Genomic DNA, 55262 nt, shown 5'->3' with positions numbered 1-55262 from the left:
AGCATCCGTCGCTGTTGCGCCTGCGCTTTCGTCCCGAGGAACCCTTCGAGTTCGTGCCGGGCCAGTACGCGCGCATCAGCTACGAAGCGGAGGAGCCGCGCGTCTACTCGATCGCGAGTTCGCCCAACCGCGACGAACTCGAACTCTGCATCCGGCGCGTGCCCGACGGCGAGCTCACGCCCGACCTCTGCGACAGAACCGCCGAAGGCGACGAACTGTTCCTTCGCGGACCCTACGGCGACGAATTCATGCTCCAGGACCCCTCCGAACGCGATCTCGTCTTCATCGCCACCGGCACGGGCGCGGCCCCGTTCAAGAGCATGATCGAGTACACCTTCGAGGAAGACCGCGACGAGTTCGAGGGTCACGAACGCGACGTCTGGCTGTTCCTGGGGGCGTCCTGGAAGGACGATCTCCCCTATCGCGAGGAGTTCCTCACTCTCGCCGACGAGAACCCGAACTTCCATCCCGTTTTCACCTGCAGCCGCGAGGAGTATCTCGGCGACTGGGACGGCGAGACCGAATACGTCCAGCACAGCCTGCTCAAATATCTCGCTCCCGACCGCGTCGGTACCGACGACCTCCCGCCCGACGTCGCCGAGTTCGTCGGCAGCGAGACGAAAACCGACGTGGAGGCGCGAATCGACCCGAAAAACGCCGAGGTGTACGTCTGCGGTATCGGCGCGATGTGCGAGAGCGTCCGCGAGGTCGTCGAACCGCTCGGCGTGCCCGACCTCTACTACGAGGAGGAAAGCTACGGGTAAGCGGGCGGATCGGCCGAAGTAGGCAGTCAGTTCGCCGCTTCGGTTTCGGCACCGAAGCCGAGATCGATGTCGAGACCGTCCAGCACTTCCTTCGCTTCCTCGCGTTTTTCCTGATGGTCTTCGAGGAACTCGCGCATCAGCTCCGCAGCCTGCTCCTTACAGCCCCCACAGAGGCGCTCGCCGTTCGTGCACTCCTCGTAGACGCGGATCGCGAACTCGTCGTCGTCCGCCGCGAGCAGGTAGTTGTAGAGTTCGTAGACCGGACACTCGTCGGCTCGACCGCCGAGTTCGCGCTGTTTTTCGGCCGTCTCGCGCCCACCCGTGGTCGCTGATTTCACTTTCTCGTAGCCTTCCTCAGGGTCGTCGAGCAGGCTGATGTGGCTCGCCGGCACCGAGGAGCTCATCTTCCCACCAGTGAGGCCAGTCATGAACCGGTGATAGATCGAGGAGGGGGCGACGAACCCGTAGCCACCGTGATCGAGTTCGACCTCGCGCGCGAGCGATTCGGCGTCCTCCCGCGAGAGTTCGAAACTGTCGATGTGACCCTCGTAGACGCGCTTTTCACCCTCGATTGCCTCGATGAGTGCCTCGAAGGCGTCGTCGGTCGCGGTGCGATCGAGGAACCTGGTTCGCGGGCGGAGCGGTTCCTTGCCGGCGGCGCGGAGTTTCTCGACCGCGCTCTCGATGACCTCGTCCTCTGCCTGTTCAAGGATGTTTTCGCCAGTACTGGTACCGTAGTCCGAGAGGAGAGTCATATCCGGAGAAAGCCAATCAGCAGCCTCATCGCACCGAACCGGATCATCAGTACTCTCGGAGAGCGCGTCGTACGCCTCGCCGATGAGCGCGCGCTCCTCGCTGTCGGTCTCGAAGCTCGCGTACGCTTCGCTGACCTTGAAATAGCGCATGCTGGCCGCGAGGTCGCGTGAGAGCCTGACGTGGGGGTCCTGATCCGGCCCCACCGGGATCACCGTGGGTTTCGGTTCGTCGATCTGTGGGTAGAGGATGTCCGCCATCTGGGTGACGACGCTCTGCATGTGCGAGACGTTGGTCCCGCCGTCGAAGCCGTAGAGCGCCTGCATTTCAGAGAAGTTGACGTGCGCGCCGAGCTCGAAGGCGAGATCCTGGAGCGGGCGGTTGTCCGATTGGCGATAGATCTCGCCTTCCTCGGGATCGAACCCGAGCGCGATGAGACTCAGCAGGTACTCCCGGGAGTGGCGGGCGATCTCGTCCCAGGACAGCCCGCGGGCGCTGTGGGCCTCCATGTCGGCGATCAGCGCGTAGGCGTCGCCACCCTGCTGTTGATGCCAGACGATCTCGTCGATGACGAGCTTGTGGCCGATGTGTGGATCGCCGGTCGGCATCCAGCCCGAGAGCACGGCGAACTCCTCGTCGTTCGCCATCGCGCGCGCGACGCGATCGTACCCTCGATGGCCGAAGATGACGCCGCGGCGCATCAGGTAGTGGGGGCTCGGCACGTCGGGGAGCACGTCGTCGAACTCCTCGATGCCGAACTCCTCGAAGAGCTTGCGGTAGTCGGCAACAGTTGACGATCCCCACGGGTCGAGCGTCGTCTCGTCGGCTCCAGTCGCTGTGCCACCATCCGTTCGGGGTAGCTGGTCCGGCGCTCGTCGGTCGTCCGTGGGCTGTGGATCGGTCATGGTGTGATTCGCTCGACGGCGAGCCAGTCGATGTCACCGTTCGTGTCGGTCAGCGCAAAAGCCATTCGCTTGTGGACCCCGCCGGCGAGCCGCACGTCGAGTGAGAGCTCGCGTGGACCGAAGGCGTATTCGGCGGGAAGCACGCGCACCAGGAACTCCGAATGACCGAGGTTCTCGACCGACTCGACGTCCGCGTACGTCCGGAAGTCCGCGCCGAACTTGAACCCGGTTTTGGGGACGAGTCCCTCGGAGCGGAGCGTCGCGTAGACCGCCAGCCGACGGTCGAACCGCTCGCCCTCGACCGCTCGCCCGCGCTCGACGACCGTTTCGGCTCCACCGTCGAGGTCCAGCACTCCCTCTCGGGCGAGGAAGGCCGTCTCGACCAGCGAGAGCTGGAGCGGACCACCCTCGGCCCCACGCCCGGCGAGTCGCTGGCCGTAGAACGCCCGCTCGTAGAGATCCTTCGGAGGATTCCAGAGCACGGTTCGATCCTCCAGCAGGTCGGCGGCGATGCCGGTCGGGTGGTCGTAGTCGGTGTGTCCCACCATTTCGGGGCGTGAGGTATCGAGATAGGTGATCTCGCTCTCCTCGTCGACGACGGCGAGCACCACGCTCCCGAGATCGCTCGCCGACACTGCGGCGCGCTCGCCGACGACGCGCACGCGGTAGGCGATTTCGTCGTCCCACGGCCCGTTGCCCTGCGGGTAGACCACGAGGTCCGCACCCGCTCGTGTATCGTCGGCGTCCACCCAGCCCTCGCGCGCGGGCGAGAGGTAGAAGCCACGCTCGCGGAAGTCCTTGTAGACCAGAAAGCGGACCACGCAGTCGGTCGCGGCGAGAAATTTCCCGAGATCCATCCCGTCGACCGCGTCGAGATCGTCGCGAAAGAGCAGGTGGGCGGCCTCGACCGGCGCGAGCACGACGCCCGCCCCGTCGGGCCGACCGTAGCCACTGGAGTCGTAGAACCGCTGGCGCGCGTCGCCGCCGACCCGGACGACGCCGCCGTCGAGCGTGCCTTCCATAGCGACAGCGGGTCGCGCGACGACAAGTCGCCTGCGGTCGGCCGTGGTGCCTCCAGTGGAAATCGAAGCGGGTCAGCCAGCGCGCTCACAGGTCGCGTCGAGACAGCGTCGTCCACTACTCGTATCGAACGCCGGCAGCCCACACTCACAATCGCCGTCGACGGTTCCGGACGGGATCGAAAACGCGGTCTCACAGTCGGGATAGTTCTCGCAGCCGGCGAGGAGTTGACCGTTGCGGATGACGCGGAGATCGCCGTCGCAGTCCGGACAGCCCCACTCGTGATCGAACGCTTCGTTCACTCGGTCGTCGAGTGACTCGCACTCGCGGTCGATGCAGAGCGTGAACGCGCGCCCGCGCTCGGCGACCATCGTCGGCAGCCCGCAGTCGCGACAGGCCCGATCGAGCACGTCCGCGCCCGCCGGCAGCCCGTAGCGCACCTCACAGTCGAGACACGTCACCGCACCCTTCGTGCGGACGAGCGCGCCCTCGCAGTCGGGGCAGTCGCCCACGGGAGCGCCGGCGGCGGAGGCAGGATAGCGCGCGATTCCGTGCTCCTCGTTGGTGACGACGTGGAGAGATGACTCGCCATCGGTGGCGGTCAGCGAGAACGTCCCGCCGCTCGTCCCCTCGTAGCTGAGCGTCTCGGGACGGGTGAGCCACGCCGCTGGCTGGTAGCCGTCACGATCGTGGACCAGCACGGTGTCGTCGGGTTTGATCACCACAACGACGTCGCCGCGCTGTTCGCGCTCGTCGTCCTCGGTGATGGTGCAGTCGCCGGCGAAGACCCGGATGGCATCCATGGGGCGGCTGGCCGCGGCTTCGTAGTTGAACCTATGGCCCGCCGCTGAAAGAGGAGTCTCAGTCGACCCAGACGGTTCTCGTCTCGGTAATCGGTGCCAGCGGCAGATCCGGGAAGACGATTTCGACGGTAAACTTGAGCGTGTCCGGCTCACCGCCGAAGACCGGGGCCGGCACGGTCTCCGATCCCAAAAACGAACTCGTCGCCGTCATCTCGGTGTCGTTGACCGAGACGCGGATCCCGGCGCGCGCGCCGTCACCGTCGTTCTCGATCGTCACCTCGCACAGTTCGTTCTCGCCGCGCGCGATCCGTTCGGGGAACGAACCCCAATCGATCGATAGTACGGGAAGGTCGTGTGCACTCTCGACGACCCGCTCGGCGACGCCCTCCGTGAGACCGACGGCGACGAGCTCCTCGACACCCGATTCGACGACGGCGGCGGGCGTTTCGATCCCCTCGCCGGCGAGTTTGCTCGCTCTGCCCGGGCCGACGCCGTCGATGGCGGTGAGCGCGACCGACTCCTCGCCCACCCCGTTCTCGACACGCGCGGCCGCGCGACGCGCGCGATTGGCCTCCCACTCCGAGCCGAAGCGATCGAGGAAGGCCCGCAGCGCGGCGAGCAGGCGCACGGCGTTCTGGCGGATGACCCACGCGTCGCTCTGGAGCTCGCTCGGCGTCGCCGCGCGCGTGCTCGACGCGAGAATGGCCAGCACCTTTCGTCTGCCTGGATCGAGATCGCCGTGGCCATCGAGCACGCTCTCGATGGCGTCGCGCTCGGCGCGGCGGGCGTTCACGCTGTCGAACTCCGCGCTTCGAGCGACCGCATCGAGGAGGGCGCTCGTCGTCGGGTCGGTGCCGGCGAGGTCGTGAAAGCGGTGGGCGGTCGGCAGTCTGAGGTAGTACGCCGACGCGAGCGTGCCGAGCGGGGTGGCCGAGACGGTGTCGCCCTCGATGGCGACGAACCCCCGATCGTCGAGCGTCGAGAGCGCTTCACGGACGCGTTCCCTGAGCGCCGCGACCGCACCCTCGTCGGCACTGCGGGCACGGACGAACGCGAACGTCGTTTCGAGCCACTCCATCACGTCGGGCACGTCGTCGATGGTGCCCATCGCGATCTCGGCGTTGAGATGTGTGTCGAGATCGGCCGTGAGATGGGAGTTGATCTCCGTCCCGTCGCGGAGCAGTTTTCGGTATTTCTCGGCGTCGCTGCCGTCACAGACCACGTAGGCGTAACCCGCGTCGTCGTAGCCCGGCCGGCCCGCGCGCCCGAGCATCTGGAGCACGTCGAGCGGGCTCATGTCGACCTCGCCCTCCAGGGGGTCGTGGTATTTAGTGTCACGGATCACGACACACCGTGCGGGCAGGTTGACACCCCACGCGAGCGTCGAAGTCGAAAAGAGGAGCTGTATCTTCCCCTCACGGAACCACTGCTCGACGTGGTCCTTGTCGGATTTCGACAGTCCGGCGTGATGGAAGGCGACGCCGTCGAGCGCCGATTTCCGGAGCGTCTGGTTTTCGAGCACCTGCGTTTCGGTATGAAAATCGTAATCGCCGCGCGCACCCATCGGGACGTCCCGCGAGGCGAGTTCGTCGCGGGCCTTCTCGGCAGCCCGAACGGTGTCCTGCCGGGAGGCGACGAAGACCAACGCCTGGCCGTCCTCACGGATATGCTCCTCGGCCAGATCGAGCGCGCGATACAGTCGGCGGTATTTGTCGGCGAAGGCGTTCTCGCCGTGTGTGTAGGTCCGGACGCCGGATTCGAGATCGACGGGTCGATACTCCTGGCCGAAATCGAAGGTCGTTTCGGGAACGGCGTCGAGCCAGTCGGCGACTTCATTCACATTGGGCATCGTCGCCGAGAGTGCGACGACGCGCGGGGCCGCGAGCCGTCGGAGCCGGGAGATGGTGACTTCGAGCACGCTCCCCCGGTTTTCCGAATCGAGCAGGTGGACCTCGTCGATGACACAGCAGCCCACGTCGGTGATGAACTCGTACCGGGGCGAGTCGTGTTTTCGCGTGGCCGAGTCCACCTTCTCGGGCGTCATCACCAGAATGTCGGCGCGCTCGGCACGGCGTGGGTTCAGGTCACGCTCGCCAGTGACGACGTAGACCGAGTAGCCCAGATCCTCGAATCGCTCCCACTCGCTTTCCTTCTCGTTGGTGAGCGCGCGCAGCGGCGCGATGAACAGCGACGTGCCGTCCGCGGCGAGACACTTGCAGATGGCGAGTTCGGCGAGGGCGGTCTTCCCGCTCGCGGTGGGGGCGCTGGCGACGACGTTCTCGTCGCGATTCATAATCGCCGGCAGCGCCTCGCGCTGCATTCGGTTGAACTCCTCGAAGGCGAACGCGTCGGCGAACTCGGGGACCGCCTCGGCGACGTTCATGAGGGCTGGTCCCGGTAACGATCCCCACGAGCACGTCGCGAGCGGAGCGAGACGACGGCGTTCACGAGCGTCGCCCCCATCGGGTCGGACGGGAGCGTCGCGGGCGAAATGAGGCGACGGGAGTCACGTGCGTTGGTCTGTGGCTGGAGCGGCCAAAGGCGTTTCCTTACGCCCGCATGGCGCGCAGCGGCGGCTCGCTAGCCGTCTGAGTCCGAGTCGGTATCGACTCCGTCCGCATCGGCGTCAGCGTCGACCCCGTCCGCATCCATATCGCCGTCGTATCCGTCGGTATCGGTGTCGTGTCCATCCGAATCGCTGTCGGTGTCGATGCCGTCGGAATCGCTGTCCCTGTCGATACTGTCGGCATCGCTATCGATATCGCTGGTTCCGGTCGCGGCCGGTCGGCCCGAGCGATCGTCCGGGGACTGACCGTGCTCGGAGAGATCGTCACCGGTGAGATAGAGATAGATCGGCGGGAGGAGATAGGCGACGATGGCGACCGCGACGAACCACCGCTCGAAGTACGCGAGCAGCCCGAGTCCGGTGAGCGCCGCCGTCGCCGCCGCGTGGATCCCCGTCCGCTGCTGCGTGTACCGCCGGTAATACTCCCAACCCCGACGGAGTCGACCCGTACTCACCGTGCTCATGGGACCACTACCGTCGCTGGCGTAATCAGGATGTTCCCGGCATAGTGGGCGGCAACGCGCTCGCCGACAGGAGTGTGCTGCCAGTGATCTCGTGATGGGAGGATAGCCAAAAGAGCGCGGGAGTGCCGACGTGCAAGAACACGCCGGCTCCGGCGTCACGACGAAGTCTCACTCGTATTCGCCCTTGTCCACGTCGGGCTCGGGTTGGACGGACATGCCGACGCGCTGTTGGGGGAGGAAATGTGCGAGATCGGTGGTCGTGACGATGCCGACGGGTTCGCCGTCTTCGGTCACGGGCAGTTTCTTGACCGTGTTCTGCCCCATGCGCTCGCCCGCATCGCCCACGCTGTCGGTCGGACGGATGGTGACGACCGGATCGGACATCAGTTCGGCGACCGCCGTTGCGGTCGGGTCGAGCCCCTCGGCGACGCTGCCGACGACGTCCGTCTCGGTGACGATCCCTTCGATGCGTTCTTCGCCGACGATCAGCGAGCCGATCCCCTGGTCGGTGAGCGCGCGAGCAGCCACCGCGATCGTCGTCTCGCCGGTGACCGTCCGGACCGGCGTCGTCATGACGTCGTTCACGGGTGTGTCTTTCATTGTCGTGTGTAGCGGTATCGTTCCCACAACTTAATCGTACTGGTCGTGTCGACTCCGCACCCGACGAACCGCACGCTTTTGCCGGGCGACCCCCGACGGGCGGTATGAGTCGGGCGCGCAAACCGGCGTGGCTGAAGAGCCGCCCGCCGTCGGGCGAGCAGTTCACCGAGATCAAGGCGACACTCCGCGAGCGCGACCTCCACACCGTCTGCGAGGAGGCCAACTGCCCGAACATGGGCGAGTGCTGGTCCGGGCGGGACGGGCCGGGCACCGCGACGTTCATGCTGATGGGCGAGCGTTGCTCACGCGGCTGTAACTTCTGTGACGTCGAGACCGGCGGGATGAGCGCGCTCGATCCCGACGAACCCGCGAACGTCGCCGACGCGGTCGCCGAGATCGGTCTGGAGTACGTCGTCCTGACGAGCGTGGACCGCGACGATCTCGACGACTACGGGGCCGCCCACTTCGCCCGCACGATCAGGGCGATCAAGGAGCGCGACCCCTCGATCCTCGTCGAAGTGCTGATCCCCGACTTCCAGGGCGAACCCGAGCTCGTCCGGGAGATCATCGACGCCGGTCCCGACGTGATCGCTCACAACATCGAGACCGTCGAACGGCTCCAGTGGCCCATCCGCGATCGGCGGGCAAACTACGCACAGTCGCTCTCGGTGCTCGAACAGGTCGAACGCGAGTCCGAGATCCACACCAAGACCTCGATCATGCTCGGCGTCGGCGAGTACGACCACGAGGTCTATCGCACGCTCTCCGATCTCAGGGAGGCCGACGTCGACATCGTGACGCTCGGCCAGTATCTCCAGCCCTCGCGTTCGCATCTCGACGTCTCCTCCTACGTGCATCCCGACAAGTTCGAGACGTGGCGGACGGTCGCCGAGGAGGAGTTGGGCTTTCTCTACTGTGCCAGCGGGCCGATGGTCCGCTCGTCGTACAAGGCCGGCGAGCTGTTCGTCGAGGCCGTGTTGCGGGAGGGACAGTCGGTCGAGGGGGCGCGGCGGTCGGCGCGGGCGGCCTCGCAGTCGGTCTGATCGGGGTTCGAGCGAGCCCGAATCGTCGCTCAGACGCGTTCTTTCAGTTCGATCCGATAGCCGAACGGATCGACGACGTAGATCGACGGGGCCTCGCCGGTCGCCCCGCGCGGCGCGGCGAGTTCGTCGTCGATCTCGATGCCCTTCTCGTCGAGGCGCTCCCTGATCGTCTCGACCGATTCCTCGACGACGACGCAGAAATGGTTGAAGTTCGTCGCCGTCGGTGGCTCGAACTCGTCGGTCGGCCAGAGATGGACGACCGCGGTCGCCGACAGCCGTGCATCGAGAAAGGGTTTCTCGCCCGTCTCGTAGAGCGTGTCCTCGATACCGAAACCGAGTCGGTCGCCGTAGAACGTCCGTGCGGCGTCGGCCCCGTCGGCCGGAATGCGGAGGTTCACGTGATCGAGATGTCGTGCCTTCACACGTCGGCGTTCGCCGCCGAGTCGCAAAAACCGTCGGGCGGTCGGGTGGTCGTCGCCCGTCCTGCGACGGCTATTCGTGATTCAGATTTTCACGAACGAACCCCGATTATTGACAAAGTCGTCGTTTTTCGTGTGCGAACGGGACACACGAACGGTTTTTCAGGGATGGGGTGGCAAGAACAGCGGTCACAAAAACCCTTTTACAAAAAGGATATAACTGCGGCAATCAATGGTGCAGGTATGTCAGCGAGGTGGCTCCGCCCGTGAGCACGTTACAGTACGAGGTCGGCGAGCGCATCGAAGTTCTCGACAAGAACGGGGAGGTACGCGACGGCGCGACGGTGCCCGACATCGACGACGAGCTACTGGTCGCGATGTACCGCGAGATGCGACTGGTACGCCACTTCGACCAGCGCGCCGTCTCGCTCCAGCGCCAGGGGCGCATCGGCACCTATCCGCCGCTGTCGGGCCAAGAGGCAGCCCAGGTCGGCAGCGCCCACGCGCTGGCCGAGGAGGACTGGCTGTTCCCGAGCTACCGCGAGCACGGCGCGTCGCTCATCAAGGGGTTCTCGCTGGAGCGGACCCTGCTCTACTGGATGGGTCACGAGGTGGGCTACGAGGAAGAGGACGCCAACATCTTCACGCCCGCGGTGCCGATCGCCTCCCAGCTCCCCCACGCCGTCGGCGCGGCGTGGGCCTCGAAACTCCAGGACGAGACCAAGGCATTTCTCTGCTACTTCGGCGACGGCGCGACCAGCGAGGGCGATTTCCACGAGGCGATGAACTTCGCGGGCGTGTTCGACACGCCCACCGTCTTTTTCTGTAACAACAACCAGTGGGCGATCTCCGTACCCAGAGAGCGACAGACGGCGAGTGCGACGCTCGCCCAGAAGGCCAATGCCTACGGGTTCGAGGGTATACAGGTCGACGGGATGGATCCGCTCGCGGTCTATCAGGCCACCCAGCAGGCCGTCGAGAAGGCAAAGGATCCCGACGAGGACGAGCTTCGGCCGACGATGATCGAGGCCGTCCAGTATCGCTTCGGCGCGCACACGACCGCCGACGATCCCTCCGTCTATCGTGAAGACGACGAGGTCGAGGAGTGGAAACAGAAGGACCCGATCCCACGGCTGGAGGCGTTCCTGGAGGATCAGGGACTGCTCGACGACGAGCGTATCGACGCGATCGAGGAGGAGATCGAGGAAAGCGTCGCCGACGCCATCGAAGCGGCCGAGTCCCACGAGCGCCCGGAGCCCGAGGAGATGTTCGCGGACGTCTACGCCGAGATGCCGAAACGGCTCGACCAGCAGCTACAGTACCTGAAGCGACTGCGCGACGACCACGGCGACGAGGAGATCCTCGAATGAGCACGACAGAACAGCAGGAAACGGGCGAAACGCAGAGTTTGACGCTCGTCCAGGCGGTCAGGGATGGGCTCTACGGCGAGATGAGTCGGGACGACGACGTGCTCGTCATGGGCGAGGACGTCGGCGAGAACGGCGGCGTCTTCCGGGCGACGCAGGGCCTCCACGACGAGTTCGGTGATAACCGCGTCATCGACACGCCGCTGGCCGAGTCGGGCATCATCGGCACGGCGGTCGGGATGGCCGCCTACGGGATGAGGCCCGTCCCCGAGATCCAGTTCCAGGGGTTCATCTACCCGGGCTTCGACCAGATCGTCAGCCACGCGGCGCGGCTCAGAAACCGCTCGCGCGGCCGGTTCAACTGTCCGATGGTGATCCGCGCGCCCTACGGCGGCGGCATCCGCGCGCCGGAACACCACTCCGAGTCGAAGGAGGCGTTCTTCGTCCACGAGGCCGGTCTCAAGGTCGTGATCCCGAGCACGCCCCACGACACGAAGGGGCTGCTCGCCGCCTCGATCCGCGACCCCGACCCCGTCCTGTTCCTGGAGCCGAAACTCATCTACCGCGCCTTCAGGGAGGACGTGCCCGACGAGTCCTACACCGTGCCGCTCGGCGAGGCCGCCGTCCGCCGGGAAGGGAGCGACGTCTCGGTGTTCACCTGGGGCGCGATGACCCGCCCGACGATGGAGGCCGCCGAGTCGCTCGCCGAGGAGGGCATCGACTGCGAGGTCGTCGATCTCCGCACGCTCTCGCCGCTCGACGACGAGGCGATCGTCGAGTCGTTCAAGAAGACGGGGCGAGCGGCGGTCGTCCACGAGGCCCCCAAGACCGGCGGGCTGGCCGGCGAGATCACCGCGACGATCCAGGAGGAAGCGCTCGTGTATCAGGAGGCACCGATAACGCGCGTCACGGGCTTCGACACGCCGTTCCCGCTCTACGCGCTCGAAGACTACTATCTCCCCGAGGCCGCCCGCATCGAGGACGGGATCCGGGAGGCCGCGGAGTTCTGAATGGTCCGCGAGTTCGAGCTGCCCGACGTGGGCGAGGGCGTCGCCGAGGGCGAGATCGTCGATTGGCTGGTCGAGGAGGGCGACCCGGTCGAGGAAGACCAGCCCGTCGCCGAGGTCGAGACCGACAAGGCAGTCGTCGACGTTCCCTCGCCCGTCGACGGCAGCGTGCAGGAGATCCACGCCGCGGCGGGCGAGATGGTGCCCGTCGGTACCGTGATCATCACGTTCGCCGAGGAGGGCGACGCCGACAGCGGTGAGGCGACGACCACCGAGGAATCGAAGGAAACGGACGCCGCCACGGAGGCGAGCGCAGCGACGGGCGACGTGGAGACGACGGCCGAAGAGACGGCGGACGAGGAGACCCCGACCGCGAGCGGGCGCGTCTTCGCCGCCCCGAGCGCGCGGCGGCTGGCGCGCGAGCTTGGCGTCGATATCGGAAGCATCGACGGCTCCGGTCCCGGTGGCCGGGTGAGCGAGCACGACGTGCGCGCGGCCGCGGAGGACGCGAAAGAAGTGGATGAGGAGGGAAGCGATTCGCCCGAACCGGCCACCACGCGCGTCGAGGGCTCCAGCGGGACGGATGCTGGAGAGGGGGACACCACCGGAGGCGGCGCGGCGCAGGCATCCTCGACGGGACAGCCGTCGGCGAGCGGGTCCGCGGCGGGCGGAGCGACGGCGGGCGAGTCGGCCGACCGCGAGCGCACGCTCGCCGCGCCCGCGACACGGAAACTCGCCGCGGATTCGGGAGTCGATATCGACGCCGTACCCACCGACGAGGAGCGCGACGGCGAGGCGTTCGTCACGCCGGCGGCCGTCGAATCCTACGCCGAGGCCCAGCAGGCCGCACAGGACGCCGACAGGGCGGCGGTCGCCGAGTCGAGAGGCGAAGAGCGGATCCCCTATCGTGGGGTTCGGCGGACGATCGGCCAGCAGATGGCGGAGTCGAAATACACCGCGCCCCACGTCACCCACCACGACGAGGTCGACGTCACCGCGCTGGTCGAAGCCCGGACCGATCTCAAGGAGCTCGCCGACGAACAGGGGATCAGCCTCTCGTACATGCCGTTCGTCATGAAGGCCTGCGTGGCCGCGCTGCGCGAGTTCCCGATGGTCAACTCCATGCTCGACGAGGAGGCCGAGGAGATCGTCCAGAAGAAATACTACAACATCGGCGTGGCGACCGCGACCGATGCCGGGCTGATGGTGCCCGTCGTCGAGGACGCCGACCGGAAGAACATGCTCCAGCTGGCCTCGGAGATGAACGAACTCGTCGAGAAGGCTCGCGAGCGCACGATCAGCCGCGAGGAGATGCAGGGCGGCACCTTCACGATCACCAACGTCGGGGCCATCGGCGGCGAGTACGCGACGCCGATCATCAACCACCCCGAGGTGGCGATCCTCGCGCTCGGCGCGATCAAGGAGAAACCCCGAGTCGTGGACGGCGAGATCGTCCCCCGCAAGGTGATGACGCTCTCGCTGTCGATCGACCATCGCGTCGTCGACGGCGCGATCGCGGCGCAGTTCACCAACCGCGTCGAGGAGTTCCTGGAGAACCCCCAGCGGTTGCTGCTCGAAGCGTAGTCAGCCCGGACCCTACTGATTTTTCACGTCCGCGCGCCTCCGGTCGGTATGGTCGTCGGAGACGTCACGACGGGGACGGACGTACTGATTATCGGCGCGGGCCCCGGTGGCTACGTCGCCGCCATTCGCGCGGGACAGCTCGATCTGGACGTGACGCTCGTCGAGAAGGATGCGTATGGGGGAACCTGTCTGAACCACGGCTGTATCCCCTCGAAGGCGCTCATCTCGGCGACCGACGTCGCACACGACGCGAGCACGGCCGAGGAGATGGGCATTCACGCCGATCCCGCGGTCGATCTCGCGGGGATGGTGGGTTGGAAGGACGATATCGTCGATCAGCTCACCGGCGGCGTCGAGAAGCTCTGCAAGGCAAACGGCGTGAACCTCGTCGAGGGGCGCGCGGAGTTCGCCGGCGACAACACCGTCAGGGTCGCCCACGCGGGCGAGGGCCAGGGCTCCGAGACCATCCAATTCGAGCACGCGATCGTCGCCACCGGCTCGCGCCCGATGGCGATCCCGAACTTCGCGTTCGACGGCGAGCGGATCATCTCCTCGCGCGAGGCGCTCGCGCTCGATGCGGTGCCCGAGAGCCTCGTCGTCGTCGGCGCAGGCTACATCGGGATGGAGCTCTCGACCGTGTTCGCCAAGCTCGGAACGGACGTCACGGTTGTGGAGATGCTCGATTCGGCGCTGCCGGCCTACGAAGACGACGTCGCACGCGTCGTCAAGAGCCGTGCCGAGGAGCTCGGCATCGACTTCCACTTCGGCGAGGGCGCGAGCGAGTGGGTGGAGTCGGGCGACGGAATCACTGTCAAGACCGAAGACGAGGACGGCGAGATCTCGGAATTTGGGGCCGAAAAGGCACTCGTCGCGGTCGGGCGGGAACCCGTCACGGACGCGCTGAACCTCGACGCGATCGGGCTCGCGACCGACGAGGGCGGATTCTTGGAGACGGACGATCGCGCACGGACCGACGTCGAGACCGTCTTCGCCGTCGGCGACGTCGCCGGCGAACCGATGCTCGCACACAAGGGGATGAAGGAGGGCGAGGTCGCCGTCGAGGTCATCGCGGGCGAGCCGTCGGCGCTCGACTATCAGAGCGTGCCGGCCGCGGTGTTCACCGACCCCGAGATCGGCACGGTCGGGATGACCGAGAAAGAGGCCAAGGAAGCCGGCTTCTCGACGGTGGTGGGCGAGATGCCGATGCGCGCGAGCGGGCGCGCGCTCACGCTCGGCGAGAGTGACGGGTTCGTCCGCGTCGTCGCCGACGACGATGCCGGATTCGTCCTCGGCGCACAGATCGTCGCGCCGGAGGCCTCGGAGCTGATCGCCGAGCTCGGGCTGGCCGTCGAGATGGGCGCGACCCTGGAGGACGTCGCCGCAACGATCCACACCCATCCCACGCTCGGCGAGGCCGTGATGGAGGCCGTCGAGAACGCGCGCGATAGGGCGATCCACACGCTCAACCGCTGAGGAAAGTCGCGAATTCACGTGAATTCGTGAATCTTTGAGAGCGCCGACGAGCACCGCAGCGTCCGCCGGGCTTTTGTTCGACTAGTCGTAACGTGGCAGTATGAGCGGCTCCGAGGAAGACATCGAAGAACTTCGCAAGCAGAAACTCGAACAACTCAAAGAACAGCAGCAGGGCGGCGGGCAGAACGAGGAGGCCAGACAGGCCCAACAGGAACAGGCCGAAGCACAGAAATCGGCCGTACTCCGCCAGAACCTCACCGATGGCGCGCGACAGCGGCTCAACTCGGTGAAGATGAGCAAGCCCGAGTTCGGCGAACAGGTCGAACAGCAGGTGTTCGCGCTCGCGCGCAGCGGCCGACTCGGCGACAAGATCGACGAGGACCAGATGAGGGAGTTGCTCCAGGAGCTCAAGCCCGACGAGAAGAGCTTCGACATCAAACGACGATAGCGCCGGTCGGCCGACGACCGCACGTCCCGCCCCGTTCCGTTTCGTGGTACATTCCGTAAGGGTGAACACGCCGATACCGCCAACGGACAGTATGTACGACCGCATCAAGGGTTTTCGTGACTTCTACCCCGGCGAGATGAGCGCGCGCCGGGAGGTCATCGACGACGTCGAGGAAGTCGCCCAGCGCTACGGCTTCCGTGAGATCGGCACGCCGGCGCTCGAACGCACGCAGATGTACGCCGACAAGAGCGGCGAGGAGATCGTCGAGGAGCTCTACAACTTCACCGACCACGGCGGGCGCGAGGTGGCGATGACGCCCGAGCTCACGCCGACGGTCGCGCGGATGGTCGTCGAGAAACAGCAGGCGCTCTCGAAGCCGATCAAGTGGGTCTCGTCGCGACCGTTCTGGCGCTACGAGGCGGTCCAGCAGGGCCGTTTTCGCGAATTCTACCAGACCAACGTCGATATCTTCGGCTCGGCGGAGCCGATCGCCGACGCCGAGATCCTCGCGTACGCCGCCGACGCGCTCACCGAACTCGGACTCACGAGCGACGACTTCGAGTTCCGGGTGAGCCACCGCGACATCCTGGGTGGGTTGTTGGAGTCGTTCGACGCCGACGTCGACACCGAGGCGGCGATCCGCGCGGTCGACAAACGCGACAAGCTCGCCGTCGGCGAGTATCGCGCGCTACTCGGCGACGCGGGCCTCTCGGAAGCCGACGCCGAGGCGTTCGACGAACTGCTCGAAACGGAGGAAGAGAATTTGGACGAGCTCGTGGCCGCCACCGAGACCGAGCGCGTCGAGAACGCGGTCGAGAACCTCCAGAACGTGCTCGACGCGACCGCCGATCTCGGCGCGCGCGACTACTGCACGCTCTCGCTCGACACCGCACGGGGTCTCGACTACTACACCGGCGTCGTCTTCGAGTGTTTCGACACCACCGGCACGGTGGGCCGGGCGGTGTTCGGCGGCGGGCGCTACGACGACCTCATCGAGGGGTTCGGCGGCCAGCCGACGCCCGCAGTCGGCGTCGCACTCGGGATGGCGACTCTCTCCCTGCTCTGTGAACGCGCCGGCGTCTGGCCCGCGGAGACCACGACGACCGACTACTACGTGCTCCAAGTGGGTGACACGCGCGAGACCGCCGCCGGAATCACGCGCGACCTACGCGAGCGTGGCCACGTCGTCGAGACCGATATCGCCGGCCGGAGCTTCGGCGCACAGCTGGAGTACGCCGACTCGATCGGTGCCGAGACGACCGTCATCGTCGGCGAACAGGACCTCGCCGACGGGAACGTGACCGTCAAGGAGATGGCATCGGGCGATCAGCGCCAGGTGCCTGTCGACGAGTTCCCCGAATCCGGCGAAAGAAAGTAGGAGACGGGGTCGTTCGATCGGGCAACGATGACGGACGATCTGCCGACACCGGGTGAAATCATCACCATACACGAACGGATCGATCAGCGATACGGTCTGAAATACGAAGGTATCCGTATCGCAGCACCCAGAGGGATGCTCAGACGCGAGGTCATCGAACCGGCTGCCGAGTACGACGATCCGTACCACCGGGCGGCGACATTGTTGTTCGGTATACAGAGCGCCCACGTCTTCGAGGACGCCAACAAACGGACGGCGTGGACCGCGACGATGGAATATCTGGAACGAACGGAGATCAGACCTGACTTTCAGCAGGACAAGGAGACGATCGAGCGCATCATTCGCCGTGCCGGTCTGTTCGAGATGGACGAACTCGCCGCGTGGTTCGAAACGGGCGAAATCGACGAATCACGCCTGCCGGAACACTAATCATGAAACGAAACGATACCACCGGCATGGCCGAATCGGAACACGAATCCGACGAGGACGGGTTTCGCGAGCGAGTCGATCGAATCATCGAACGCGAGCGGCCGATTCTCGATCGACTCGCGGACGAACAGACCGACACCACATAGCGTCACACCCGTTCGACGGTATTTCGCTACGTTGGGGGAGGAGCATCCGATCGTCGAATGTACCATCTGTTTGCGTTTTTCGACGAGGATTTCGAGAACAGCTGCCTGAGAAAACGGCGTTAGTCTTGGGCCGTCGGTGCGGAGCCGACGGCATCGGGGTCAACGGCGACGGTCTCCTGAACCTGCGTGTAGACGAGCACGAGGCCGAGGGCGGCGAGCACTGCGCCGAAGACGAACGGGGCGGCGTAGCCAAAGCGCACCAGAAAGCCCGACGCGAGCGGTCCGATCGCGGTGCCGAGGCCGAACGACATCGTCAGCACCGACAGCTGCGTGCCGGACGAGCCCTTGCTCGCGAGATCGCCCGCGAGCGCGAGCGCCGGCGCGAACACGAGCGCGCCCGCGATCCCCTGTACGGCGCGGGCGACGATCATCTGCCACGGCGCGACGACGAACCCCTGCGCGAGTGTCGCGGGCACGAGCAGGACGAGCCCGATGAGGATGAACGGTTTGCGGCCGTAGCGGTCGCTCGCGCTACCGATCGGTGCCTGGAAGAGCACCTGCATCAGGACGAACGCCGAGAACTCGATGCCGAACAGCTGTGCGCCCTGTCCGAGGCGGGCGTTGACCTGCGGTTCGATCGCCGAGAGCAGGGCGATGCCGACGGCCATGAACAGCGAGGCGACCCCGAGGGCGAACACCGGGTCGATCAGCCCGTCGGCGTCGTGGTCGAACACCGCGATCGAGGTGTCCTCGTCGTCGGTCGAGCGCTCGATGTCGGGATCGTCGACGAGCAGCGTGACGAGCACGAAGCTCACCACCGCCGAGACGGTCGCGATGTAGAAGGCCGCCTCGAAGCCCGTTATCGAGAGTCCGAGAAGGGAGTACGGGCCGCCGTTGATGACCGAGCCAGCGACGACGGGACCGGCCCCGAAGCCGAGCAGCCGGAAGGTGTTGAACGTGCCCATGTTCCCGCCACGGGTGTCGTCGTCGGCGAGTTCGTTGACCAGCGCGATCGTCGCGACGATCGTCAGCGACGCGCCGAGCCCCTGTGCCATCCGGATGACGAACAGCATCCAGTAGCTCGACGCCAGCGAGTAGGTGAAGTTCGCGACCGCGAGCAGTCCCAGCCCGGCGAGGACGAACACCTTTCGCTTGCCGAGTTTGTCCGACAGACGCCCAGCGAACGGCTGGAGCGCGCTGTTGAAGAAGCCAAACGCCGAGAGGATCAGCCCTGTGAGCAGCGAGACGCCGAGCCCGCCCGTCCCGCCCTCGATCGTGCCGCTGGCGATGTAGATCGGGAGGACGACGATGAGAAAGGAGTTGCCCACCGAGTCGGCCATCCGGGCGATCGCCAGCGCGAGCACCTCACGGTTGATACCGAGATACTTGTTGATCGTGCTCACAGTCGACCCGCGCGTTCGGACTGTGCCGCTCCGACGGACGACCGTCTCCGTTCGATGTGATGGATCGATTCGAAAACCATTCTCTGACTGCTTGGTTAGTCTCGCGCGCGTATGAATCCTTTGGCCAGCGATGGGTCGACGCGACGGCATCCGACCGTCGATCCATCGATCAGCCGGGTTCCGACGGAGCGAAGGATCAGTGGGACGAAAGAGGGCGTGATGCGTGCGTTCCGGCTCGCCTACGACGGCCGCCCGTTCTACGGCTTCCAGCGCCAGCCCACGGTGCCGACCGTCGAGGGGACGCTGTTCGATGCCCTCCGCGAGCTCGGCGTCCTCGACCCGGATGAACGAAAGCCGTCGGGCTACGCCGCCGCGGGACGGACCGACAGGGGCGTCTCGGCGGTCGCCCAGACGATTGGCCTCGCGGCACCGGAGTGGCTCACGCCGCGGGCGCTCAACGGCGTGCTTCCAGGGTCGATCCGCGCGTGGGCACACGCCGATACGGGGTCGTTTCACGCGACCCACGATGCCGTCGCGCGCGAATACACCTACCAGCTCCACGCGCCGGCGGCCGACGACGAGCGGGCGCGCACAGTTATGAGACGACTCGCGGGCGAACACGATTTCCACAATCTCACGCCCGACGATCACAACACCGTCCGCACGCTTGCCGGCGAAATCGAGCGCGATAGCGAGTTCCTGATCGTGACGCTCCGTGCGGGCGGTTTCTCGCGCCAGCTCGTTCGTCGTATCGTCACGCTCGTTCGGAACGTCGCGACCGGCGACGCGTCGCTCTCAATGGTCGATCGCGCGCTCTCTGACGAAGAACTCTCGGGACCGGGCGGGATCGCGGCCGCGCCGGCCGCGCCGCTCGTTCTCACCGGCGTCGACTATCCAGAACTTGATTTTCGAGTAGACAACGAGGCCGCCGCGAGCGCGCGAGAACTGTTCGAGAACGTCCGTACTGAGGCAGCGACGCGAGCACGCGTCGCCGGCGAGATCGAGCAACGGATCGAGTGAGAGGAGCTACTGGACGTCGTGGCGTGCGGGTTCGGCGGCTTCCGCCTCATCGAGGGTCGTCCCGCACCACTGGCAGAAGTCGAGATCGTCCTCGACGGGCCGGCCGCAGTCGGGACAGGCCGCCATCTCCGTGCCGGTGCTCCGGACGCGGAGGAGGTAGTTGTTGACGACCGCGAGCCGGTAGGCGTCGAGCACGCTGAGCAGCGAGACGGCGAGCAGCGGCGCGGCGTCGAGCCACGCGAACGACTGGCCGGAGACGAGTGCATCGAGCGTCGCGTCGGGGACGAATACGCTCGAAAGCATCGTCACTCCGAGCCAGCCGAGCGCCCGGAGCCACCGCCGGAGATAGAGGTGGCCGAACGCGGGCGCGATGGCCGAGAGCAACGCCGCGAGCCACGGCCGTTTCCGCGAACGGGTTTCTCCCATATGTTGACTGAACAGTTATTCATTCTTGAGTCTTTCGTTCGTGGCGTCGCCGTCGCCGGTTCGGGAAGGTTTACCCCGCTCGGCCGCCGTGTTCTCGGCATGAGTTCGGTTCCCGAACGCAACGAGATCGACACCGAATACACCTGGGATCTGTCGAACCTCTACGCCACCGACGAGGACTGGGAGGCCGCCTACGAGGACGTCGAGGAGGGGATTTCGGCGCTCGAAGCCTACGAGGGGCGGGCGACCGAGGACGGCGAAACCCTGCTGGCGACGCTCGAAACGCGCGAGGAACTGTTCAGGAACCTCTCGAACGTCGTCTCCTACGCACGGATGCGCCGCGACGAGGACACCACCGACCAGCAGTACCAGGCGCTCACCGCGCGGGCACAATCGCTGGCGAGCGACGCGTCGAGCGCGGCGAGTTTCATCAACCCCGCGCTCCAGGACTGCACGCGCGAGGAGCTGGACGCGATGATCGAGGAGGAGCCGGGGCTCGAAACGTACGATCACTACTTCGACGACGTGTTGCGGATGAAGCCGCACACCCGCTCGGCGGAGATCGAGGCGCTGCTCGCGGATCTCGGCGAGGTGACGGGCGCGGCCAACGAGGTCTACGAGATGCTCACGAACGCCGACATGGAGTTCCCGACAGTCGAGGATCCCGATGGGGAAGCCGTCGAGATCTCGCTGAGCAACTTCACGAAGCTCCAGAAACGGCCCGACCGCGCCTTCCGGCAGGACGTCTACGAGCAGTTCTACGATGAGTGGGACAACGTCAGAAACGCAGTCGGAGCCGCCCACCGCAACAGCGTCAAGGCCGACGTGAAGCTCGCCGACGCCAGGGACTACGACAGCGCGCGCAAGGCCGGCCTCGACGGCGCGAACATCCCGGTGGAAGTCTACGACACGCTCGTCGACACCGTGCGGGACAATCTCGACGTGCTCAACCGCCACGCCGACCTCAAGCGCGAGCGACTCGACGTCGACGAACTGCGGATGTGGGACCTCTACATGCCGATGGTCGACTCCGAGAGCCCCGAGGTGCCCTACGAGGACGCCAAAGAGCACGTCACGGCCGCGGTCGCGCCGCTCGGCGAGGAATATCAGGAGCAGCTCGCGGCAGGCCTCGACTCCCGCTGGGTCGACGTCTACGAAAATCAGGGCAAGCAGTCGGGGGCGTACTCCGGCGGGACCTACGACTCGCAGCCCTACATCCTGATGAACTACCAGGACGACATCGCCTCGATGTACACGCTCGCCCACGAGCTCGGCCACTCGCTGCACTCCGAGCTGGCGAGCGAGGCCCAGCCCTACATCTACGGGGACTACGAGATCTTCGTCGCCGAGATCGCCTCGACGGTGAACGAGGCGCTGCTGACCCACCACCTGCTCGACACCGTGGAAGACGAGTCCTTCCGCCGGCACGTGCTCAACGAATATCTCGAACGGTTCCGCGCGACGCTCGTCCGGCAGACGATGTTCGCCGAGTTCGAACAGCAGACCCACGAGCTCACCGCGGCGGGCGAGGCGCTCACGCCCGACCGCCTCGACGACATCTACGGCACGCTCAAGGGTGATTATTACCAGAACGCGGCGATCGACGACCGCATCACCCGCGAGTGGATGCGGATCCCACACTTCTACCGACCGTTCTACGTCTACCAGTACGCGACGGGCATCTCGGCGGCGGTCGCACTCGCCGAGCGCATCCACGAGGGCGACGGGGACGCGGCAGCATCGTACCGAGAGTTCCTCTCATCGGGCTCACACGGCTATCCGATCGAGCTGCTCCGCGAGGCGGGTGTCGACATGACCGACGCGGACCCGATCGAGGCGGCGTTTACGGCCTACGACGACGCGCTTTCGGAGTTCGAAGAGCTGGCATAAACACCCCGAACCCAAAACCACTTTTAACGAAGAGCCCCTATCGTGGGGTAAGAATGTCCCACAGTCCCTCCCTCCCGGACCGACCGCGCCTCGACATTGATCCGGAGTTGAGCGATGCCGAACGGCTCGACGCACTCGCCAAACACTTCGAGAGCGTCTCAAGCGTCCACGACGAGCTCGCCGACCGCCTCGACGAGGCTGAGGCCGAGCGCGAGGAGCTCTCCGAGGAAACCGAACAGCTCCAGCGCGAGAACGAGGCGCTCAAGACCTCCTCGCTGTACGTCGCCACCGTCGAGGAGTTCACCGACGAGGGAGCGATCGTCAGACAGCACGGCAACAACCAGGAGGTGCTGACGGAGGTCGCGCCCGGGATCGCCGACGATATCGAGAACGGCGATCGCGTCGCCGTCGACGACTCCTTCAGCATCCAGCGCCCGCTCGACAGCGAGACCGACGTGCGCGCGCAGGCGATGCAGATCGAGAACCGCCCGGCGGTCGGCTACGCCGATATCGGCGGCATCGACGATCAGATCCGAGAGGTCAGGGAAGCCGTCGAGATGCCGCTGGTCGATCCCGAGCGGTTCGACACCGTGGGCATCGAACCGCCGACCGGCGTCCTCCTCCACGGTCCGCCCGGCACGGGCAAGACGATGCTCGCCAAGGCCGTCGCCAACGAGACCGACGCGACGTTCATCAAGATGGCCGGCTCCGAGCTGGTTCGCAAGTTCATCGGCGAGGGCGCACGGCTCGTCCGCGATCTCTTCGAGCTGGCGAGCGAGCACGAACCAGCCGTCATCTTCATCGACGAGATCGACGCCGTCGCCTCCAAACGGACGGACTCGAAGACCTCCGGCGACGCCGAGGTCCAGCGGACGATGATGCAGCTCCTCTCGGAGATGGACGGTTTCGAGGAGCGCGGCGACATCTCGATCATCGCCGCCACGAACCGCTTCGACATGCTCGACCGGGCCATCCTCCGTCCTGGACGGTTCGACCGGCTCATCGAGGTGCCGAAACCCGGGCCCGACGGGCGCGAGAAGATCTTCGCCATCCACACGCGCGGGATGAACCTCGACGACGACGTGGCGTTCGACGAACTCGCCGAAATGGCCGACGAGTTCAGCGGTGCGGAGATCGAGAGCCTCACGACCGAGGCCGGCATGTTCGCCGTCCGCGACGACCGCAGCGAGGTGCGGATGAGCGACTTCGAGGACGCCCTGGCGAAGATCACCGAGGACGACACCGCCGCCGATCCGGTCGCCTTCCTCTGAGCGACGCGGATCGCAACGCTCACCGTTCGGTCGCTCCATCCTCCTGTATGCAGATCAGAATCGTCACCGGGACCGGCACCGGGCCGACGCCGATCGCGGCCTACGACGCCGCACTCGCCGCCGCCGGCGTCCACAACTACAACATCACCACCGTCTCGTCGGTGATCCCCGACGGCAGCACGCTCGAAATCGTCGACAGCGCCCCGGATCTCGGACCGGTCGGCGAGCGCCTCACCGTCGTCGAGGCGCGTGCCACGAGCGGGGTGGGCGAGAGCGGTGCGGCGGCCGGCCTCGGCTGGACGACGACCGAGAGCGATCGGGGACTGTTCTACGAGGCGACCGGCACCGACCCGGAGCGCGTCCGCGAGGGCGTGGCCGCGGGGCTCGACTCCGGGCGCGCGCTCCGCGAGTGGACGTTCACCGACGAGCGCATCGTGACCGAACACGTCGAGGGGAACGACGGATCGTTCGCGACGGCGCTCGTGCTCGGGATCTACGGCGACAGCGAGCCGATATAGGTCGGCCATTCGGCGGTGTGGCAGCGGGTGTCGCGAACGGGAGTCTTTTCAGTACGTCGGCCCAACCGTCGCCGTCCTTCTCATGAACGATCGCACACCAATGGGACCGAACGTCAACACCGCGGACGTTGAGCTCTCGGTCGAGCAACGCCGGGCGCTCCAGGCCGGTCTCGACACCGTGGCCGCCCGCACCCGCGAGTATCTCCCCGACGAGTACGTCGTCGGCGCGCAGATCATCGCCGGGACGGACGGCCCGCAGGGGACGATCGCGGTCCAGCCGCCGGTCGGCGCAGCCGTCAGCGCCGGCTTCACGCCCGATTTCGAGGAACTGAGCGACGGCATCGCCGAAGAGGACAGAACCGAAGTCGCGAGACAGCTCGCTGCCAGCGCCGCCCTCCAGGTGAAACAGGCGGTATCGGACGGCATCACACCGGTCGGTCGCTAACTTAGACGCAGCCGTTCGGCGGATCGTAAAACAGCGCGTAGCCGAGCATCCCGATCGCCGGCAGCGTGCCGATTGCGAGCGCGACGGGTAGCGACAGCGCCGAGACCACGCCGGTCGCCCAGCCAGCGAGCAGGAGCGCCGGCAGCGCGATGAGCAGGAGATCGGCCGGCGCAACCGTCGGCCGGCGCTCGCGAACGGTTTCGACGACCGAATCCTCCGAATCGGACTGGCCTGAGCGGTTCATCGTACGCCGGCCAACGACCGCCGGGTAATTAAATATTATTACCGGGCGCGACGAGCGGTCACTTCCCCCAGAAGGGGTCGCGCTGGCGCTGTTTGTCGAGATAGATGTGCAGCGCTTCGAGCTCGTCGGCCGGGATGTCGTCGGTGAGTTCCTGTTCGAGCACCTTGGCGTGCTTTTCGGGGATCTCCGACCAGAGTTCGTCGCCCTCCTCGATCTGGCGGCCGACCGTTGGCCCGTCGATCGCGACGCTGACGCGCTCGCCCGCGCGGGCCTGCTCGACGTCCTCGCCCTGTTCCTGGATTCCCTTGACCTGCCCGCGGCGCTTGGGTTCGTTCCCCTCGAAATCGACGATGGTCGCGTTGCGCTTCAGCGTGCCCGTCATCACCTCGACGCCGACGACGGCGGGGTCGTTCTGCCGGAAGGTGTGATCGGGCAGCAGGCGAAAGCGGGCAGGTCGGGAGATGTTTTCAAGGATGGTATCCTGCTGGCTGCGCTCGCGCTCGGCGATGAACTCCTCGTACTCCTCGACGAGTCGGTAGATGACGTCGCTCTCGAAGATCCGGATGTCGCCCTCGTCGGCCTGTCGCTCGGCGTTGTCGAGCACGTCGACCGAGAACGCGAGCACCGTCTCGTGGCGTTCCTCGTCGGCGGTGCTCGCGACCGTGACGTCGCGTGGCGCGACGTCGCCGACTTCGGCACGAACGATCGGGATCTCGGCCTCGTCGAGCGTGTTCGCGACCGCCTCCAGACTCCCGAGGGTGTCGGCTTTGACGACGACACCCTCCTCCTCGGTCGTGACACCGATGGCCGCCAGTTCCTCCTGGACTTCTTGGACGACCTCCTCACGCGAGCGATCGCGCACGACGCGGACGGGCGCACCGGCCATCGCGTCGTCGAGATCGGGCGCGGCGATCTTGAGACCGGCCGCCGCGCTCACCGCATCGACCTGCTCGAACCGCTTTTCGGTGCGGATCTCGGCGAGCGGGCGGGGTTGGAGCAGCGCGCGCACGTCGGTCACGATCGGCTCGCCCGTCGATCCCACGACGACCGTGTCGTCGGCGCGCACAGTTCCATCGTAGAGCACCACGTCGATCGCCGTACCGAACCCCTTCTGGTCTTTGACCTCCAGGACCGTGCCCGCACCCGGCCCCTCGACGTCGATGGCCATCGCGTCCTTGAGATAGCGCTGTGAGAGACCCATCAGCACGGTCAGCACGTCGGGTACTCCCTCGCCGGTCTCGGCGCTCGTCGGCACGACGCCGACGTTGTTGGCGAAGTTCTGGACGCGCCAGTACATGTCCGCCGAGAAATCGTGGTCGGCAAGTTCGCCGATGAGTTCGTAGAGGCGCTCGTCGAGCGTCTCGCGCGCGCGATCGGACTGGGCGTCGTAGCTCTCCTGGATGGGCACGTCGCCCTGCGGGTTCCAGCCCGGCACGGTGTCGATCTTGTTCGCCGCCACGACGAACGGCGTCTCGGTGCGCTGGAGGATGTCGATCGCCTCGATCGTCTGCGGCTGGAACCCGTCGTTGACGTCCACCACGAGCACGGCGATATCGGCGAGCGCACCCCCACGAGAGCGCAGCGTCGAGAAGGAGTGGTGACCGGGCGTGTCGATAAAGAGTAGACCGGGAAGGTCGAAATCGGTCGGATCGACGAGACTGCCCGCGAGCTCCGAGACCGTTTCGAGCGGGACGGCGGTCGCGCCGATGTGTTGGGTTATCGCCCCCGCCTCGCCGTCCGTGACCGTCGAGCCACGGATCCGATCCAATAAGGTCGTCTTGCCGTGGTCGACGTGGCCGAGAACGGCGACGATGGGGGTCCGAAGCGTTGCTACTGCGTCGCCGTCCGTCTCCGCGTCAGTATGTGTCTCCGACATGGCGTTCACCCGAGAAAGTCGTTACTCGTTCGAGTCGGTCACAACAGTTAAGCGCGTCGTCACGCCCACGCGGGCGAGAATCGGAACGGTGGACCTCAGTCGCTCGTCGTTTCCGAACACGAGACGAGATGGGCGTGTTTCCGCTCGTAATTTCGTAGCTCAGACGGGAGTTCGTCGGGCTCGAACCACGTGAGATCAGTTATTTCGTCGTGGCGCTCGACCTCCACACCCACCAGTTCGTCGCCGCCGACGGGACGGGCAGTAAACCCCACGACCGGGATCGGCAGCCGCTCGGGAGCGTCGAGGCGGAGTTCCATCGTCTGAGCGAAGAGCACGTCCGTGATCTCGCAGTCGATGCCGGTCTCCTCTTCCGTCTCACGACGGGCCGTTTCGGCGGGCGTTTCGCCGGTCTCGCCCGCCCCACCGGGCGTTTCCCACTCGTCGCGCGCCGGACTGTAGACACAGAGCAGCCGGCCCTCGTCGACCACGCTTGCCCCGGCCGCGTAGGGGTAGAAACGATCGTGAAACGCCTCGGCGCTCGCCGGAAACGAATCGCCCGCCGAAAGTGGCTCGACCGGGAGCGCGTCGAGATGTGGGACGTTCCCCCACCGGTCCTCGACGGTGGTGAGGACGCTCTCGGCGTGCTGGACGGCGTTCTCCCGTACCGCGGCGCGGTCGGCGTCGTTCATGCGGATAGAGCACACGCCAGCACGAAAACGATATCGTCGGGCGCTCCGCGCGCGGGAATGCTCTCGGGCCTCCGTGGTGTTTATAATGGGCGGCCACGGTAGGGCGGGTATGCCGGACGTACTCGCACGGAAGCTCATCGACAAGGCCGTCATCGGCTCCGACGGTACCGAACTGGGCACGCTCTCGACGCTGACGATGGACCCCGACACGGGGCGACTGGGCGATCTGCTCATCACGCCGCGGAGCGAAACCACCGAACAGATCGACCTCGAACGCGACGAGGACGGGAGATACGCCGTCGACATCGGCCGCGTGCAGGCGGTCAAAGACCACATCGTCGTCGACCGCTAATGGAGATCCTCGACGCCTCGGCGTTTATCAACGAGTACGACGCCGGCGACGACATCGCGACCGTGCCCGCCGTCGGTGCCGAACTCGACGGCGAGAGTTCCTATCGCTACGACGCGCTCGAAGGGGCGGGTATGTACATCCACGTCCCCGAGGAAGCCGTCATCGGGCGCATCGAACGCGCCGCGAGCGAGAGCGGCGACAAGGAGGAACTCTCGGAGACGGACATCGAGCTGCTGGCGGCCGCCTTCGAACTCGATGCGAAACTGGTGACCGACGACTACGCCATGCAGAACGTCGCCGAGCGACTCGACATCTACGTCGAGTTCATCGCTCGCGACGGGATCACCGAACAGCGTGACTGGGACTTCCAGTGTCAGGGCTGTGGCCGCGTGTTCGACGAGAACAAGGATCGCTGTCCGATCTGCGGCAGCGACCTCACCCGGAAGAACCCCTCGTAGTTACGGGGAGAGAAAGCCCAAACCGCTCGTCTCGACGAGATAGAGCTGGGCGAACAGGAGGGCGTTGTAGCCGCCATGGACGATGATCGGCACGAGGAGGTTGTCGGTATATTCGTAGAGCGTGCCGAGCACGAGTCCGAGGACGAACGTCGAGACGACGTAGCCCCAGACCCCGGCCGCGCCGCTCGCCGCGACCAGCGCCGTGACGTGAGCCAGCCCGAAGAGAGCGCTCGATCCGACGACCGCACCGACGGGCGAAAACACCCGTCGGAGCACGCCCTGGACGCCGCCGCGGAACAGCGTCTCCTCGCCCGGCCCGGTCGCGACGAACGAAAGGACGACCAGCGACAGCGCGAGCAGCGGCTGTGCCCTCGCAGCGCTCTCGATGCGGTTCGTTCCCGGCGCGAAGCCGAACTGATCGAGAACGATCCCGACTCCCTGTGCCGCGAGGAGCAAAACGACGAACCCGACGACGACCCAACCGATATCCCGAAGGGTTCGACGTGGGCGCGACAGCGACGGCCACCGGATATCGAGCAGTCGAGGGCTGTCACTATAACGCATGTAGCCGAGGATGAACGAAACGAACGCCGCTCCCTGGACGAGCGTCGTGAGAGTGTAACTGACCGAACCCTCGATCGGAAAATCGAGAGCCAGCAGACCCAGCGTTAGCGGAACGGCGAGAAGCTGTGCGAAGAGAAAGCCACCGGCGGCGAGCCCGAGCGCAACCGAGACGGCGAGCAGGTAATCGCGCCAGTCGTTCCCGCCGGCAGCGGCGTGTTCGGATGCCATCGCGTGCGAGCACTCGTCGCCGATTCGACATACGTCCTCCGCTTTTCGAGCGCTAGTCGACGACGAGGCGGGTCTTCTCGGCGACGGATTCGCTTTCGTCGTTTCCCTCACCGATCAGCCCGCGGGCCGCGCGCTTACCCCACTCGACGGCGGGCTGGGTGAACGTCTCGATGCCGTAGAGTTCGCCGGCGAGCACGCAGGCAGCCTCCATCGTGTAGAGCAGTTCGCCGATCCCGGCCTCGTCCACCCGATCGAGTTCGATCCGGATCGAGGGGCGGCCTGCCTCGGCGAGGCTCGCCTCGGTGGCGGCGAACTCCGCATCCAACAGTTCGCCGAGTCCCGTGTCGCCCAGATAGGCGAGGTCGTCGTGGTCGGTCTCGGGAACCCGGAGATCGGGGCGCTCGCGCGGACGAACGAGTGTGACGAGCGTGTTTCGGGGACCCGCCCGGTAGCGCTGGAGCTGCGAGTGCTGGTCGGTCGCGCCGAGCGCCCTGGTGGGGAGCTGGCCAAGCCCGTCCTTGCCGAGACTCTCGGACCACAACTGTGCGAACCACTCGGCGAACGATTCGAGCGATTCGGCGTAGGGCATCATCGCGTTGATCGCCGCCCCGCGCGTGTCGAGCGCATACGCCACGGCTCCATAGGCGTAGGCTGGCGTCTCGAACAGCGAGGGCGAGCAGTCCGCCGCACGCTTCCCGCCGTCGAGGATCGCCCCGATGTCGTGGCCACGGATGGCCGCCGGAGCGAGACCCACGGACGAAAGCGCCGAAAACCGGCCCGGAACGCCCTCGGGAACCGCGAGTGCTGGCAGATCGTGACGATCGGCCAGTTCGCGCAGCGGACCGGAGTCGCCCGTGATCGTCACCACTCGCTCGGTCCAGTCGACGCCCGCCTCGGTAAACGCCTCGCGCACCACGAGGAAGTTCGCCAGCGTCTCGGCGGTGGTGCCGGACCGCGAGACGACCGTCACGGCCGTTTCGGACAGCGGGAGCAGGGAGAGCACCTCCGAGACGTGGTCGGGATCGACGTTGTCGAGCGTCAGGATCCGCGAGTCGCCGAGCGCCTCGGCGATGGTTGCCGCGCCGAGCGCGCTCCCGCCGATGCCGACGACGAGGACGTACGCCGCGTCGTTCACCGGTGCGACCGTCTCCGTGATCTCGTCGGGATCGGTCGTTTCGGGCAGGTTCAGCGCCGCGTAGCCGAACTCGTCGTCGCGTCGTCCGCGTTCGATGCGTTCGTGGGCGCGCGCCACCCGCTCGTCGAGGCGATCGAGTGCCTCGCGGGAGACGCCCGGCGAGGCCTCGCTGGCGAGCGCGTTGCCGATGTCGATTTTCATACCGGCCGTGACAGGGCCGTCCCCAAATCGTTGCCGACCGCGGCGTTTAATCGCCCGCCGCCCGGATCCGACGCATGGCCGAGGCGAACGTCGAGGAACCGGGCGGGACGAGCGAGCCGGACGAGGAGGCCTACTCGGGGCTGTTCGGCGCGATCCCGTACGCGTTCGGATCGAGCCGGTCGTGGCTGTTCAAGTCCTACGTCGTCATCGGTGGGCTCGTGGCGCTGCTCGTGGCAATCTTGATGACGCTCTCGCTCGTCACGCTCGTCTCGCGGACGGCGACCGCTGGTGGCGGATCGCTGACGCTCTCGCGGGCGTTTTTCGTGCTCGTCGGATTGTTTATCGTCGGCCCGCTGCTCGCGCCGATCCTGTTCGTCGCTCGCCGGCATCGCCGCGTCGGCGACAAGAAGCGCTACGACACGAGCCTCGCAGTCGCTGGCTACCTGTTCTTCGTCGCGCTCTACATCGGCCTGGTGATCACGATCCCGGCCGGCGAACGGGAGGCTGTCGGTGGTTCGCTCGCGGGCGTCGTCGAATTTCTCTACGCGCTGCCACAGCTCTGGGGACTGGTCCCGCCGGTCTGTGCGGCCGTCGGCATCTATCTGGTCCATCGGCTCATGCGGTGAACGCCACCCCGAACTGAAAGGGTCAATCGGATCGCGCCCGAACGGCAGATATGACGACCGAGAGCACGTTTCTCGTCACACACGCCGACGACGAGTCGGCGGTGTTGCACGATACGGCCGACGGACAGATCCACACGCTCGCGGAAAACCCCGGTCTCGATGCGGACGACGCAATCGAGGGAACGATCGCGCCCGCGGGGCCGATGGAACTCGCGTGGGAACTCGTCGAGATGGATGCACGGCGCTCGCTTGCGACCGAACACAGCGAGGAGCCACCGACGAGTCAGGAGCACGAACTTGCGGATGCACAGGAAGAGGGAGAGCTGACGACCCGCGAGCGCGCCGGCATCGGCGAAATTCACGTGCTCACGGTGCCCGCGGAGCGTGTCCAAGAGGCCGTCGACGACGTTCTCGACGACGAGGCGACGCTCGTGCGCGCGGCCCGATTCGGCGTGAATCGGGTCGAAGTCCGTTCCGATGCCGAAGCGGGCGTCGTGGCGGTTCGATATCTCCCCTGAGCAGTGAGTGGGGGGAGGGGAGTGGGGAGAGAAGAGGGGGGAGAGGAGGGATTCAAGCAACAGAAAGCTTATTCCACGGTGTGGGATATCGAAAGGTAATGAGCCGACGAGGGACGTTGGCGTGGCTGCTCGTCGCGGTCGTCTGTCTGTCCGCGCTGGGTGCGTTCTCGGCGACGGTTGCGGGCCAGAGCGCCACGGTGAACGAGACCGGACCGAACGACGAGCGGGCGGACGCGATGGAGCTCCCCGAGCGAACGTTCGTCAAGGCCGATACGAAGGACACCGACGACGACTGGTACAAATTCGAGGCGAACGCCGGCGAGGCGATCAGGGTGACCGGTGGCTTCGGAGCCGAATACCCGACCGTCACGCTGCACGGACCGAACGGCGAGCTCGGCACCGGGACGTCGGGCGGCACCGAGGACGCCGCCATCATCGGTGCCGTCGCCCCCGAGGACGGAACGTACTACCTCGAAGTCACCCACGACACCGGGTACGAGGCGCGCTACTCGGTTGCGGTCGCGACCGCCGCACAGGACGAGTTCGAGCGCGGCGAGCAGGGAGCCACAGTCGTCGAACCGGGAAAGACGTACAACGCGACGCTGTTCGAGCAGCGCGAGGACGTCTTCGCGATCGAGGCGAGCGCGGGCGAGACGATCACCACGACCGCGCGGATAACCGATCCCGGGGCCGAGTTCGGCCAGAACGTCGCCGTCTCCCTCTTCGATGGCGACGGCAACCGCCTTGATCCCGAGAGCGGGCGCAATCACACGAACACCTTTGCCACCGAAACGACCTCGGAACAGCAGTTCACCGTTCCGGAATCCGGAACGTACTACGTCCACGTCGCGTCGGCACGCTCCGTCGTCGGTGTCACCGGCTTCACCGGCTACGAGCTGACCGTCGACACGAGCGGCGGGTCGAGCGACGGACCGTCCGAGGCCGACGCACTGACCATCGTCGGCGGCAGCCCGGAGGACAAGGTGAGCTACCGGATCGGCTACGAAGGAAGCGTCGAACGCAGCGGCGAGAGCCACGGCGCGCCGATCGCGGACAGACACGTCACCGTCGATCCGGACGTCGACGAGATCGGTGATGCACGCGTTGACGGACGGCTCGGCGGCGGTGGCGACGCCTATCTCGTGACGGGCGAGATCACAGGTCTCGAAATCGACGGCGACGCGGAGATCTATCTCGATGGCGAGCAGGTCGATCCGGCGCGGTTCGGTGGCGTCGCCGACGAACGAACACCGACGCAGACCGCGACGCCCACACCAACCGCGACTGCGACGCCGACAGCAACCTCAACGACAACGCCAACCACCGAGACGGCAACGCCATCGGCGACCGCCACGACGGCAGCGGGTACAACCGACGAGCAGACGACGAACGCGACCAGCAAAGGGGAGATACTCGGCGGGGCCGAGACCGACACGGAGACGACGAGTTCGGGCGGTCCCGGCTTCGGGATCGCCGTCGCGGTCGTCGGGCTGCTCGTGGCCGGGCTGGTCGCGACGCGGCGCGAGTGATCGGACGGAAACATACAAACGTTTATTCGCGGGCCTTCCGGACCGCAGGACATGGCTGCGCTCGACGTACTGGCAGTCGATTACACCGACTATACCGACCGCCAGCTCGCCGCGATCCCGCTGGTGGTACTCGTCCTCGCGCTCGCGGTTCTCGGCGGCTGGTTTCTCATGACCGGCGCACCGGTCACACCCGGCATCGAGTTCACCGGTGGCACCGAACTCCAGGTCACGACGGGAGCGGGTCAGGCCCAGATCCAGGACACCTTTGCCGCTCTCCCCGCCGTCGACGGTCAGCCAACCGTCACGCCGACCGCGGGCGGCAACACCTTCATCGTCACCACTCAATCGACCGACACCGACGCGCTCACGTCGGCCGCGGAGTCCGCGGGCTACACCGTCGAATCCGTACAGGAGACCTCCGCGAGCTTCGGCTCCGACGTCCAGCAGCTCGGGGTGCTGGGGCTGGCCGCGGCGTTCGTCGGCATGGCGTTGCTCGTGTTCGTGCTCTTTCGGAGCTTCGTCCCCTCGATCGCCGTGATCCTCTCGGCGTTTTCCGATATCGTCGTGCCGCTCGCGCTGATGAACCTCTTCGGGATCGAGCTCTCGCTGGGTACGGTGGCGGCGCTGTTGATGCTGATCGGCTACAGCGTCGACTCCGATATCCTGCTCAACAACCACGTGCTCAAGCGCCGCGGCGATTTCTACGAGAGCACCTATCGTGCGCGACGCACGGGCGTGACGATGACGCTCACCTCGATATCGGCGATGGCGGTGATGGCGATCGTCGCCTCGAAGTTCGTCTTCAACATCCCCCTCCTGTCGCAGGTCGGGCTCGTGCTCGTCATGGGGCTCGCCGTCGATCTGATGAACACCTATCTGCTCAACGTGAGCCTGCTTCGCTGGTACAAGTTCGAGGGGATCGCGCGATGATCCGTGAGAACTGGCGGATCGGCCTGCTCGTTATCTTCGTCCTCGCGGCCGCCGTCGCGCTGTTCGCGCCCGGCCTCGGCGGTGGCGTGGCGGCGAACGCGACCAACGGGAACGTCACGACCGGCCCGACGAACCTCCAGTACGGGCTCGATCTCTCCGGCGGCTCGCAGATCCGCGCGCCGCTATCGGGCCTCACCGCCGAGGGCGTCGATGTCGGTCCACAGGGAGGGAACAACCTCACCGGACAGGTCGCGAGCGAACTGAACGTCTCGACGACCGACGTCCGGGTGCGCACCGGCAACGGCAGCGCCACCGTGGAGGTCTACTCGGGGAACGTCTCCCAGCGCGCGTTCGCGAGCGCGCTCCAGTCGGCCGGCTACGACGTCCAGCAAGGCGACGTCAGCGACGGCCTGACCAAACAGACCTACGACACGGCCGTCGAAGTGCTGAGCAACAAGATCAGCGAATCCGGCCTTTCCGGTGGTTCGGTTCAAACGGTGTCCTCGGGCGGCGAACGGTACGTCAGCATCGAAGTGCCGAACCAGAACCGTTCGGAGCTCAGGGAGCTCGTCGCCGATCAGGGCCAGGTGAAGACGGTCGCGTACTTCACGATCGAGGGCAATCGGACGCCGAGCTACTGCGAGGGTCCCGTCGGAACGAACGCCAGCGGCAACGGTAGTGCGAACGGGACCGGCCCGACCACCTGTAACGTGACCGCGCTGCCGAGCCAGCAGTCGTTCCAGGACGTTCGACCGGTCCGGCAGGACCAGCAGACCGGTGAACCGGTCGTCCCGGTGACGCTGACCGAGGAGGCGGCCAAACCGTTCACCGAGAAGATGCAGCGGTTCGGCTTCGACGACCCCGCGAACCGCACCTGTGGCTACGGTCGCGGCGGTGGCGGTCACTGTCTGCTGACGGTGCGTGACGGCGAAGTCGTCTACTCGGCGGGCGTCGACCCCGATCTCGCACGGGGCTTCGCCAGCGGCGAGTTCGTCGACGACCCGGTCTATCAGACGTCGGCACAGAACGCCTCGCAGGCCCAGGGGCTCCAGGTCGATCTCCAGGCGGGTGCGCTGCCCGCGCCGCTCAATCTTCAGGAGGGGACGAGCCAGTACATCCTGCCGAGCGTCGCCCAGCGGTTCAAGGGGCTCTCGCTCGTCACGGGGCTCGTGGCGGTGCTCGCGGTCAGCGTGGCGATCTTCGTCAGATATCGCGAGCCGCGGGTGGCGGTGCCGATGCTGCTGACGGGGCTGTCGGAGGTGTTCATCCTGCTCGGCTTCGCGGCCACGATCGGGCTCCCGCTCGATCTCTCGCATATCGCCGGCTTCATCGCCGTCATCGGGACCGGGGTCGACGATCTGGTGATCATCGCCGACGAGATCCTCCAGAGCGACGTGAGCACGGGCCGAGTGTTCAAGAGTCGGTTCCGGCGGGCGTTCTGGGTCATCGGCGCGGCCGCCGCGACAACCGTGATCGCGATGAGCCCGCTCGCACTGCTCAGCCTCGGCGATCTCCGCGGGTTCGCCATCATCACGATCGTCGGCGTACTGATCGGCGTACTGATCACGCGCCCGGCCTACGGCAACGTGCTCCGGCGGCTGCTCACCGACAACTGAGACGGGCGCGGGATCGAATCGATCATCGACGAACCGGCGAGCGGGAGCCTTTTGCACCGACCGCTCCAACCCGGTCGCATGGCCCAGTCATCCGAACACCACGGCGAGTGGCCGCTCAAACGGCTGCTGACCGAAGTCGTCGGCTCGGGACACAAATCCGCCGATGACATGACGCGTGCGCAGGCGACCGAGGCCTTCGAGCGCATCCTGGACGACGAACCCGATCACACGACGCTGGGCGCGTTCTGGCTCGCCAACCGCTGGAAGCGCAACACGCCCGATGAGCTGGCGGCATATATCGACACCATGGCCGATCGGTCGGTGGAGGTCGCCACGCCCGACTGCGATCCCGTCGACTGCGGAGCGAACTACGACGGGAAGGGGCGCTCGGCGATATTGGGTGTGGGTGCCGGCATCGTCGCCGCAGCAGCGGGCACCCCGGTCGTAACCCACTCCGGCGATCGCGTCCCCACGCAGAAGCAGGACGCCTACAAACACGTCCTCGACGAGTTGGGCGTGCGGACCGACCTCAAACCCGCCGAGAGCGCAGACATGGTCGACGAGACGGGCTTTGGCTTCTACTACCAGCCGAACTTCAACCCCGGCGTCGCCGGCCTCGTAGAGCGCCGCGACATGATGGGCGTGCGGACGTTCGTCAACACGATCGAGACGCTCGCCAACCCCGCCGGTGCCGACGTCCATCTCGGAAGTTTCTACCATCTGCCCTACGCGAAGCGGATCATCGACACGTTCGCGGCGAGCGAGCGCTACGAGATCCCCCGCGTGGTGATGTTCCAGGGGATGGAGGGCTACGACGACATCCGTCCCGGCTCGACGACGGTTGCCGTGGGTGAAGGTGGCGAACTCGACGATTTCGAGATCAAGACCGACGAGTACGGCATGGACTTCGCCGAGGAAGACCTCGAAGTCGACGACGTGGCGACGGACTCGGCGGCGATCACCGAGGCCGTGCTCGCGGGCGACCGGGAAGACCGCTTTGCCGACGCCATCGCGCTCAACGGCGCGTTCCGGATCTACGCCCGCGAGGACTGCGAGTCGCTCGACGAGGGGCTCGCGATGGCGCGCGAGGCCATCGCCGACGGCAGCGCCGAAGCGGTGCTCGACGAGCTTCGGGAGTTCTGAGCCGGCAGGGTTTTCCATCGCGCCGTCGACGTGCGGATATGACAGACGCGACGCTGCACACCAATCGTGGCGACATCGAGGTCGAACTGTACGACGAGCGCGCGCCGAACACGGTCGAGAACTTCGTCGGGCTGGCGACCGGCGAGCAGGAGTGGGAGGACGGCGGCGAGACGGTCGAAAAGCCGCTCTACGACGACGTGGCCTTCCACCGCATCATCGAGGGATTCATGATCCAGGGCGGCGACCCCGACGAGAGTGGTCGCGGCGGCCCGGGCTACACCTTCGACGACGAGTTCCACGACGATCTGCGCCACGACTCCGCAGGAACGCTCTCGATGGCCAACTCGGGTCCCAATACGAACGGTTCACAGTTCTTCATCACGCTCGACGCCCAGCCCCATCTCGACGACCGTCACGCAGTGTTCGGCGACGTGACCGACGGGATGGACGTCGTCGAGGAGATCGGCACCGTGTCGACCGACGCCAACGACCAGCCCCAGGAAGAGGTCGTCCTCGAATCGGTCGAAGTTCACGAGTAGAACCGACAGACCGCTAATTGTTTGGCTATTCATTCGAAGCGTTCCCGTTGAACTGCCCGCCGATACGCCGGGGTTCGACCAAACGCTTAGGTATTACTATTGCATGAGTAGTACGTATGAGCAGTAATACACACGATGTCGTCCGGGTCTCGGCGAAGGGACAGGCGACGATCCCGAAGGAACTCCGGGAGAAATTCGGCATCGAGACGCCGGGACGGGTGCGCTTTCGCGAAAGCGACAATGGTGAAATCGTGGTCGAACCCGTTCCGCGCCCGTCGGAACTCCGGGGCCGACTCGCCGGCGACGAGTACGAACGTGGCGAGGTGCTGGCGAAACTCCGCGAGTTCCGCGACACCGAACGCACGGAGGAACGTCCACGCAGGGCGGCGACCGCCGACGGCGATGAGTGAGACCTACGTGTTCGATGCCGAGCCACTGATAGCGTACTGCTACGACGAGCCCGGCGCTGACCGCGTCGAATCGCTGCTGACAGCGATCTACGACGGCGATGCCACCGGCCTGTTGAGCGAGGTCACCGCGACGGAAATCAGCTACAAGATCGCGTGGCTCGAAGCCGATGACCGGCCGACCGATGCCGATCTCGACATCGGGCAAACACAACTCAAAGACATCGTTGACGGCGGCTGCCGACTCGAATCGACGACCGACACATGGGAAACGGCGGCACGAGTGAAAGCGGGCGGTGGCATCTCACTCGGAGATGCGTTCGCAGTGGCGCTCGCCGATGCAACCGACGCGACGCTCGTCGTGGGTGCGGACGACGATTTCGACGAGCTCCCGATCTCGATTCGAATCGAGCGAATCCGGGAGAGATCGGCCTGATCCGAGCGAGCAACCGTGACCGGCGGTCGAACGACAAGCGAAAGGGCCGTGAGGTTCGAGATGAAATGTATGTCGGATGACCCCGTCGACCCGAGCACTATCGGCGAGCGCGACGCCCCGCCCGTTGCCGAAAAGCCCTACAAGATCGTCTTCGAGGCGAACAAGTGCATCGCGGCGGGCAAGTGTGCAGAAGTCTCCGACAACTGGTCGATGAACATCACCTCGGGGATCGCCCAGCCGGCATCGTATTTCATCACCGAAGAGGAGCTCGACGACAACGTCCGGGCGGCCGAGGTCTGCCCGGCGAAGAAGGATCGCGGCGTGATCCACGTCGTCGACCGTCGGACCGACGAGGAGATCGCCCCCGATCCCGACGGCGACGGCACGCTCTCGGTCGACTGGTGAATCGAAACGGGTTTTCGCGCGCGGGCGAACGCTGAACTACGCGAGGGTGGCCGAGTCTGGCCAAAGGCGGCGGGCTTAAGACCCGCTCTCTCAGGAGTTCATGCGTTCAAATCGCATCCCTCGCACTCTCTTCTCGACTTCTCCAAACTGCCGACCGCACCGGCGACGGATTTATCATGGTTCCGCATGATCAGTCGCGTGATGGATTCGGATCTGCTCGCCGGCGACGTCGCCGACCAGCTCGTGACGGCCGCCCGGACCGCGACCGGCGACCGGCTCCGCTCGGTGACCTACTTCACCCGCGCCGATTACGACCAGCTCTACCTCCGCGGCGACCTCGAACGCGACGCCGACGTGATGAGCTTCATCGGCCACGAGTGGCACGATTTCAAGAACACGCGCAACGCCTATCGAAGCTCGGAACTCGGCGGCTACCGCCACACCATCAGGGTGTTCGAGAACGGCTACCTCCTGCGCATCACGACCGATCGCGACGGCGTGTTCGTCACCACCGACGGCCTGACGATGAGCGATTTCGAGGCCGTCGCGAGCGCCATCCTCTCGATACTCGACGAGCGCTGACGACGCGCTTTTGCCTGCGAGCGCCCGAACGCAACTATGACCGACGACGGGTTCGCAACCCACGACGCCTACGACGCCGACGGCGACGAGTACGTGCTCACGACGACCGTGTTCAACGGCCGCGTCGGCGTCGACGACGAGTTCCGAGTCTCGGTGACGATGCCGACGCTCGACGCCGCCGCCGAGGAATCGATCGAAGACGTCCTGGAGGACGGCTGGTTCGAAACGCTCTCGCTCCGACTGGAGGACGCCGGCAGTGCGACGCGCGCGGACATCGACGTTCCCGAACCGACCGTCGAGCGCCGAAACGGGGAGGTACACGTCGAGTGGCTGCTCGCACAGGACGACGGAACACGAGCGGCCGAAGCGGCGAAAGCGCTCGTCGAGTACGCAGAAGGGACGTACGTCGAGGGTGTCGTTCCCGGATACTCGTATCGCTCGCCCGTCGCCGATCTCATCGCACACGCTCGGACGGAGGGTGACGGTGAGGGCGAGCGTGGCCCGATGCCGCTTTAGACTGCGCCGACGACGAGGTGGCGCACATCGCCGAGGACGTCGAAATCCGCGAGCGCGACCACCCGATCGCCGCGTTCGAGCGAGTCATCGGCGTGGGGCAGGTCGACCGCCTCGCCCTCCTTGCCGAAGGCGAGGAGCTCGGCCCCGCCGGGGAGTTCGAGCTCGCTCAGACTGTAGCCGCGCATCGGCGAGGATTCGGTGACGGTGAACTCGACGAGCTGGAGATGCTGGGCGATGTCGGCAATGGCGCGGGTCGAGCCGCCGACGAGGGCGTTCTTCGCGCCGATCGCACCGAGCCGTTCGGGATAGACCACCTCGTCGACCTCGCTGGCGTACTTCCGGTAGATCTCCTGGTAGTAGTCGTCGTCGGCGCGCATCACGGTACGACAGTCGTACGCGTCGGCGATCATGCAGGCGACGAAGTTCGTCGTCAGATCGCCCGTGAGCGCGCCGATCGCGTCCGCGTCGGCGATGCCGGCCTCCACGAGGTCCTCCTCGCGACTCCCGTCGCCGTCGAGCACGTCGACGATCTCCAGGCGTTCGCCCCAGAGACGCTCCAGTCGTTCGGAGTCGTTGTCGACGACGGTCGCTTCGTGACCCTCCTCGGCGAGCACCCGCGCGGTCCTGAGCCCGACCCGCCCGGCCCCGATGATGACGAATCGCATACCCCCACTACACCATGGTCGATAATAACAGTACGCACGGTTTGCCGGGTCGATCCACTCGATACACCGATCGTCGTCCCGCGTGCTTTCGACACCCCAAAGGTCGTCCGGGCGGTAGTGTGGGTATGGTCTCGGTCGCCGACATCGTCGGCTTGCTCGTCGTCGTCGGCGTCAACACCGCCGTCGCCGCGCTCGCCACACGATTTCTGCGCGTGCAGCTCACCACCCGCTGGGGCACCGCTATCTACGTCGTCGTCCTCGTTCCCGCCATCCAACTACTCGTCACGCTCGGACTGACCGGTCCGCTCGGGCTCGGCCCCGATCTCGGCAGTTCGCTCACCGTCGTCGGCGTCGCGGTCGCGCTGCCGTTCGCGCTCGGGGTCGCCTTCGATTATTTCTGGATGCCCACGCCCGCCGAGGTTGAGCTACCCGAGCGCCTCGAACGGTCTTAGTCGAGCAGTCGATCGAGCGCCGTCTCAGCTGCATCGAGGACGTCCTCGGGCGGCTGGCTCGCATCGATCCTGACGAACCGCTCGGGTTCGTATTCGATGAGCGTCTCGTAGTTCGACCGGACGGCCGCGAGATAGCCCGCCTGCTCGAACTTGTTCGTCGCGCCGCTGCGTGCCGCACCGGTCTCCGGGTCGATGTCGAGATAGATCGTCGCATCCGGTAGGCGCGTCCAGGGTTGGTGCACCCCGCGGATGTACTCCATCGGCCGCTTTACCTCCCCTTCGAGCGCCGCGCCCTGGTAGGCGTAGCGCGAATCGGAATACCGATCCGAGACGACCAGTTCGCCGTCGGCGAGCGCGGGGCGCACAGTGTTGGAAAGGTGGGCGGCGTGGTCGGCGGTGTACAGAAAGAGTTCGGCGAGCGAGTCGGCGTCGGGATCGTCGATCGAGCGCGCGACCGTCTCGCCGTACCAGGAGTCGGTCGGCTCGCGCGTGAACACGCCGTCGTAGGACTCCCGAAGCGCCTCCCAGACGGTCGTCTTGCCGCTGCCGTCGATCCCCTCGATCGTGACGAGCATGGTTGTCGTTCGCCCGCCGACGGGTAAGTCTCGTCTTCCGGTGACGGTAGTTTTAGGTCAACTCGCCGAGTCATTCGGGTATGGACGTACTCGTGACCGGCGGCGACGGCTTCGTCGGACGCTCCCTCTGTGACGAACTGGCGGAACGCGGCCACGACGTGACGGCGCTCTCGCGCGATCCCGACCCGACGGTGTTCGAGGAGAACGTTTCGACTGTCGTCGGCGACGTGACGGCCTACGACTCCATGGTCGAGCAGTTCGCGGGCCAGGACGCCGTGGTGAACCTCGTCGCGCTCTCACCGCTCTTCCAACCGCCGAGCGGGACGAGTCACCGCGAGGTCCACCTCCATGGTACCGAGAACGCCGTGCGGGCCGCCGAGGAGCACGATGTGAAACGGTTCGTCCAGATGAGCGCGCTCGGCGCGGACCCCGACGGCGAGACGGCGTACATTCGCACGAAGGGCCGTGCCGAGGGAGTCGTCAAAGATTCGGCCCTCGACTGGACGATCTTCCGCCCGTCCGTCGTCTTCGGCGATGGCGGCGAGTTCGTCTCGTTCACGAAGAAAGTCACGCCGCCGTATCTCGCACCCCTCCCCCGTGGCGGGCGCACGCGCTTTCAACCGATCTGGATCGGCGATCTCGCCCCGATGCTCGCCGACGGGCTCGACGACGAACACGTCGGCGAGACGTACGAACTCGGCGGTCCTGCCGTCCTGACGCTCGCCGACGTGGCCAAACTCGCCTATCGCGCCGAGGGCAAGCCCGTCTCCGTGCTGCCCGTGCCGATGGGACTGACGAAACTCGGCATGAGCGCGATCGGCCCCGTGCCGATGATCCCGTTCGGCCCGGACCAGGCGCGCTCGCTCGAAATGGACAACGTCGTCGACGAGAACGACATCGGGGCGTTCGGGCACGGCGAGTCGGAGCTGACGACGCTCGCGGCGTATCTCGGCATCGAGTAGGAATCAACGATCGCAGCAGTCCACGACCACCGGGGATATGACCCTCGACCCGTAGTTCCCGTATGCGCGTCGTCGTCCCGTTCGCCGCCGAGCAGCCGAAAACCCGCCTCGATGACTTTTTTACCCCCGCCGAGCGCCGGGAGTTCTCGCGCGCGATGCTCGACAACGTTCTCGCCGCCATTCGTGAGAGCGGTCACGAGCCTGAACTGCTCACGACCGCACCGATCGAACGCGACGTGCCGACGATCGTCGACGAGCGCCCGCTGACCACGGCCGTGAACGCGATTCTCGAAACCGACTCGCCGGTCGCGATCGTGATGGCTGACCTCCCGCTCGCGACGCCCGCTGCGCTCGCGTGGCTGTTCGACGCTCCCGAGGACGTGGTGCTCGCGCCCGGTCGCGGCGGCGGGACGAACGCGCTCGTCGCCCGCCATCCCGACTTCCGCGTCGACTACCACGGCACCTCCTATCTCGATCACCGCGAGGGTGCCCGTCGCGTCGGCGCGAGCGTCGGTATCGTTGACTCGTTCCGGCTCGGCACCGACATCGACGAGCGAGCCGATCTCGCCGAAGTGCTCGTCCACGGAGAGGGTGCGGCGCGCGCGTGGCTCGACCGCGTGGGCGTGCGACTCGTTCGTTCCGACGGGCGCGTCGGCGTCGAGCGGACCGGAAACGGCTGAATCGGGTCGGAGTTGGGACAACCGTTTTGTCGGACGATCGCCAAGTTTCGACCGCGCGAGCCGGTTCGCGCGCAACTGGTCGGTGTCGTCCCGTCCCCTCCCGACACCGGCTTCCGGACAGTCTTTTGCCTACCCGCCACGAGAGGCGTCCATGTCCGGTATCGACGCCGCCCTCGACGTCACCCGGGGCGAGCGCGACCGTCTCCGTTCCGTGGGTCCCGACGACGTCGAGCCCGCGTCGGCGCTGACGTTCGCGCGCAACGTGTTCGTCCCGCTGACGACGGCCTGCCGGTACACCTGTACCTACTGCACCTACTTCGACCCGCCCGGCGAAGCCTCGCTGCTGAGCCGTGAGGACGTCCGCGACGTGCTCGAAACCGGCGCGGACGCCGGCTGTACGGAGGCCCTGTTTACCTTCGGCGATACACCTGACGCGCGCTACACGGCCATCCACGACCAGCTCGACGAGTGGGGCTACGACTCGATCCACGACTATCTCCACGCGATGTGCGAGCTCGCCCTGGAGGTGGGGCTGCTCCCCCACAGCAATCCCGGCGATCTCACTCGCGAGCAGATGGGCGATCTCGCCGACGTGAACGCCTCGATGGGCGTCATGCTCGAAACCACCGCCGACGTCGACGCCCATTCGGGATCGCGGAAGAAGACGCCCGAACAGCGCCTCGCAACGATCCGTGCAGCCGGCGAGGCCGGGATCCCGTTCACGACGGGGATCCTGGTCGGCATCGGCGAGGACTGGGACGATCGCGCCGAATCGCTGCTCGCCATCCGCGCGCTCCACGAGGAGCACAGTCATGTTCAGGAGGTCATCGTCCAGCCGGTGGCCGAAAACGAGCGCTGGAGCGGTCCCACACCCACCATCGAGACGCTGCGCCGCACGGTGGCGATGGCCCGCTACGCGCTGCCCGAGGAGGTCTCGGTGCAGGTCCCGCCGAACCTCGCGCCCGTCCGCGAGGTCATCGACTGTGGCGTCGACGATCTCGGTGGGGTGTCGCCGATCACCGACGACCACATCAACCCCGACTACGCGTGGCCCGGCCTGCGCGAACTGGAGTCGATCGCCGACGAGGCAGGTGTTCCGCTGAACGAGCGCCTGCCGACCCACGCGCGCTACGTCGACGATGGCTGGCTCGCACCGCAGATCGAGCGCGCCATCGACCGCGAGGACGAGGCCAGCGAGCGATATCGGACGGTGCTCGGTTGGTCTTAGTTGACCATCGCCGCATACCGACGACTCAGGCGGATTCGCGTTCGCGCTCACGCCCGCCCTCACCGACAGGCTTTGCAGCCGGTCGAGAGTGAGCACCCTCATCCTCAGCGTTCCCGTCGTCGAGTTCGATGGTGAGCGGGCGAGCGAGGCGAGCGAGTGGGGCGACGATTCCCGAACGAACGCGTGCGAGCGTACCTGGCTGTGGTGGTGAGGAAACACGGAGTTCGCTCCCGGTGCGCGAGAGCAATCCGCGCTCGGCGAGCACGTCGAGCGCGTGGTCGATGGCCGCCTCGTCGACATCGAGTTCGGTCCCGAGTTCGCGCCGCGTCAGCGCTCGCTCGCGGAGTTCGGTGTCGACCTGTCTGACGACGTACTCCCGATAGACATCGTACCCGTCGCGATCGTCGTGGTCATCGGTGTCCTTCCAGCCCTCGTGGCGGAGTGTCTGGCCGGCATCGAGCGCCAACCAGCCGCCGATCAGCACGAACGCGACGGCCGCGCCCGAGTCGCTGGTACTGCCGCCGAACACGAACAGCGAGAGAGCGCCGAGAAGCGTCACGAGCGCCAGACCGAGCGTTCGGACTTCCGAACGGAGGTCCCATACCTCGGTGAAGACTTGGGAAAGACCGAGAATCGTACTGGTCGCAATGGCCATGCCGAGTTGCACTGCAGATTGATCGTAAAACCAGAACAGGAACACGGTAAGGGCGAACCAGACAAGGATGGATCGGGGCCGCAACCGGTTACTGACCGCAGCACGAGCGGAGTCGGCCATTGTGTGAAGGTCTCCCGCTCACGCAATCAAGGTTTCGGGCCAATGACTGTTCGGTGGCAGTCGAATCAATCGTCGGCGGGTGCGTGGCTCGCCCCGTCGAACAGCGGCGTCCCATCGGCCTGTGGTCCGAGTCGTGGTCCGTCGGGAGCATCGATGTCGATCTCCCGCACCTGTCGGTAGTCCGTCGAGCGCTCTGCGGGCGTCCGCCCGATCGCCGAAATCATCTCGACGTATTCGTCGAAGCTCCGGTACTCGCCGAACTCGCCGCCCGCGCGCTTGGTGATCTCCTCGGAGAGGATGGTCCCCATGAAATCGTTCGCGCCACACGAGAGCATCTTGAGCCCCTGCTGGTCGCCGTATTTCACCCAGCTCGACTGGATGTTGTCGACGTTGTCGAGGAACAGCCGCGAGACGGCGATCATCAACTCGTCCTCGTCGTCGCTCGCGCCCGATTCGACGATGCCGCGCTCGGCGAGCGGCGTGTTCGGATGGATAAAGGAGAGGGGAACGAACTCCGTGATCGCACCCGTCTCGTCCTGGAGTTCGCGCACGCGCTGGAGGTGTTTGACCCGATGGGCCGCGTTCTCGACGTGGCCGTACATGATCGTCGCGGTCATGTCGAGACCCACCGTCGCGGCCGCTTCCATCGCCTGCAGCCAGCCGTCGGTGTCGATCTTGCCCGGACAGATGACGTCGCGCACCTCGTCGACGAGGATCTCGGCCGCGGTTCCGGGCACCGAATCCAGGCCCGCTTTCTGGAGTCGGCCGTACACCTCCTCGTAGCTCCAGTCGGTGCCGCGGCGGGCGTGGTAGGCCTCCTCGGGCGTCATCGAGTGGAGATGCACCCCACAGGTACTCATCGCGTCCATCTGCTCCAGATAGGTGCCGGGATCGGTGTCGTAGGCCGTCGGCGGGCGGTAGTTCACCGTCTTCGCGGCGTCGTCGTGGCTCGCCAGGATTTCGTGATGTTCGTCGTCGAGCGCGAAGGCGGGATGGAGCCCCGAGACCGACGTGACCTCGTAGATGCCGCGTTCGGCGGCCTGCTCGACGATCTCCCGGGATTCGGCCGGTGTCTTGGTGAACCCGCCGTGGCTCTCGTCGGCATCCGATCGGAACTGTTGGGAACTGTCCTTGAAGTTGCAGAACAGACAGCCGGTGTTACAGGCTGTCGTGACGTTGTTGTTGAGGTTCGCGACGAACGTGACCTGCTCGCCGACCGCTTCCGCACGACGCCGGTCGGCGATTTCGAGCACCCGCTCCTTTCGCTCGGGATCGATTCCCTCGTCGTCGGTGCCGGTCGTGATGAGTTCGATGCCGTCGGCGACCGCGAGCCGTTCGCCGTCCCGTGCCTTTCGGAGGGCGTTCTCGAACGACTGATCGGTCGCGGGAACGCACTCGAAACCGAACTCCCCACGCGAGCGCTGCATGGTGTGACGGGCGCGGCGAACCCGTTAAAACCCCACGGTAGATGCGCTCAAACCGACTGGCCCGATGGCGAGTGATCGGTGAGCTCGCCGTCGAGATCGGCGAAACAGTCCGGGCAGACCATCCGTATCGTCTCGGTCTCCTCGCCGGGGCCGCTCTCGTCGATCAGGACGGCCCGACAGTTGGGATACTCGCTCGGGCTGAGGTCGGTGCCACAGAGCGCGCAGTCCGTCCCGGCGGGCGTCGGATCGGGCGTCTCGCCGGGCGGATCAGGGTCGGTGCCGTTCGGCCGCGGCTCCTCGCTCATCGGTCTCTCCCGTCGAACCGCGCGTTCAGTTCGTTCCAGCAGCCACGGCAGAGCCGGTAGGACGCCTGCTCGTCGGTCCCGTTCGAATGGTTTTCGAGCCGGATACGCCACTGTGACTCGCCGCGTGCATCACATCTGTCGCAGATGGTTTCGGTCATGTTCTGTGCGGTCGGGCGTATGTTTGGTGACGGAGCGCCCTATATGTTTGCTCGTGGGATGACAACCGCTTAGTTCGCCGCCGGCGAGGTCGCCCCATGACCAGCGTCAAGGAGTTTCGCGTCGAGCAGCCCGCGACGCCCGACGAACTCGGCCGTGGACGGTTCGTCTTCACCGACGCCTACTCGATCTTCGACTGGGGACGCATGCCCGACACGATCCCCGAGAAGGGCCGGAGCCTCTGTACGATGGGCGCATACAACTTCTCGCTGCTCGAAGCCGAAGGCATCCCGACGCACTACCGCGGCATCGTCGCCGACGGCTCGGTGGTCGATCTCGCCGACACCGACGAACCGCCGCGCGAGATGGCGATCGATCTGGCACAGGTGCCCGACCTCCCCATCCAGAACGGCGGCTACGACTACGGGGCATTCCACGCCGACGCGGGCGAGAACTATCTGATCCCGCTCGAAATCGTCTTCCGGAACACGGTGCCGGTGGGGTCGAGTCTGCGCTCGCGCCGCGATCCCCAGGACGTCGGCCTCGACGCCGCGGAGTGGCCCGACGGGTCGGTGGGATTGCCGGAGCCGGTCGTCGAGTTCTCGACGAAGTTCGAGGAGCAGGACCGCTATCTCACGCGGGAGGAAGCCGACGCGATCGCCGGTCGGGCGACGCTCGACGAGCTCGCAGCGCTCGCCCGCGAGGTGAATCGCGTCGTGACCGAACGGGCCGAGGAGGTGGGGCTGACCCACGAGGACGGCAAGATCGAGTGTCTCTACCACGACGGCGAGGTACGCGTCGCGGACGTCGTCGGCACCTTCGACGAGAACCGGTTTTCGTATCGTGGCCACGAGATCTCGAAGGAGGTGCTCAGACAGTATCACAAGCGTACCCAGCCCGAGTGGGTGGCGGCCGTCTCCACGGCCAAACAGGAGATCGAAGGGACCGACGGGACCGACTGGCGAGCGCTCTGCGAGCCCGATCCGGAGCCGCTCGCCGCGGATGTCGTCGCGACCGCGAACGACCTCTACACCGCCGGTGCGAACGCCTACGTCGGTCGCGAGCTGTTCGACGCGCCCGAACTGAGTGCCGCGGTCGAGGCTGCGAGCGAACTGGCGTAGTTTTATCGTCGGTCGGAAGCCGTTACGTGACGGACAGCGGAAAGCAGCGAGCCAGCGAAATCCCTCTCCCTAGAATGCAGTTGGGAGATGGGTCCGACCGACGGTATCCGAAGCGCTTTCGCCTACCGGGACCCGCCACCCGATATGACCGCCTACACCGCCGTCGTCACCGTGCGACTGAAGCGGGGCGTGCTCGATCCCGAGGCCGAGACCACCCGGCAGGCGCTCTCCCGGCTCGGCTTCGGACTCGACGAACTCCGTGCGGCCGACCGCTTCGAGATCGACCTCGACGCCGAGAGCGAAGCGGCCGCCACCGAGCGCGCCGAATCGATGGCCGAACGGCTGCTCGCCAACCCGACCATCCACGACTATTCGGTCGACATCGAGAACAGATGACGGTATCAGTGATCCAGTTCGGCGGCTCGAACTGTGACCGAGACGCCGTGCGCGCGCTCGACGCGGTGGGCGTCGCTGCCGAACGCGTCTGGCACGAGGACGGTCTCCCCGACGATCCCTCGGGCATCGTCCTTCCCGGCGGGTTCTCCTATGGCGACTACCTCCGGGCCGGTGCGATGGCCGGACGCGCACCCATCGTCGAGGCGGTCCGCGACGCCGCGCGCGAGGGCGTTCCGGTGCTCGGGGTCTGCAACGGCGCGCAGGTCGGCTGTGAGGCGGGGCTGACGCCCGGCGCGTTCACCACGAACGCGAGCGCACGCTTCCAGTGCGAGCACGTCCATCTCCGCGTGGAGAACGCCGAAACGCCGTGGACGTGCGCGTTCGAGGCTGGCGAAGTCATCTCGCTCCCGATCGCCCACGGTGAGGGACGCTTCGAGATCAACGAGGAGGAGCTCGCAACACTCGACGACGAGGATCGGATCCTCTTTCGCTACTGTGACGAGGACGGGAACGTGACGCCAGCGGCGAACCCGAACGGCTCGACGGACGCGGTGGCGGGTCTCTGTAGTGAGAATGAGGACGTCGCCGTGTTGATGCCTCATCCTGAACGGGCCACGCTGCCGGAACTCGGCGGCACGGACGGGAGAGGTGTTCTGCGCGCGTTCGCCGAGTGAGATCGGGCGACCGTGACTTTTTGTCCGTGAACACGGTAACAACGTACATGGGTGAACGCGCATGTTATCGTGCGGTCTGTCCGAACTGTGATCTCCAGCTCTCGATCGCCGACGAGACCTGTCCCGAGTGTGGGGCCGCAATCGACGTGGACGACTGATCACGAACTAACGAGTCTGCCGCCATCGGTCGACCCGTGGACGAGAACTCGTTTGAAGAGTCGCTATCGCGCCAGCGGCAGCCCGTAGCTCTTCTCGCGCTCCATCACCGCCTCCCAGGTCCGCTCGCACTCGCAGGACACCTGCTCGAATACGGACGGGTCCTGTCTGAGATCGAAGTCCTTGATCGCTGTCTGCACGTGATCGTCGCACTCCCCGCAGTTGTGTGGGCCCCTGTCCGAACCGTGGCCCACCGGATCGGAGATCACGAGCGCGTCGGCGTCCGCGGTCTCGTGCAGGACTTCGGCGACCGACCAGAGCCAGGGCGGGCGGTAGCCGCCGTCGTGATACAGCTCCTCGACCATCGTGTGGCGCTGGACGTTACAGGGGTTCATCGAGACGGTGTGGGCGTACTCCGCACAGCGCTCGACCGAGGCAATCATGTCCGCAACGGCCTCGCGCTCGCTGAGGAAGGGCGGTTTCATCAGGAGATAGGCCTTGATGCCGGCGCCCGCGTCGCGGGCCTGCTCGCTCGCCGCGACGAAATCGGCGAAGTCGAAATACTTGTTCACGCAGTCGTGGCGCACTCTGTCCGTGGCCGTTTCCAACCCGACTGCCACGTCGACGGTGAGTCCCTGCTCGGTGAAGTCGGCGAGCCGATCGTGTTCGACGAAATCCGGCAGCGATTCGACGACGATGCGCTCGCGATCGCCGAAGGCCTCGGCGATCGCTCGCCGGGTCTCGGCGGGCACCTCGCGCTCATCGAGGAAGCTACCCGACGTGTAGATCTTGATCAGCGGACACGGCTCGTCGGCGTGTTCGCGTTCGTGGTCGAGGCAGACGTCGAGTTGGTCCATGAGAGCCTCGTGGGCCACAGTTCCACCCTCAACGGATTCGGCGACGTAGCCACACATCGTGCAGCCGCCGGCGCGTGCCCAGCGACAGCCACCCGTGTTGAGGATGATCGTCAGACTGTCTCGCACGCCGTCGGGCGTGTTGTCCTCGTCGACCCAGACGCGGGTGGGTTCGTGCGGGTCGTAGGTCTGGTCGTTGCGCGCGCGGATCTCGCGCATCGCGGCGTTGTGGGCATCCATGCCCTTCCCCGCCTCGTAGACCTCGGGGCTCGGCTGGCTCATTGGACGATCTACCCCGTGGAGCGGCAAAACCCCACCGTCCCACCGATGGCCCGATCCCAACGCTCCCGTTCGCGCCGTCTATCGCTCCTCGACGTGACGGACGTCGACAGCCATCCCGCGGGAGGCCTCAGCCATTACGCGCCCATGCATCGTCGCGCGCCCGATCGCGAACGCCTTCGGCCCCCTGACGACGACCTCGTCGCCGACCCGGATCCCCTCGCTCGCGTCGACGATCCCCGGCGCGAGCACGCTGCCGTGAGGAACGAACTCGTCGATCTCGACGATCTTGGTCGGTGCGTCGCTCGCGACCCACCGGTGTGCGCCCGCGAGCGTGAGCGCGAGCGTCCCGTACTGGGGCACCATCGTGGCGAGATGCTCGTCGCTATGGACTCTGAGCTTCGGATAGCGTCCCTCCGTCAAGATCTCCTCGAACAGGTCGTCGCCGGCGGCGGGGCCGAACTGGTAGTCGGCGATGGCCCGAACGGTGTTGTGCTCGCGCTCGCGTTTGGAGTACTTGAGTTCGCCCGAGAGCGCGTCAGCGAGGTTCGACAGCGATTCGCTCGTCGTGGGATGGGCTTCGACCGTGTACTCGAACTCGGTGTCGAGGCTCTCCTCGACGCGCTCGGTGATCTGTCGGTAGTCGTCGGGCACGTGGGCGATCACCCGCGGGTAGTCGTTGCGTTCGAGATAGGCTTCCAGGACGCTGGCGACGAACTCGATCTCGCCGGCGCTCCATTCGCCCGTCACGACGGAGTCGTAGTGCTGGGCAGGGTAGGTACATTCGAGCTCCTGGGGCACGACGCCGATGGGCGAGGTCATCGAGACGGTGTGTGCCCGGAAGCCGATCGCGTCGTGGAACTGGCCATGGCTCTGGGACTCGCTGTAGGGCTTCGTCGCCGAGCAGGGCACGAGCACGAGCGGGTTGGAAAACCGGTTCTCGTACCGCTCGGTCACGCGCTCGGCGAAGCGCTGGATCTCGACCCGGCGGAGGCTCTCCTCGCTCGCAGCGAGCAGTTCGTTACGACGGGAGATCGGTGCGTGCGCTTCGAGATACGAATACTGCTGGTCGAACCGTCGGAAAGCGGCGGTGAGCCACGCCTCGTGGCGGGCCTGGCCCTCCAGATAATCCCGAAGCCGTCCCCGACGGATGCGCGCGCGGACGGTCGCGAGCCGGGCGCGGAGCACGTTCCCGTTGTGGGCCGCACAGTCCTCGCGATCGAACTCATCCACGCTCTGCTGGCAGGCCGGACAGGCACAGGGCAGTTCGTCGAGATCGACGAGGAACTGTTCGCCGTCGCTCGTGAGATACTTTCCCTGTGTTCCCTTCACGACCGCGCGATCGGCATCGAACAGGTCGACACCCGCGTACGCGAGCAGGGCGACGTTCGCCGGCGTCGCCACACCCGGCAGGTAGAGCGCCGCGTCGTCGGGGATCGCGCGCTTCACGTCGACGATCCCCTCGACGAACGCGCGGGCGTGGCCGACGAGCCCCTGTGCGTCCGAGAGGACGTAGGCGTCGCTGCCGTGTTCGGTCGCTGTTTCCGACGAGAGCACCGCAGCGCTCGGCCCGTCGATTTCGGGTGAGTCGACCGCGAACGCCGACTGAACTTCGTCAGGGGTGCCGGCCGGTAGCGCTCGGTGTGGAAGGACGGTGAGCGAGTCGCGGTCGCCGGCGGGTGTTTCGCGGGCTTCGGGCCAGAGGCTGCCCGCATCGTCGATCCTGTCGCCGACGAGCGCAGGCGTCGTGAGCGACTCCGTCAGTCGGAGTTCGCCGATGCGCGCCGGCCCATCGCGCGCGTGGATCTCGAAGAACTCGGTCATGGCTCCCCCTCGCCGCGCTCCTCGTATTCGTCCATCGATTCGAGCGGCGCGCGCCGAACTCGCTCGGGGATCGTTTCGAGCGCGCGCTCGGGCCAGCCTCGATGAGCGAGCGTGAACTCGGCGGCAGGGTTTGCCTCCACGAGTTTCGCCACCCCGCTCGCGGCGCTCTCGTAGGCCGCATCGTCGAGGCGCTCAGGTACCTCCGCGGTGAGCGGGTACGTCTCCGAGAGCGCGCGTGGAAACGGCCCGAACGGTGGGACGACGCGCCAGGATTGGTCGTACGCAGCGTTGGTATCGCCCTCGGTCAGCAAGATGTTCCCGTCGACCGAGAGCCGTGCGAGACGCTCGTGATGGCGGCGGACCTCCGGTCGACGGGCGCTCTCGGTGGAGAGATGGAAGAAGGCGTCCTTCGAGGTCGGATCCTCCGCTTCGAGCTGGTCGGCGTGATCGAGCAGCGCGCGGTAGCCGTCGAGCATCGCCGGGTGGCCGCGGGCGCGCGCCTCGACGAGTTCGAGCAGGTTCCCCCGGCGGATGGCCTGCTTGATGCGCCGGAGCTCGCCGAAGCTCACGTAGAGGTTGTGCTCGGCCAGGCGCGTCTCGCGCTCGTCGTCGGGCATTGCACAGAGTTCGTCGGGCGTGTGCGCGACACAGACCGGACATTCACAGGGAAGATATTCGAGCTCCGGGAGGCGTTCGGTGCCCCGAACGGTCAGGTAGCGGTCGTCGCGCGCGTAGAGCGCGTAGGCCGCCGAATCGAACAGATCGCAGCCGAGCGCGACCGCGAGCGCGAACATCATCGGATGGCCCGCACCGAACAGATGCACGGGTGAACTCGGCCCCAGCCCACGTTTCGCGGCCGCGATCACGTCGACCATTGTCCCGTACTCATAAGCGTTCATCAGCGGCACGGCCGCGCCGATCGGGTGGATATCGAGCCCGGTCGCGCGGGCGTCGCGGGCGGCGCGCTCGCGCAGGTCGGTATAGACGCCACCCTGCACCGGAGCGTTGACGAGCATCTCGCCGGTGTCGATGTCCTGGATCGATTCGAGTCGATTCTGTGTGGTCGCAAGCTCGTCGGCGGCGCGCTCGCGGCCTGCCTCGGGCGGCGTCGGGATGTCGATCGGCGTGCCGATGTCGGAGCCGATGCGATACTGGAAGTCGAGGATCTCAGCGCTCGTGACGTCGATATCGCCGTATTCGGCCAGTTGGAACGATCCCGAGTCAGTCATGATCGCGCCGGAGAAGTCGAGAAATTCGTGGAGACCCGTCGAGAGCACCTCCTCGCGGTAGTCACTCTGAGAAATGATATAGCCGTTAGTGATACATATCTCCGCGCCGAACTCGTTTTCGAGCCGTGCGGGCGAGATCGTCTGGAGGTTGGGGTTGACGACGGGCATGAGTGCGGGCGTCTCGACGACCGTGTCGGATCGCGGCACTCGAAGCTCGCCGATGCGGCCGGCGGCGTCGGCGCTGCGGAGTTCGAAAACGTCGTTCATGACGGGGTTCGGCCGTCGCGTGTCTAAGGCACTCCGCTTTCCGCGCCGAATCGGGCGTGATAGAGCAGGCAGAGCGCGCTGCGCCCGTCGCGGAGGTCGTCGTCCGCGAGCGCGCCGAGCAGGTCGTCGTATGATGCCGTACTGACCCGGATGGATTCGTTGTCGTCCAGTTCCTGTGAGCCCGTGGGTCGACAGCCGTGCGCGACGAAATGGTGATGGACCGAATCCGCGAGCCCATTGAGCGGTTCGACGGTCGTGAGGTGATCCATCTCCTCGGCGATATAGCCCGTCTCCTCCTCGAACTCGCGTCGCGCCGTCCGTTCGATACACTCGCCGGGCTCGACGGTGCCGGCCGGTAGCCCACGGTTCACGCGCTCGATCGCCTGTCGCCACTCCTCGATGATCACTACCTCACCCTCCGACGTGAACCCCAACACGACGACGGCGGCGGGTTCGGTGATCGAATCGAACGTCGTCTCGATGCCGTCCGGCAGACGAACCCGCTCGTTGACGACGTCGAACCCCGGACAGGAGTAGGCCGTATTCGATTCGAGTGTCTCCCACGCGAGCGGATCGAGGTCACTCATCTGAGAAATTCCCCCAGAAGACCGGTCACGCGCTCCGGAGCATCGTTTTGCACCCAGTGACTCGCCTCGGGAAGCCGTTCGATGCGGACGTCGGGCACCCAACGATCGAGTCCGTCGAGCAGTTCGGTGCCGAGCGCGCTGTCCTGCTCGCCCCAGATCACGAGGGTTTCGGCCTCGATCGTCGGATGTCGTCCGTTCGATTCCGCCAGTCCGAACCAGCGACGCAGTTGGGAGCGGCCGAACGCCCGGTAGTAGTCGATCGCCGCCCTGAGCGCGCCGGGGCGGGCGATCGCGTGCTCGTATCGCTCGATGTCCGACTCGTCGAACGCGGCCGGGTTCGCCGGGTCGGTTCGCAACAGCGCACCGAGCCAGCCGTCAGTTCGTTCCAGAATCGCCTCGGGGACCCGGGGAAGCTGGAAGAACAGCGCGTACCAGGAACGAGCGAGCTGTGCCGGCGAGCGCAGTTCGCGTTCGAGCGCTTCGGGATGGGGTGCGTTCAGCACGACGAGACGATCGAGGCGATCGGGTCGCCGATGGCCGAATGCCCACGCGATGACCCCACCCCAGTCGTGGCCCACGATGTTCGCGCGCTCGGCCTCGAAGTGGTCGACGAGTTCGACGACATCGTTGACGAGTCGATCGAGACGATAGGAACCGATGCCGGACGGTTTCTCCGAACGGTTGTATCCCCGAAGATCCGGCGCGACGACGTGAAAACCCGCCGCAGCCAGCGAGTCGATCTGGTTGCGCCACGCATACCAGAACTCGGGAAACCCGTGCAACAGCACCACAAGCGGATCGTCCGGATCGCCGGCTTCGACGTAGTGGAGCACGACGCTGTCGAGTGTTGCCCACTCGTGGGTCCACGGCTCACTTGCGGGGTCGCTCATACCACGTCACCAGTATTGATAAACTTCATGCAGCGATATCGAATTCGGGATTCGCCTCGGTGGGCGCTCATGCCCTACCCACATCCTCGCGCTCGACGCCGTCGAACTCGAGGACGAACTCCGGACCGAACGCCGATGCTGGCGTCTGGAACCCGGATTCGACATCGTTATCGCAGACGCGTCGGGCGATCTCGGTCGCGGTCCGTGCGGTGAACTCGTAGGTGTCGGGCGTCCGGAGGCGGGCAGCGACGCGCTTACCGTCGCCCTCGACCTCGCCCCAGATCCGGGTGGTGCTCTTGGCGCGCTCGTCGGCCGTCGGGCCGCTGACGGTCGCATCGACGATCGCCGTGAGTGCACGCTGGACCGGTGCAGTACCGAGCAGCGGCGTCAGCGGCCCCGTTTTCCGCATCACCGACGCAGCGTAGTTCGGAATCGTCGCGTAGGTCTCGACGTTCGGGATCCCGGTCGTGTAGTACGCCGTCGAGACGTCACCCCACGGGATCGTCACGGCCGTGCTCGCACCGCCGCCGAGGTCGATATCGCGGACCTTCCAGGCCGGTGGCACGCGCTCGATCCTGCCGTCGATGCGCGCCGCACCGCCCTGCGAGAGCCCCTCGATGACCG

60 protein-coding genes, 1 tRNA gene and 1 pseudogene (1 of these 62 running past the window's edge) are annotated in these 55262 nt (G+C 66.3%); 37 read left to right on the top strand and 25 right to left on the bottom strand.

The features are described from left to right. Positions 1-764 carry the 3' portion of a ferredoxin--NADP reductase gene (locus tag C448_RS03505; RefSeq protein WP_004051932.1) on the top strand. It extends 301 nt beyond the left edge of the window, so 764 of the gene's 1065 nt are visible here — the last part of the coding sequence; its start codon lies beyond the left edge, outside the window; its stop codon occupies positions 762-764. A 26-nt stretch (positions 765-790) separates the two neighbouring features. On the opposite strand, the gene C448_RS03500 is transcribed toward C448_RS03505, so the two are convergent. The 6 genes from C448_RS03500 to C448_RS03475 all read right to left on the bottom strand — a co-directional run bounded on the left by C448_RS03500 (position 791) and on the right by C448_RS03475 (position 7875). Then, positions 791-2422, bottom strand: coding sequence for a tryptophan--tRNA ligase (locus C448_RS03500; RefSeq protein ID WP_004051931.1), 1632 nt, complete (start codon positions 2420-2422; stop codon positions 791-793). Further along, entirely contained in the window at positions 2419-3444 is a 1026-nt protein-coding gene (endA, locus tag C448_RS03495) for a tRNA-intron lyase (protein WP_004051930.1), read from the bottom strand. Before endA ends, C448_RS03500 begins: the two co-directional genes overlap by 4 nt. A 72-nt stretch (positions 3445-3516) precedes the next feature. Next, positions 3517-4245, bottom strand: coding sequence for a topoisomerase DNA-binding C4 zinc finger domain-containing protein (locus tag C448_RS03490; RefSeq protein WP_004051929.1), 729 nt, complete (start codon positions 4243-4245; stop codon positions 3517-3519). Positions 4246-4303: 58 nt separating this feature from the next. Further along, entirely contained in the window at positions 4304-6628 is a 2325-nt protein-coding gene (locus tag C448_RS03485; protein WP_004051928.1) for a DEAD/DEAH box helicase, read from the bottom strand. Between the two features lie 197 nt (positions 6629-6825). Beyond that, positions 6826-7275, bottom strand: a complete 450-nt coding sequence (locus C448_RS16885; RefSeq protein ID WP_004051927.1) for a hypothetical protein — start codon at positions 7273-7275, stop codon at positions 6826-6828. 168 nt (positions 7276-7443) lie between these two features. Further along, on the bottom strand, positions 7444-7875 hold the full coding sequence (locus tag C448_RS03475; protein ID WP_004051926.1) for a CBS domain-containing protein: 432 nt from the start codon (positions 7873-7875) through the stop codon (positions 7444-7446). Between C448_RS03475 and lipA the strand changes: the two genes are divergently transcribed. Continuing rightward, positions 7863-8918 carry a lipoyl synthase gene (lipA, locus tag C448_RS03470; protein WP_338034745.1) on the top strand — a complete coding sequence of 352 codons (1056 nt, stop codon included), beginning with the start codon at positions 7863-7865 and terminating at the stop codon, positions 8916-8918. The two genes, C448_RS03475 and lipA, sit on opposite strands and share 13 nt — an antisense overlap. A 29-nt stretch (positions 8919-8947) precedes the next feature. Here lipA and C448_RS03465 read toward each other — a convergent pair whose 3' ends face one another. Next, complete coding sequence (locus tag C448_RS03465) at positions 8948-9340, bottom strand: VOC family protein (RefSeq protein WP_049916035.1); 393 nt, start codon at positions 9338-9340, stop codon at positions 8948-8950. Positions 9341-9603: 263 nt separating this feature from the next. Here C448_RS03465 and pdhA point away from each other — a divergent pair, with 263 nt between their 5' ends. From pdhA to C448_RS16105, 8 genes are all read left to right on the top strand, one after another. Then, entirely contained in the window at positions 9604-10707 is a 1104-nt protein-coding gene (gene pdhA, locus C448_RS03460) for a pyruvate dehydrogenase (acetyl-transferring) E1 component subunit alpha (protein ID WP_004051923.1), read from the top strand. Beyond that, on the top strand, positions 10704-11714 hold the full coding sequence (locus C448_RS03455; RefSeq protein ID WP_004051922.1) for an alpha-ketoacid dehydrogenase subunit beta: 1011 nt from the start codon (positions 10704-10706) through the stop codon (positions 11712-11714). The genes pdhA and C448_RS03455 overlap by 4 nt, the downstream gene beginning before the upstream one ends. Continuing rightward, positions 11715-13295: a dihydrolipoamide acetyltransferase family protein gene (locus C448_RS03450; RefSeq protein WP_004051921.1), complete on the top strand. Its 1581-nt coding sequence runs from the start codon at positions 11715-11717 to the stop codon at positions 13293-13295. It begins immediately after the preceding gene. A 48-nt stretch (positions 13296-13343) separates the two neighbouring features. Then, the gene (lpdA, locus tag C448_RS03445; protein WP_004051920.1) at positions 13344-14768 is read left to right on the top strand and encodes a dihydrolipoyl dehydrogenase; all 1425 of its coding nucleotides are present in this window, start codon (positions 13344-13346) and stop codon (positions 14766-14768) included. Between the two features lie 100 nt (positions 14769-14868). Next, positions 14869-15216: a DNA-binding protein gene (locus C448_RS03440; RefSeq protein ID WP_004051919.1), complete on the top strand. Its 348-nt coding sequence runs from the start codon at positions 14869-14871 to the stop codon at positions 15214-15216. Between the two features lie 91 nt (positions 15217-15307). Continuing rightward, positions 15308-16594: a histidine--tRNA ligase gene (hisS, locus tag C448_RS03435; RefSeq protein WP_004051918.1), complete on the top strand. Its 1287-nt coding sequence runs from the start codon at positions 15308-15310 to the stop codon at positions 16592-16594. A 27-nt stretch (positions 16595-16621) separates the two neighbouring features. Continuing rightward, positions 16622-17023, top strand: coding sequence for a Fic family protein (locus tag C448_RS03430; RefSeq protein ID WP_004051917.1), 402 nt, complete (start codon positions 16622-16624; stop codon positions 17021-17023). Between the two features lie 2 nt (positions 17024-17025). Further along, on the top strand, positions 17026-17169 hold the full coding sequence (locus tag C448_RS16105; protein WP_160162772.1) for a hypothetical protein: 144 nt from the start codon (positions 17026-17028) through the stop codon (positions 17167-17169). 119 nt (positions 17170-17288) lie between these two features. Here C448_RS16105 and C448_RS03425 read toward each other — a convergent pair whose 3' ends face one another. After that, a complete protein-coding gene (locus tag C448_RS03425; protein WP_004051916.1) occupies positions 17289-18572 on the bottom strand; it encodes an MFS transporter in 1284 nt (427 codons plus the stop codon). Positions 18573-18791: 219 nt separating this feature from the next. Here C448_RS03425 and truA point away from each other — a divergent pair, with 219 nt between their 5' ends. After that, positions 18792-19592 (top strand): tRNA pseudouridine(38-40) synthase TruA, encoded by an 801-nt coding sequence (truA, locus tag C448_RS03420; RefSeq protein WP_004051915.1) that lies wholly within the window; start codon positions 18792-18794, stop codon positions 19590-19592. Positions 19593-19598: 6 nt separating this feature from the next. Here the strand turns inward: truA and C448_RS03415 are convergent, their stop codons facing one another. Next, positions 19599-20018 (bottom strand): zinc ribbon domain-containing protein, encoded by a 420-nt coding sequence (locus C448_RS03415; RefSeq protein ID WP_004051914.1) that lies wholly within the window; start codon positions 20016-20018, stop codon positions 19599-19601. A gap of 99 nt (positions 20019-20117) precedes the next feature. On the opposite strand from C448_RS03415, the gene pepF reads away from it, so the two are divergent. From pepF to C448_RS03395, 4 genes are all read left to right on the top strand, one after another. Next, the gene (pepF, locus tag C448_RS03410) at positions 20118-21908 is read left to right on the top strand and encodes an oligoendopeptidase F (protein WP_004051913.1); all 1791 of its coding nucleotides are present in this window, start codon (positions 20118-20120) and stop codon (positions 21906-21908) included. Between the two features lie 53 nt (positions 21909-21961). Further along, positions 21962-23179 carry a proteasome-activating nucleotidase Pan2 gene (gene pan2 / locus C448_RS03405; RefSeq protein WP_004051912.1) on the top strand — a complete coding sequence of 406 codons (1218 nt, stop codon included), beginning with the start codon at positions 21962-21964 and terminating at the stop codon, positions 23177-23179. A 47-nt stretch (positions 23180-23226) separates the two neighbouring features. Then, positions 23227-23697: a pyruvoyl-dependent arginine decarboxylase gene (locus C448_RS03400; protein ID WP_004051911.1), complete on the top strand. Its 471-nt coding sequence runs from the start codon at positions 23227-23229 to the stop codon at positions 23695-23697. Between the two features lie 100 nt (positions 23698-23797). Beyond that, entirely contained in the window at positions 23798-24142 is a 345-nt protein-coding gene (locus C448_RS03395; protein ID WP_004051910.1) for a DUF5811 family protein, read from the top strand. A gap of 1 nt (position 24143) precedes the next feature. Here C448_RS03395 and C448_RS03390 read toward each other — a convergent pair whose 3' ends face one another. The 3 genes from C448_RS03390 to C448_RS03380 form a co-directional block, all read right to left on the bottom strand. Continuing rightward, the gene (locus tag C448_RS03390; protein ID WP_004051909.1) at positions 24144-24386 is read right to left on the bottom strand and encodes a hypothetical protein; all 243 of its coding nucleotides are present in this window, start codon (positions 24384-24386) and stop codon (positions 24144-24146) included. 58 nt (positions 24387-24444) lie between these two features. Beyond that, on the bottom strand, positions 24445-26262 hold the full coding sequence (infB, locus tag C448_RS03385; protein ID WP_004051908.1) for a translation initiation factor IF-2: 1818 nt from the start codon (positions 26260-26262) through the stop codon (positions 24445-24447). Positions 26263-26357: 95 nt separating this feature from the next. Further along, positions 26358-26951 carry an NUDIX domain-containing protein gene (locus C448_RS03380; RefSeq protein WP_004051907.1) on the bottom strand — a complete coding sequence of 198 codons (594 nt, stop codon included), beginning with the start codon at positions 26949-26951 and terminating at the stop codon, positions 26358-26360. A 109-nt stretch (positions 26952-27060) separates the two neighbouring features. On the opposite strand from C448_RS03380, the gene C448_RS03375 reads away from it, so the two are divergent. Both C448_RS03375 and C448_RS03370 read left to right on the top strand, forming a co-directional pair. Then, on the top strand, positions 27061-27303 hold the full coding sequence (locus C448_RS03375) for a PRC-barrel domain-containing protein (RefSeq protein WP_004051906.1): 243 nt from the start codon (positions 27061-27063) through the stop codon (positions 27301-27303). Next, positions 27303-27761: an NOB1 family endonuclease gene (locus tag C448_RS03370; protein ID WP_004051905.1), complete on the top strand. Its 459-nt coding sequence runs from the start codon at positions 27303-27305 to the stop codon at positions 27759-27761. Before C448_RS03375 ends, C448_RS03370 begins: the two co-directional genes overlap by 1 nt. Here C448_RS03370 and C448_RS03365 read toward each other — a convergent pair whose 3' ends face one another. Then, a complete protein-coding gene (locus C448_RS03365) occupies positions 27762-28553 on the bottom strand; it encodes a CPBP family intramembrane glutamic endopeptidase (protein ID WP_004051904.1) in 792 nt (263 codons plus the stop codon). A gap of 52 nt (positions 28554-28605) precedes the next feature. After that, entirely contained in the window at positions 28606-29889 is a 1284-nt protein-coding gene (locus C448_RS03360; RefSeq protein ID WP_004051903.1) for a hypothetical protein, read from the bottom strand. Positions 29890-29963: 74 nt separating this feature from the next. Between C448_RS03360 and C448_RS03355 the strand changes: the two genes are divergently transcribed. The 13 genes from C448_RS03355 to C448_RS03295 all read left to right on the top strand — a co-directional run bounded on the left by C448_RS03355 (position 29964) and on the right by C448_RS03295 (position 39136). Beyond that, positions 29964-30515, top strand: a complete 552-nt coding sequence (locus C448_RS03355) for a hypothetical protein (protein WP_004051902.1) — start codon at positions 29964-29966, stop codon at positions 30513-30515. A 50-nt stretch (positions 30516-30565) separates the two neighbouring features. Next, positions 30566-31033, top strand: a complete 468-nt coding sequence (locus C448_RS03350) for a DUF5812 family protein (RefSeq protein WP_004051901.1) — start codon at positions 30566-30568, stop codon at positions 31031-31033. Positions 31034-31131: 98 nt separating this feature from the next. Next, positions 31132-32562 carry a PGF-CTERM sorting domain-containing protein gene (locus C448_RS16880; RefSeq protein ID WP_004051900.1) on the top strand — a complete coding sequence of 477 codons (1431 nt, stop codon included), beginning with the start codon at positions 31132-31134 and terminating at the stop codon, positions 32560-32562. Positions 32563-32613: 51 nt separating this feature from the next. Then, positions 32614-33492: a protein translocase subunit SecF gene (secF, locus tag C448_RS03340; protein WP_004051899.1), complete on the top strand. Its 879-nt coding sequence runs from the start codon at positions 32614-32616 to the stop codon at positions 33490-33492. Further along, positions 33489-35108, top strand: a complete 1620-nt coding sequence (locus C448_RS03335; RefSeq protein ID WP_004051898.1) for a preprotein translocase subunit SecD — start codon at positions 33489-33491, stop codon at positions 35106-35108. The genes secF and C448_RS03335 overlap by 4 nt, the downstream gene beginning before the upstream one ends. 78 nt (positions 35109-35186) lie before the next feature. Further along, complete coding sequence (locus C448_RS03330; protein WP_004051897.1) at positions 35187-36251, top strand: anthranilate phosphoribosyltransferase; 1065 nt, start codon at positions 35187-35189, stop codon at positions 36249-36251. 38 nt (positions 36252-36289) lie between these two features. Continuing rightward, entirely contained in the window at positions 36290-36790 is a 501-nt protein-coding gene (locus C448_RS03325; protein ID WP_004051896.1) for a peptidylprolyl isomerase, read from the top strand. A 116-nt stretch (positions 36791-36906) separates the two neighbouring features. Continuing rightward, entirely contained in the window at positions 36907-37200 is a 294-nt protein-coding gene (locus C448_RS03320; protein WP_004051895.1) for an AbrB/MazE/SpoVT family DNA-binding domain-containing protein, read from the top strand. Then, a complete protein-coding gene (locus C448_RS03315; RefSeq protein ID WP_004051894.1) occupies positions 37193-37633 on the top strand; it encodes a PIN domain-containing protein in 441 nt (146 codons plus the stop codon). The genes C448_RS03320 and C448_RS03315 overlap by 8 nt, the downstream gene beginning before the upstream one ends. Positions 37634-37702: 69 nt before the next feature. Continuing rightward, positions 37703-38038, top strand: coding sequence for a ferredoxin (locus C448_RS03310; RefSeq protein WP_004051893.1), 336 nt, complete (start codon positions 37703-37705; stop codon positions 38036-38038). A gap of 40 nt (positions 38039-38078) precedes the next feature. Next, a tRNA-Leu gene (locus tag C448_RS03305) sits at positions 38079-38163 on the top strand. A 76-nt stretch (positions 38164-38239) separates the two neighbouring features. Continuing rightward, positions 38240-38620, top strand: coding sequence for a DUF7522 family protein (locus tag C448_RS03300; RefSeq protein WP_193363107.1), 381 nt, complete (start codon positions 38240-38242; stop codon positions 38618-38620). Between the two features lie 36 nt (positions 38621-38656). After that, positions 38657-39136: a DUF5813 family protein gene (locus C448_RS03295; protein ID WP_004051891.1), complete on the top strand. Its 480-nt coding sequence runs from the start codon at positions 38657-38659 to the stop codon at positions 39134-39136. On the opposite strand, the gene C448_RS03290 is transcribed toward C448_RS03295, so the two are convergent. Next, complete coding sequence (locus tag C448_RS03290) at positions 39133-39801, bottom strand: potassium channel family protein (RefSeq protein ID WP_004051890.1); 669 nt, start codon at positions 39799-39801, stop codon at positions 39133-39135. The genes C448_RS03295 and C448_RS03290 overlap by 4 nt on opposite strands. A gap of 125 nt (positions 39802-39926) precedes the next feature. Between C448_RS03290 and C448_RS03285 the strand changes: the two genes are divergently transcribed. Further along, complete coding sequence (locus C448_RS03285) at positions 39927-40253, top strand: hypothetical protein (RefSeq protein ID WP_004051889.1); 327 nt, start codon at positions 39927-39929, stop codon at positions 40251-40253. On the opposite strand, the gene tmk is transcribed toward C448_RS03285, so the two are convergent. After that, a complete protein-coding gene (gene tmk / locus C448_RS03280) occupies positions 40250-40828 on the bottom strand; it encodes a dTMP kinase (protein ID WP_004051888.1) in 579 nt (192 codons plus the stop codon). The genes C448_RS03285 and tmk overlap by 4 nt on opposite strands. Positions 40829-40908: 80 nt before the next feature. On the opposite strand from tmk, the gene C448_RS03275 reads away from it, so the two are divergent. The 3 genes from C448_RS03275 (at position 40909) to cofG (ending at position 43698) form a co-directional block, all read left to right on the top strand. Further along, on the top strand, positions 40909-41790 hold the full coding sequence (locus tag C448_RS03275; protein WP_004051887.1) for a complex I NDUFA9 subunit family protein: 882 nt from the start codon (positions 40909-40911) through the stop codon (positions 41788-41790). Positions 41791-41852: 62 nt separating this feature from the next. Then, a complete protein-coding gene (cofC, locus tag C448_RS03270) occupies positions 41853-42470 on the top strand; it encodes a 2-phospho-L-lactate guanylyltransferase (RefSeq protein WP_004051886.1) in 618 nt (205 codons plus the stop codon). A gap of 151 nt (positions 42471-42621) precedes the next feature. Next, a complete protein-coding gene (cofG, locus tag C448_RS03265; RefSeq protein ID WP_004051885.1) occupies positions 42622-43698 on the top strand; it encodes a 7,8-didemethyl-8-hydroxy-5-deazariboflavin synthase subunit CofG in 1077 nt (358 codons plus the stop codon). Positions 43699-43723: 25 nt separating this feature from the next. Here cofG and C448_RS03260 read toward each other — a convergent pair whose 3' ends face one another. The 3 genes from C448_RS03260 to C448_RS03250 form a co-directional block, all read right to left on the bottom strand. Further along, positions 43724-44353, bottom strand: a complete 630-nt coding sequence (locus C448_RS03260; RefSeq protein WP_004051884.1) for a hypothetical protein — start codon at positions 44351-44353, stop codon at positions 43724-43726. Positions 44354-44538: 185 nt separating this feature from the next. Next, positions 44539-45900, bottom strand: coding sequence for a 7,8-didemethyl-8-hydroxy-5-deazariboflavin synthase subunit CofH (cofH, locus tag C448_RS03255; protein WP_004051883.1), 1362 nt, complete (start codon positions 45898-45900; stop codon positions 44539-44541). A 47-nt stretch (positions 45901-45947) separates the two neighbouring features. Further along, complete coding sequence (locus C448_RS03250; protein ID WP_004051882.1) at positions 45948-46205, bottom strand: hypothetical protein; 258 nt, start codon at positions 46203-46205, stop codon at positions 45948-45950. 254 nt (positions 46206-46459) lie between these two features. Here C448_RS03250 and C448_RS03245 point away from each other — a divergent pair, with 254 nt between their 5' ends. From C448_RS03245 to purQ, 3 genes are all read left to right on the top strand, one after another. Continuing rightward, entirely contained in the window at positions 46460-47482 is a 1023-nt protein-coding gene (locus C448_RS03245; RefSeq protein WP_004051881.1) for a phosphoribosylaminoimidazolesuccinocarboxamide synthase, read from the top strand. 144 nt (positions 47483-47626) lie between these two features. Continuing rightward, entirely contained in the window at positions 47627-47878 is a 252-nt protein-coding gene (gene purS, locus C448_RS03240) for a phosphoribosylformylglycinamidine synthase subunit PurS (protein ID WP_004051880.1), read from the top strand. Then, the gene (gene purQ / locus C448_RS03235) at positions 47875-48552 is read left to right on the top strand and encodes a phosphoribosylformylglycinamidine synthase I (protein ID WP_004051879.1); all 678 of its coding nucleotides are present in this window, start codon (positions 47875-47877) and stop codon (positions 48550-48552) included. The genes purS and purQ overlap by 4 nt, the downstream gene beginning before the upstream one ends. 221 nt (positions 48553-48773) lie before the next feature. Here the strand turns inward: purQ and C448_RS03230 are convergent, their stop codons facing one another. The 6 genes and pseudogenes from C448_RS03230 to C448_RS03205 all read right to left on the bottom strand — a co-directional run. Further along, the gene (locus C448_RS03230) at positions 48774-49844 is read right to left on the bottom strand and encodes an archaeosine biosynthesis radical SAM protein RaSEA (RefSeq protein ID WP_004051878.1); all 1071 of its coding nucleotides are present in this window, start codon (positions 49842-49844) and stop codon (positions 48774-48776) included. 78 nt (positions 49845-49922) lie between these two features. Further along, positions 49923-51665: an archaeosine synthase subunit alpha gene (gene arcS / locus C448_RS03225; RefSeq protein WP_004051877.1), complete on the bottom strand. Its 1743-nt coding sequence runs from the start codon at positions 51663-51665 to the stop codon at positions 49923-49925. Next, positions 51662-53161: a tRNA guanosine(15) transglycosylase TgtA gene (tgtA, locus tag C448_RS03220; protein ID WP_004051876.1), complete on the bottom strand. Its 1500-nt coding sequence runs from the start codon at positions 53159-53161 to the stop codon at positions 51662-51664. Before tgtA ends, arcS begins: the two co-directional genes overlap by 4 nt. Before the next feature lie 23 nt (positions 53162-53184). Beyond that, entirely contained in the window at positions 53185-53748 is a 564-nt protein-coding gene (locus tag C448_RS03215) for an NUDIX hydrolase (protein ID WP_004051875.1), read from the bottom strand. After that, a complete protein-coding gene (locus C448_RS03210; protein ID WP_004051874.1) occupies positions 53745-54638 on the bottom strand; it encodes an alpha/beta fold hydrolase in 894 nt (297 codons plus the stop codon). Before C448_RS03210 ends, C448_RS03215 begins: the two co-directional genes overlap by 4 nt. A 67-nt stretch (positions 54639-54705) precedes the next feature. Next, positions 54706-55262 (bottom strand): annotated as a pseudogene (locus tag C448_RS03205) (saccharopine dehydrogenase family protein); the annotation flags it as partial.

The sequence above is a fragment of the Halococcus morrhuae DSM 1307 genome, assembly GCF_000336695.1.
Classification (GTDB): domain Archaea; phylum Halobacteriota; class Halobacteria; order Halobacteriales; family Halococcaceae; genus Halococcus; species Halococcus morrhuae.
The sequence above is the reverse complement of the archived record's forward strand: the minus strand, read 5'-3'. Positions and strand labels throughout refer to the sequence as shown.

Bases quoted from the DNA above. Each gene is read 5' to 3' on its own strand.
- C448_RS03500 (WP_004051931.1), bottom strand. From the start codon at position 2,422: ATGACCGATCCACAGCCCACGGACGACCGACGAGCGCCGGACCAGCTA.
- endA (WP_004051930.1), bottom strand. From the start codon at position 3,444: ATGGAAGGCACGCTCGACGGCGGCGTCGTCCGGGTCGGCGGCGACGCG.
- C448_RS03490 (WP_004051929.1), bottom strand. From the start codon at position 4,245: ATGGATGCCATCCGGGTCTTCGCCGGCGACTGCACCATCACCGAGGAC.
- C448_RS03485 (WP_004051928.1), bottom strand. From the start codon at position 6,628: ATGAACGTCGCCGAGGCGGTCCCCGAGTTCGCCGACGCGTTCGCCTTC.
- C448_RS16885 (WP_004051927.1), bottom strand. From the start codon at position 7,275: ATGAGCACGGTGAGTACGGGTCGACTCCGTCGGGGTTGGGAGTATTAC.
- C448_RS03475 (WP_004051926.1), bottom strand. From the start codon at position 7,875: ATGAAAGACACACCCGTGAACGACGTCATGACGACGCCGGTCCGGACG.
- C448_RS03455 (WP_004051922.1), top strand. From the start codon at position 10,704: ATGAGCACGACAGAACAGCAGGAAACGGGCGAAACGCAGAGTTTGACG.
- C448_RS03450 (WP_004051921.1), top strand. From the start codon at position 11,715: ATGGTCCGCGAGTTCGAGCTGCCCGACGTGGGCGAGGGCGTCGCCGAG.
- lpdA (WP_004051920.1), top strand. From the start codon at position 13,344: ATGGTCGTCGGAGACGTCACGACGGGGACGGACGTACTGATTATCGGC.
- C448_RS03440 (WP_004051919.1), top strand. From the start codon at position 14,869: ATGAGCGGCTCCGAGGAAGACATCGAAGAACTTCGCAAGCAGAAACTC.
- hisS (WP_004051918.1), top strand. From the start codon at position 15,308: ATGTACGACCGCATCAAGGGTTTTCGTGACTTCTACCCCGGCGAGATG.
- C448_RS03430 (WP_004051917.1), top strand. From the start codon at position 16,622: ATGACGGACGATCTGCCGACACCGGGTGAAATCATCACCATACACGAA.
- C448_RS16105 (WP_160162772.1), top strand. From the start codon at position 17,026: ATGAAACGAAACGATACCACCGGCATGGCCGAATCGGAACACGAATCC.
- truA (WP_004051915.1), top strand. From the start codon at position 18,792: ATGCGTGCGTTCCGGCTCGCCTACGACGGCCGCCCGTTCTACGGCTTC.
- C448_RS03415 (WP_004051914.1), bottom strand. From the start codon at position 20,018: ATGGGAGAAACCCGTTCGCGGAAACGGCCGTGGCTCGCGGCGTTGCTC.
- pepF (WP_004051913.1), top strand. From the start codon at position 20,118: ATGAGTTCGGTTCCCGAACGCAACGAGATCGACACCGAATACACCTGG.
- pan2 (WP_004051912.1), top strand. From the start codon at position 21,962: ATGTCCCACAGTCCCTCCCTCCCGGACCGACCGCGCCTCGACATTGAT.
- C448_RS03400 (WP_004051911.1), top strand. From the start codon at position 23,227: ATGCAGATCAGAATCGTCACCGGGACCGGCACCGGGCCGACGCCGATC.
- C448_RS03395 (WP_004051910.1), top strand. From the start codon at position 23,798: ATGGGACCGAACGTCAACACCGCGGACGTTGAGCTCTCGGTCGAGCAA.
- C448_RS03390 (WP_004051909.1), bottom strand. From the start codon at position 24,386: ATGAACCGCTCAGGCCAGTCCGATTCGGAGGATTCGGTCGTCGAAACC.
- infB (WP_004051908.1), bottom strand. From the start codon at position 26,262: ATGTCGGAGACACATACTGACGCGGAGACGGACGGCGACGCAGTAGCA.
- C448_RS03380 (WP_004051907.1), bottom strand. From the start codon at position 26,951: ATGAACGACGCCGACCGCGCCGCGGTACGGGAGAACGCCGTCCAGCAC.
- C448_RS03375 (WP_004051906.1), top strand. From the start codon at position 27,061: ATGCCGGACGTACTCGCACGGAAGCTCATCGACAAGGCCGTCATCGGC.
- C448_RS03370 (WP_004051905.1), top strand. From the start codon at position 27,303: ATGGAGATCCTCGACGCCTCGGCGTTTATCAACGAGTACGACGCCGGC.
- C448_RS03365 (WP_004051904.1), bottom strand. From the start codon at position 28,553: ATGGCATCCGAACACGCCGCTGCCGGCGGGAACGACTGGCGCGATTAC.
- C448_RS03360 (WP_004051903.1), bottom strand. From the start codon at position 29,889: ATGAAAATCGACATCGGCAACGCGCTCGCCAGCGAGGCCTCGCCGGGC.
- C448_RS03355 (WP_004051902.1), top strand. From the start codon at position 29,964: ATGGCCGAGGCGAACGTCGAGGAACCGGGCGGGACGAGCGAGCCGGAC.
- C448_RS03350 (WP_004051901.1), top strand. From the start codon at position 30,566: ATGACGACCGAGAGCACGTTTCTCGTCACACACGCCGACGACGAGTCG.
- C448_RS16880 (WP_004051900.1), top strand. From the start codon at position 31,132: ATGAGCCGACGAGGGACGTTGGCGTGGCTGCTCGTCGCGGTCGTCTGT.
- secF (WP_004051899.1), top strand. From the start codon at position 32,614: ATGGCTGCGCTCGACGTACTGGCAGTCGATTACACCGACTATACCGAC.
- C448_RS03335 (WP_004051898.1), top strand. From the start codon at position 33,489: ATGATCCGTGAGAACTGGCGGATCGGCCTGCTCGTTATCTTCGTCCTC.
- C448_RS03330 (WP_004051897.1), top strand. From the start codon at position 35,187: ATGGCCCAGTCATCCGAACACCACGGCGAGTGGCCGCTCAAACGGCTG.
- C448_RS03325 (WP_004051896.1), top strand. From the start codon at position 36,290: ATGACAGACGCGACGCTGCACACCAATCGTGGCGACATCGAGGTCGAA.
- C448_RS03320 (WP_004051895.1), top strand. From the start codon at position 36,907: ATGAGCAGTAATACACACGATGTCGTCCGGGTCTCGGCGAAGGGACAG.
- C448_RS03315 (WP_004051894.1), top strand. From the start codon at position 37,193: ATGAGTGAGACCTACGTGTTCGATGCCGAGCCACTGATAGCGTACTGC.
- C448_RS03310 (WP_004051893.1), top strand. From the start codon at position 37,703: ATGTCGGATGACCCCGTCGACCCGAGCACTATCGGCGAGCGCGACGCC.
- C448_RS03300 (WP_193363107.1), top strand. From the start codon at position 38,240: ATGGATTCGGATCTGCTCGCCGGCGACGTCGCCGACCAGCTCGTGACG.
- C448_RS03295 (WP_004051891.1), top strand. From the start codon at position 38,657: ATGACCGACGACGGGTTCGCAACCCACGACGCCTACGACGCCGACGGC.
- C448_RS03290 (WP_004051890.1), bottom strand. From the start codon at position 39,801: ATGCGATTCGTCATCATCGGGGCCGGGCGGGTCGGGCTCAGGACCGCG.
- C448_RS03285 (WP_004051889.1), top strand. From the start codon at position 39,927: ATGGTCTCGGTCGCCGACATCGTCGGCTTGCTCGTCGTCGTCGGCGTC.
- tmk (WP_004051888.1), bottom strand. From the start codon at position 40,828: ATGCTCGTCACGATCGAGGGGATCGACGGCAGCGGCAAGACGACCGTC.
- C448_RS03275 (WP_004051887.1), top strand. From the start codon at position 40,909: ATGGACGTACTCGTGACCGGCGGCGACGGCTTCGTCGGACGCTCCCTC.
- cofC (WP_004051886.1), top strand. From the start codon at position 41,853: ATGCGCGTCGTCGTCCCGTTCGCCGCCGAGCAGCCGAAAACCCGCCTC.
- cofG (WP_004051885.1), top strand. From the start codon at position 42,622: ATGTCCGGTATCGACGCCGCCCTCGACGTCACCCGGGGCGAGCGCGAC.
- C448_RS03260 (WP_004051884.1), bottom strand. From the start codon at position 44,353: ATGGCCATTGCGACCAGTACGATTCTCGGTCTTTCCCAAGTCTTCACC.
- cofH (WP_004051883.1), bottom strand. From the start codon at position 45,900: ATGCAGCGCTCGCGTGGGGAGTTCGGTTTCGAGTGCGTTCCCGCGACC.
- C448_RS03250 (WP_004051882.1), bottom strand. From the start codon at position 46,205: ATGAGCGAGGAGCCGCGGCCGAACGGCACCGACCCTGATCCGCCCGGC.
- C448_RS03245 (WP_004051881.1), top strand. From the start codon at position 46,460: ATGACCAGCGTCAAGGAGTTTCGCGTCGAGCAGCCCGCGACGCCCGAC.
- purS (WP_004051880.1), top strand. From the start codon at position 47,627: ATGACCGCCTACACCGCCGTCGTCACCGTGCGACTGAAGCGGGGCGTG.
- purQ (WP_004051879.1), top strand. From the start codon at position 47,875: ATGACGGTATCAGTGATCCAGTTCGGCGGCTCGAACTGTGACCGAGAC.
- C448_RS03230 (WP_004051878.1), bottom strand. From the start codon at position 49,844: ATGAGCCAGCCGAGCCCCGAGGTCTACGAGGCGGGGAAGGGCATGGAT.
- arcS (WP_004051877.1), bottom strand. From the start codon at position 51,665: ATGACCGAGTTCTTCGAGATCCACGCGCGCGATGGGCCGGCGCGCATC.
- tgtA (WP_004051876.1), bottom strand. From the start codon at position 53,161: ATGAACGACGTTTTCGAACTCCGCAGCGCCGACGCCGCCGGCCGCATC.
- C448_RS03215 (WP_004051875.1), bottom strand. From the start codon at position 53,748: ATGAGTGACCTCGATCCGCTCGCGTGGGAGACACTCGAATCGAATACG.
- C448_RS03210 (WP_004051874.1), bottom strand. From the start codon at position 54,638: ATGAGCGACCCCGCAAGTGAGCCGTGGACCCACGAGTGGGCAACACTC.